Origin of the sequence: Caldanaerobacter subterraneus subsp. tengcongensis MB4 (assembly GCF_000007085.1) — a bacterium.
GTDB classification, from domain to species: domain Bacteria; phylum Bacillota; class Thermoanaerobacteria; order Thermoanaerobacterales; family Thermoanaerobacteraceae; genus Thermoanaerobacter; species Thermoanaerobacter subterraneus.
Genome location: NC_003869.1, coordinates 1,183,256 through 1,240,926, shown reverse-complemented (window position 1 = coordinate 1,240,926; position 57,671 = coordinate 1,183,256). Strand labels below are relative to the sequence as shown.

The 57,671-nt window shown below is 38.0% G+C and carries 52 protein-coding genes, 1 other RNA gene, 2 pseudogenes and 1 other annotated feature (2 of these 56 running past the window's edge); of the genes and pseudogenes, 5 read left to right on the top strand and 50 right to left on the bottom strand.

From position 1 onward, the window contains the following. The 14 genes and pseudogenes from oraE to TTE_RS05840 all read right to left on the bottom strand — a co-directional run. A protein-coding gene (gene oraE / locus TTE_RS05895; RefSeq protein ID WP_011025564.1) for a D-ornithine 4,5-aminomutase subunit OraE crosses the window boundary here: on the bottom strand, positions 1-1,893 show its 5' portion. Its footprint begins 312 nt before the window's first position; 1,893 of the gene's 2,205 nt are visible here — the first part of the coding sequence; the start codon lies at positions 1,891-1,893; its stop codon lies beyond the left edge, outside the window. Then, complete coding sequence (locus TTE_RS05890; protein ID WP_011025563.1) at positions 1,874-2,257, bottom strand: ornithine aminomutase subunit alpha; 384 nt, start codon at positions 2,255-2,257, stop codon at positions 1,874-1,876. The genes oraE and TTE_RS05890 overlap by 20 nt, the downstream gene beginning before the upstream one ends. After that, positions 2,254-3,663, bottom strand: coding sequence for a 2-amino-4-oxopentanoate thiolase subunit OrtB (ortB, locus tag TTE_RS05885; RefSeq protein WP_041587151.1), 1,410 nt, complete (start codon positions 3,661-3,663; stop codon positions 2,254-2,256). Before ortB ends, TTE_RS05890 begins: the two co-directional genes overlap by 4 nt. Then, complete coding sequence (gene ortA, locus TTE_RS05880) at positions 3,650-3,961, bottom strand: 2-amino-4-oxopentanoate thiolase subunit OrtA (protein WP_011025561.1); 312 nt, start codon at positions 3,959-3,961, stop codon at positions 3,650-3,652. Before ortA ends, ortB begins: the two co-directional genes overlap by 14 nt. Position 3,962: 1 nt before the next feature. Beyond that, positions 3,963-5,003: a 2,4-diaminopentanoate dehydrogenase gene (gene ord / locus TTE_RS05875; RefSeq protein WP_011025560.1), complete on the bottom strand. Its 1,041-nt coding sequence runs from the start codon at positions 5,001-5,003 to the stop codon at positions 3,963-3,965. Positions 5,004-5,240: 237 nt separating this feature from the next. Beyond that, complete coding sequence (gene trxA / locus TTE_RS14260) at positions 5,241-5,597, bottom strand: thioredoxin (RefSeq protein WP_050724089.1); 357 nt, start codon at positions 5,595-5,597, stop codon at positions 5,241-5,243. Beyond that, positions 5,595-5,912, bottom strand: a pseudogene (gene trxA, locus TTE_RS14255) (thioredoxin); the annotation flags it as partial. The gene trxA (TTE_RS14260) and the pseudogene trxA (TTE_RS14255), both read right to left, overlap by 3 nt. A gap of 86 nt (positions 5,913-5,998) precedes the next feature. Next, on the bottom strand, positions 5,999-6,265 hold the full coding sequence (locus TTE_RS05860) for a metal-sensitive transcriptional regulator (RefSeq protein WP_011025558.1): 267 nt from the start codon (positions 6,263-6,265) through the stop codon (positions 5,999-6,001). A gap of 94 nt (positions 6,266-6,359) precedes the next feature. Beyond that, positions 6,360-6,542: non-coding RNA, 6S RNA (gene ssrS / locus TTE_RS13510), on the bottom strand. Positions 6,543-6,608: 66 nt separating this feature from the next. Then, positions 6,609-8,387: an aspartate--tRNA ligase gene (gene aspS, locus TTE_RS05855; RefSeq protein WP_011025557.1), complete on the bottom strand. Its 1,779-nt coding sequence runs from the start codon at positions 8,385-8,387 to the stop codon at positions 6,609-6,611. Between the two features lie 14 nt (positions 8,388-8,401). Then, complete coding sequence (gene hisS, locus TTE_RS05850; RefSeq protein WP_011025556.1) at positions 8,402-9,655, bottom strand: histidine--tRNA ligase; 1,254 nt, start codon at positions 9,653-9,655, stop codon at positions 8,402-8,404. 52 nt (positions 9,656-9,707) lie between these two features. Further along, positions 9,708-9,908, bottom strand: a binding site (T-box leader). A gap of 100 nt (positions 9,909-10,008) precedes the next feature. Next, a complete protein-coding gene (locus tag TTE_RS05845; RefSeq protein ID WP_407636723.1) occupies positions 10,009-10,935 on the bottom strand; it encodes an APC family permease in 927 nt (308 codons plus the stop codon). Beyond that, entirely contained in the window at positions 10,841-11,149 is a 309-nt protein-coding gene (locus tag TTE_RS14635) for a hypothetical protein (protein WP_407636728.1), read from the bottom strand. The genes TTE_RS05845 and TTE_RS14635 overlap by 95 nt, the downstream gene beginning before the upstream one ends. A gap of 566 nt (positions 11,150-11,715) precedes the next feature. Further along, on the bottom strand, positions 11,716-12,999 hold the full coding sequence (locus tag TTE_RS05840) for an IS110 family transposase (protein ID WP_011025555.1): 1,284 nt from the start codon (positions 12,997-12,999) through the stop codon (positions 11,716-11,718). Positions 13,000-13,185: 186 nt separating this feature from the next. Here TTE_RS05840 and TTE_RS05835 point away from each other — a divergent pair, with 186 nt between their 5' ends. Then, positions 13,186-14,553, top strand: a complete 1,368-nt coding sequence (locus TTE_RS05835; RefSeq protein ID WP_011024557.1) for a DDE-type integrase/transposase/recombinase — start codon at positions 13,186-13,188, stop codon at positions 14,551-14,553. Between the two features lie 423 nt (positions 14,554-14,976). Here TTE_RS05835 and murI read toward each other — a convergent pair whose 3' ends face one another. The 24 genes from murI to TTE_RS05720 form a co-directional block, all read right to left on the bottom strand. After that, on the bottom strand, positions 14,977-15,777 hold the full coding sequence (murI, locus tag TTE_RS05830; protein ID WP_041587150.1) for a glutamate racemase: 801 nt from the start codon (positions 15,775-15,777) through the stop codon (positions 14,977-14,979). A 34-nt stretch (positions 15,778-15,811) separates the two neighbouring features. Continuing rightward, positions 15,812-17,008: a DUF401 family protein gene (locus tag TTE_RS05825; protein ID WP_011025553.1), complete on the bottom strand. Its 1,197-nt coding sequence runs from the start codon at positions 17,006-17,008 to the stop codon at positions 15,812-15,814. 38 nt (positions 17,009-17,046) lie between these two features. Further along, the gene (locus tag TTE_RS05820; RefSeq protein WP_011025552.1) at positions 17,047-17,454 is read right to left on the bottom strand and encodes a biotin/lipoyl-containing protein; all 408 of its coding nucleotides are present in this window, start codon (positions 17,452-17,454) and stop codon (positions 17,047-17,049) included. Then, positions 17,451-17,720, bottom strand: a complete 270-nt coding sequence (locus tag TTE_RS05815) for a hypothetical protein (RefSeq protein WP_011025551.1) — start codon at positions 17,718-17,720, stop codon at positions 17,451-17,453. Before TTE_RS05815 ends, TTE_RS05820 begins: the two co-directional genes overlap by 4 nt. A 12-nt stretch (positions 17,721-17,732) precedes the next feature. Then, the gene (locus tag TTE_RS05810) at positions 17,733-19,283 is read right to left on the bottom strand and encodes an acyl-CoA carboxylase subunit beta (protein WP_011025550.1); all 1,551 of its coding nucleotides are present in this window, start codon (positions 19,281-19,283) and stop codon (positions 17,733-17,735) included. A 29-nt stretch (positions 19,284-19,312) separates the two neighbouring features. After that, the gene (gene mce, locus TTE_RS05805; RefSeq protein ID WP_011025549.1) at positions 19,313-19,714 is read right to left on the bottom strand and encodes a methylmalonyl-CoA epimerase; all 402 of its coding nucleotides are present in this window, start codon (positions 19,712-19,714) and stop codon (positions 19,313-19,315) included. 158 nt (positions 19,715-19,872) lie between these two features. Beyond that, on the bottom strand, positions 19,873-20,280 hold the full coding sequence (locus TTE_RS05800; protein WP_011025548.1) for a cobalamin B12-binding domain-containing protein: 408 nt from the start codon (positions 20,278-20,280) through the stop codon (positions 19,873-19,875). An 18-nt stretch (positions 20,281-20,298) separates the two neighbouring features. After that, positions 20,299-21,978: an acyl-CoA mutase large subunit family protein gene (locus TTE_RS05795; protein ID WP_011025547.1), complete on the bottom strand. Its 1,680-nt coding sequence runs from the start codon at positions 21,976-21,978 to the stop codon at positions 20,299-20,301. A gap of 25 nt (positions 21,979-22,003) precedes the next feature. Next, positions 22,004-22,207 carry an indolepyruvate ferredoxin oxidoreductase subunit alpha gene (locus TTE_RS05790; RefSeq protein WP_011025546.1) on the bottom strand — a complete coding sequence of 68 codons (204 nt, stop codon included), beginning with the start codon at positions 22,205-22,207 and terminating at the stop codon, positions 22,004-22,006. A gap of 15 nt (positions 22,208-22,222) precedes the next feature. Next, positions 22,223-22,357, bottom strand: a complete 135-nt coding sequence (locus TTE_RS14480) for a hypothetical protein (protein WP_259082032.1) — start codon at positions 22,355-22,357, stop codon at positions 22,223-22,225. 31 nt (positions 22,358-22,388) lie between these two features. Beyond that, positions 22,389-23,510 carry a sodium ion-translocating decarboxylase subunit beta gene (locus TTE_RS05785; RefSeq protein ID WP_011025545.1) on the bottom strand — a complete coding sequence of 374 codons (1,122 nt, stop codon included), beginning with the start codon at positions 23,508-23,510 and terminating at the stop codon, positions 22,389-22,391. Positions 23,511-23,612: 102 nt separating this feature from the next. Beyond that, the gene (locus TTE_RS05780; protein ID WP_226990174.1) at positions 23,613-24,911 is read right to left on the bottom strand and encodes a dicarboxylate/amino acid:cation symporter; all 1,299 of its coding nucleotides are present in this window, start codon (positions 24,909-24,911) and stop codon (positions 23,613-23,615) included. 165 nt (positions 24,912-25,076) lie between these two features. Further along, on the bottom strand, positions 25,077-27,725 hold the full coding sequence (locus tag TTE_RS05775; RefSeq protein ID WP_226990173.1) for a calcium-translocating P-type ATPase, SERCA-type: 2,649 nt from the start codon (positions 27,723-27,725) through the stop codon (positions 25,077-25,079). A 17-nt stretch (positions 27,726-27,742) separates the two neighbouring features. Beyond that, entirely contained in the window at positions 27,743-28,603 is an 861-nt protein-coding gene (locus TTE_RS05770) for a MurR/RpiR family transcriptional regulator (protein WP_041587149.1), read from the bottom strand. After that, complete coding sequence (locus tag TTE_RS05765) at positions 28,596-29,138, bottom strand: 2-oxoacid:acceptor oxidoreductase family protein (RefSeq protein WP_011025541.1); 543 nt, start codon at positions 29,136-29,138, stop codon at positions 28,596-28,598. The genes TTE_RS05770 and TTE_RS05765 overlap by 8 nt, the downstream gene beginning before the upstream one ends. Then, positions 29,135-29,959, bottom strand: coding sequence for a 2-oxoacid:ferredoxin oxidoreductase subunit beta (locus tag TTE_RS05760; RefSeq protein ID WP_011025540.1), 825 nt, complete (start codon positions 29,957-29,959; stop codon positions 29,135-29,137). The genes TTE_RS05765 and TTE_RS05760 overlap by 4 nt, the downstream gene beginning before the upstream one ends. Further along, on the bottom strand, positions 29,949-31,085 hold the full coding sequence (locus TTE_RS05755; RefSeq protein WP_011025539.1) for a 2-oxoacid:acceptor oxidoreductase subunit alpha: 1,137 nt from the start codon (positions 31,083-31,085) through the stop codon (positions 29,949-29,951). Before TTE_RS05755 ends, TTE_RS05760 begins: the two co-directional genes overlap by 11 nt. A 24-nt stretch (positions 31,086-31,109) precedes the next feature. Next, positions 31,110-32,507 carry an oxaloacetate decarboxylase subunit alpha gene (locus TTE_RS05750; RefSeq protein ID WP_011025538.1) on the bottom strand — a complete coding sequence of 466 codons (1,398 nt, stop codon included), beginning with the start codon at positions 32,505-32,507 and terminating at the stop codon, positions 31,110-31,112. 18 nt (positions 32,508-32,525) lie between these two features. Continuing rightward, the gene (gene alr / locus TTE_RS05745; RefSeq protein WP_011025537.1) at positions 32,526-33,692 is read right to left on the bottom strand and encodes an alanine racemase; all 1,167 of its coding nucleotides are present in this window, start codon (positions 33,690-33,692) and stop codon (positions 32,526-32,528) included. 28 nt (positions 33,693-33,720) lie between these two features. Then, positions 33,721-34,908, bottom strand: coding sequence for a pyridoxal phosphate-dependent aminotransferase (locus tag TTE_RS05740; RefSeq protein ID WP_011025536.1), 1,188 nt, complete (start codon positions 34,906-34,908; stop codon positions 33,721-33,723). A 13-nt stretch (positions 34,909-34,921) separates the two neighbouring features. Next, the gene (locus TTE_RS05735) at positions 34,922-36,163 is read right to left on the bottom strand and encodes a Glu/Leu/Phe/Val family dehydrogenase (RefSeq protein WP_011025535.1); all 1,242 of its coding nucleotides are present in this window, start codon (positions 36,161-36,163) and stop codon (positions 34,922-34,924) included. A gap of 80 nt (positions 36,164-36,243) precedes the next feature. Beyond that, on the bottom strand, positions 36,244-37,503 hold the full coding sequence (gene eam / locus TTE_RS05730; RefSeq protein ID WP_011025534.1) for a glutamate 2,3-aminomutase: 1,260 nt from the start codon (positions 37,501-37,503) through the stop codon (positions 36,244-36,246). Between the two features lie 129 nt (positions 37,504-37,632). Beyond that, positions 37,633-38,529, bottom strand: a complete 897-nt coding sequence (locus TTE_RS05725) for a response regulator (RefSeq protein WP_011025533.1) — start codon at positions 38,527-38,529, stop codon at positions 37,633-37,635. 12 nt (positions 38,530-38,541) lie between these two features. Continuing rightward, entirely contained in the window at positions 38,542-39,810 is a 1,269-nt protein-coding gene (locus TTE_RS05720) for an ATP-binding protein (RefSeq protein ID WP_157858516.1), read from the bottom strand. 408 nt (positions 39,811-40,218) lie between these two features. On the opposite strand from TTE_RS05720, the gene TTE_RS05715 reads away from it, so the two are divergent. Genes TTE_RS05715 through TTE_RS05700 form a run of 4 tightly spaced genes read left to right on the top strand, consistent with a single transcriptional unit; the run spans position 40,219 to position 43,763 of the window. After that, on the top strand, positions 40,219-40,659 hold the full coding sequence (locus TTE_RS05715; protein WP_011025531.1) for a MarR family winged helix-turn-helix transcriptional regulator: 441 nt from the start codon (positions 40,219-40,221) through the stop codon (positions 40,657-40,659). 18 nt (positions 40,660-40,677) lie between these two features. Continuing rightward, on the top strand, positions 40,678-41,850 hold the full coding sequence (locus tag TTE_RS05710; protein WP_009610918.1) for an efflux RND transporter periplasmic adaptor subunit: 1,173 nt from the start codon (positions 40,678-40,680) through the stop codon (positions 41,848-41,850). Then, complete coding sequence (locus TTE_RS05705) at positions 41,850-42,542, top strand: ABC transporter ATP-binding protein (protein WP_041587313.1); 693 nt, start codon at positions 41,850-41,852, stop codon at positions 42,540-42,542. The genes TTE_RS05710 and TTE_RS05705 overlap by 1 nt, the downstream gene beginning before the upstream one ends. 12 nt (positions 42,543-42,554) lie before the next feature. Beyond that, on the top strand, positions 42,555-43,763 hold the full coding sequence (locus TTE_RS05700; protein WP_009610930.1) for an ABC transporter permease: 1,209 nt from the start codon (positions 42,555-42,557) through the stop codon (positions 43,761-43,763). Positions 43,764-43,792: 29 nt separating this feature from the next. On the opposite strand, the gene TTE_RS05695 is transcribed toward TTE_RS05700, so the two are convergent. The 12 genes and pseudogenes from TTE_RS05695 to scfB all read right to left on the bottom strand — a co-directional run. Beyond that, a complete protein-coding gene (locus TTE_RS05695) occupies positions 43,793-44,422 on the bottom strand; it encodes an MBL fold metallo-hydrolase (RefSeq protein ID WP_041587147.1) in 630 nt (209 codons plus the stop codon). Positions 44,423-44,437: 15 nt separating this feature from the next. Beyond that, positions 44,438-44,887, bottom strand: coding sequence for a D-aminoacyl-tRNA deacylase (gene dtd / locus TTE_RS05690; RefSeq protein WP_041587146.1), 450 nt, complete (start codon positions 44,885-44,887; stop codon positions 44,438-44,440). A gap of 10 nt (positions 44,888-44,897) precedes the next feature. Further along, positions 44,898-47,054: a RelA/SpoT family protein gene (locus TTE_RS05685; RefSeq protein WP_011025527.1), complete on the bottom strand. Its 2,157-nt coding sequence runs from the start codon at positions 47,052-47,054 to the stop codon at positions 44,898-44,900. A 50-nt stretch (positions 47,055-47,104) separates the two neighbouring features. Further along, positions 47,105-47,626 (bottom strand): adenine phosphoribosyltransferase, encoded by a 522-nt coding sequence (locus TTE_RS05680; RefSeq protein WP_009610921.1) that lies wholly within the window; start codon positions 47,624-47,626, stop codon positions 47,105-47,107. A 147-nt stretch (positions 47,627-47,773) separates the two neighbouring features. Next, a complete protein-coding gene (locus tag TTE_RS05675; protein ID WP_011025526.1) occupies positions 47,774-49,210 on the bottom strand; it encodes an IS200/IS605 family accessory protein TnpB-related protein in 1,437 nt (478 codons plus the stop codon). Next, positions 49,191-49,780, bottom strand: a pseudogene (locus TTE_RS05670) (IS607 family transposase). The gene TTE_RS05675 and the pseudogene TTE_RS05670 overlap by 20 nt, the downstream one beginning before the upstream one ends. Before the next feature lie 25 nt (positions 49,781-49,805). Continuing rightward, positions 49,806-52,268, bottom strand: coding sequence for a single-stranded-DNA-specific exonuclease RecJ (recJ, locus tag TTE_RS05665; RefSeq protein WP_011025525.1), 2,463 nt, complete (start codon positions 52,266-52,268; stop codon positions 49,806-49,808). Between the two features lie 18 nt (positions 52,269-52,286). Continuing rightward, positions 52,287-53,954 carry a 2-polyprenylphenol 6-hydroxylase gene (ubiB, locus tag TTE_RS05660; RefSeq protein WP_011025524.1) on the bottom strand — a complete coding sequence of 556 codons (1,668 nt, stop codon included), beginning with the start codon at positions 53,952-53,954 and terminating at the stop codon, positions 52,287-52,289. A gap of 84 nt (positions 53,955-54,038) precedes the next feature. Further along, on the bottom strand, positions 54,039-54,950 hold the full coding sequence (gene secF / locus TTE_RS05655) for a protein translocase subunit SecF (protein WP_009610924.1): 912 nt from the start codon (positions 54,948-54,950) through the stop codon (positions 54,039-54,041). A gap of 12 nt (positions 54,951-54,962) precedes the next feature. Continuing rightward, positions 54,963-56,195 (bottom strand): protein translocase subunit SecD, encoded by a 1,233-nt coding sequence (secD, locus tag TTE_RS05650; RefSeq protein WP_011025523.1) that lies wholly within the window; start codon positions 56,193-56,195, stop codon positions 54,963-54,965. Positions 56,196-56,218: 23 nt separating this feature from the next. Then, positions 56,219-56,776: a gamma carbonic anhydrase family protein gene (locus tag TTE_RS05645; protein WP_011025522.1), complete on the bottom strand. Its 558-nt coding sequence runs from the start codon at positions 56,774-56,776 to the stop codon at positions 56,219-56,221. Further along, positions 56,733-57,671 carry the 3' portion of a thioether cross-link-forming SCIFF peptide maturase gene (gene scfB, locus TTE_RS05640; protein ID WP_011025521.1) on the bottom strand. It continues 471 nt past the right edge of the window, so only the last 939 of its 1,410 coding nucleotides appear in the window; its start codon lies beyond the right edge, outside the window — the gene reads right to left on this strand; the stop codon is at positions 56,733-56,735. Before scfB ends, TTE_RS05645 begins: the two co-directional genes overlap by 44 nt.

The following is a 57,671-nucleotide window of genomic DNA, read 5'->3' as shown; positions in this document are numbered from 1 at the left end:
GTATACCACTTTTATGCCGTATTTCTCAATCCCCCCGTGCTTTATATCCAGGATTTCCCTTAAACCGACAGAGTGTTCGTCATTTCCTACGGTTGCCGCTACAACCTTCATTGGCTTTCTCTTTATGTCTTCTTCTATTTCCTCATCTGATAGTATCTTCTCTTCAGGCGGAATTACTAACTCATTTTTATCAATGGCAAACTGAACACGACCCCTTATTTCCACATATGTTCCCTCTGCAGGGTGCATTGGAAGCTTACTTAAAACTGCTATATCAGTAAGCCCTAATTTTTCAGCGTACTTAATAGCAGCATATTCTGCAGTCCTCTCATCCACAGGCAAAAAGAGGTTCATGCTTATTACGCCATCTCCAGCCCATTCAACTTCAGGTTTTATCTTGTCTCCTTTTCTATATTCAAACGTCTCTTTTAACCTATTGTGCACATTGTCAGTTTCGTCCAGTTCGTCTATATACTGAATCTTCTCTCTCTTGCACAAAGTGCATCCATCTATTAAATCACAGGGCTTGTTAAGGCCTTCCGGCAGGTTGTTGTACCCAAAATGAGAGCATACAGGGGCCATGTAGTCCTTATCTCTCTTATACACTGTGCCAGCTCCAATTCCTCCGTTTATAGTCCTTACAATGCCATCACCGTTTCTCTCAGGATAATAGCCAGAATCTACAAAAAATCCTGCTTCCACTGCTTTAAAATATCCACCAACTTCTAGTATTTCTTCCATGAAAAGTATTGCCCTCATCTTGAGCTCTCTTACTTTCTTCCCCAATTCTCCGTCAAAATTGAGTTTTACCATTTCATTGAGGCCATCCATCCCAATCAATGCCTGTTTGGCCGTATTTATAGCGTTTATATTGTTGTAATGCCACGGAACGTTTCTTCCCTCATCGGGAGTAATTGTACTTTGGATGTCAGCAGATGTCAAGCGGGATATTAAAAGGTTTAAAACATGTGTAACTGTCGCCTCTCTTGTATCGTGTTCAATGTATTTGGTATTCATCTGCGCCCTTATCTTGTAATTTTTGAAAAGCTGCCTCAAGGCTACCGCGTAAGGAAGGTCAAGCCTTATACAGGGTGCTGGCGGAGCATCTGGCGGCACAGTAGATAAAGCTATGTTCTCAGGCTTCATTCCCACTTTCAGAGAATACATGGTATTTATAGCGTGCTGCACCAAAAGTTCTGGCATTACTTTCCATCCATATTTTGCAGTCGCATTTGCGTTGTGAGCTCCGTCAATTTGGAGCATGTCAGCATCTGCCATAATCTTTTTGGCAACTGCCGCATCCACAAAAGAGCGAACCATATTTACATTTCTATACAAAACGTTATACTGTGGGTCCTGATGAGCGCCGTTTACTCCCTCTTCCGCAAACATTACAGCTATTTCAGGCCCTGCAATTCCACTGACATATGAATGAAAATTTATAGGTCTTCCTACTTCATCCTCAATCAAATCAAGAGCTTTTCTCGTCGCTCTAACTTGTTTGCGGGTGATTGGGACTCCTCCCACTCCCTCAGGAGTTCCTTCTATCAATCCGTCAAAATGGCTCTGCCCCAAAGTCCTTATCACCATTATGTGGTCTGCACCGTGCCATGCCGCCATTCTCATTCGCCTTATGTCGTCTTCAAATCTTCCTGAAGCAATTTCAGTGGTGATCACGCAGTCTGGTTGCGGGTCAATATTTCCAAAATACTTTGCAGCAGGCAGTGGAATGCTATTTTTCAATGGCTCAGAGACCTGGTAATACTCAAAATCTCCAATTTTGCGCCTTCCTACCCCTTCCCTCCAGTGCCATCCTCTTCTTCTAGGAACATATTTGTCAAGGCCTTTTAAAATCTCTTCTATGTCAATCTTTTTATCTTTCTCCAGCTTCATTCTCTCTCGCCTCCCTTGCAATCTCATCCAACACATCTAGATACTGGCCATTTGCAAGGCCTCTTCCTGCTGTGAGATAGTCTGTTTTTGCTCTTTCTGCCACCTTGAGCACTATATGCCCTGCTCCCTTTGAAAGAAGCCCTCTTTCCTCAATTCTATTGACAATTTCCTTAGCTTCAATGCTGGAAAATCCCATTCTCAGAAGCACAGACCTTTCAATGGAAGGAGAAGTGTGATAATAAGCCAGCTCTATCAAAGGATCCACAATTTTTTCCGCCAACTCCCAAAAGTAGGCATCTAATTCTTCATCTGTCATGTGTTGCAAGTGCTTACTTCTCACTTCAAAATCGTCTTCCCTTCTCATACTAACCCTCCATTCTTTAATTCTTCAATTGTCCTTCTCACAAAATCTTCACTGGACTTGGTATCCTCAGCCAAAAATTTTATGTCTTCTTCATTTGGCATTCCAAAGTGCTGGATGCAATTTCTAATGTAAGATTTCTTCAAATTATCAAGTTTCACTTCTCTCGCTTTGACCATTGAAGGATGTTCAGGAAGAATTATGTTTTTACCCGGAACTTCCTCATCAGGATTTCCTACAAGCACCTGAACTCCATTTTGCTTAGCAAAAGTCAGCTGAGCAGTTGGGTTTTTACCTGCCCCAGTGTATTCTGTCTCCTGAACAACTATTATCTGGTCATTTTCCATCTGCTGTGCCAAGCTAAAAGCTGCAGCTAACGAGGTATTGCCAGCAGGTCCCCTCTCTAATCCTTCTAACTGAGCAAGAAGCTCTGTCATGTAAAATACTTCTCCCTGCTTTACAAGGTAATACCCGTCCATGTATCTCAAAGGCCTTGCAGCATTTCTCGGCACATCCGCCCTATCCGGCCATGTCGCAAAAGGTATGCCAAAACCGGTATGGCCTGTTGTAAAGGATTTTCTGTTAAAATCAGTGTCTGAAGCCATGTGTAGCCCTGTCAAATCAACGCTCACTCCGTACACCTTCGTATCTAAAGCCCCTGCCTTTATAAGGCCTCTTGCAGTACCTGTCAAATTCCCTCCCCCTGCGTGAGTCACAACCACTACATCAGGGAATTTGCCCGTCCTCTCTTTTACCTGATTTGCTATCTCATACCCTAATGTTTCAATACCCGCAATCCCAAAAGGCGTGTAAAGAGAAGCATTAAAGTATCCCGTCTCCTCTAAAAGCATCAAGTTTACATAAAATAATTCTGGTCCAACAGTTAGCTGTACAACCTCTGCACCAAAGGTCTCGCATTTTCTCCCTTTTTCTAGGATTTCCGGCTGACCTATACCTCTGCTGTCATATGCCTCTTGTACCACAATGCACTTTAGCCCTTTCATTGCCGCTTGAGAGGCAACTGCCGCACCGTAATTTCCGCTTGTAGCTGCTATGACTCCTTTGTAACCGTGCTTTTTCGCATGATACACAGAAACGCTAGCTCTTCTTTCTTTAAAGCTTCCTGAAGGATTGCAGGCTTCATCTTTAATAAATATTCTGGCGGCTTTGCCGGTTGGAGACACTTTTCTTGCAAGCTCCGTTAAATTTTTCAATTCTATTAAAGGAGTATTGCCCACATTGGCTTCTCTTTGTATCTTAATTATCTCTTCTAAGCTGTAACCTGTCTCTCTCATCATTCTCTCATAGTCAAAAGCAATACTGCCTGATTCAAATCTTTCATAGTCTATTCCTAGAGATTTTTTCATAATCTCATTTTTTCGCGCCATTATCTCCTTATACCTGCTCATTGCCTTCACCGCCGTACAATATTTCTCTTGCCTTCATGCCAGCCTTTATAAGCTCCGGAACTGGACTCCCAAAGTCGTGGATGTGCCGGGGATTTTCTTCTACCAAAATTCCCTCTACTATTCTTCCTGTAAATGTTTTGATCTTCGCTTTTTGGCCAATTTCAGCATCTTCCATAAGTATGCCCTTCACCCACATGGTAAGAGGCGTCTTTTTAGTATCTTCCGGGATATTTTCAGCCCTCTCGTGAGGTTCAAGGACAATCTGTTTGATTTTGACCCAGTCTCCCTTTTTGGCCATATCACTTCCTCCTTATCATATCCCTTGCATCCCCCATAATAGCTCTGGGCACAGGCAAATCAAGCATAGTAACAAGCCCTGGTTCTGCATTTATCACATGGGGTATCATGTTGACGCAAATAGCTATGGTTCCAATCCCGCCAGGGATCTCAGGCTTTATAGATAGCTTTATATTCGGCGTGCCTTTGATCTCAATGTAATCTCCTGTGTCTACCCCTTCCTTTTCAGGCTGTATCTGCTGAGGGTGCTCCAAAATTATTTTTACCTCACCACCCACTTTGCCGTAACCTATCTGGCGACACCCGGCAACGTATCCAGGTTCTACTTTTGCATAAGGAGTTTCCCTGTGAGTTTTAGAAATTATTGGCTCTCTTACTTGCTCAATTCCTGATAATTTCCATCCTATGGCTTTGCTAATCATTGTAATCGATTCAGGGAAACCTATGTGCCCCGCAACCGTGCCCTTTTTTACGCCCTCCTCAAACTCCTCTGGCGTAAGGCCAACACCTTGTTCTTCCATCACAGCCTTTCCAAAAGGTGATAAATCGTTTATTCTGGAGGCCTTAATTGACTCAACTTCCATACAAACTCCTGTTAAAGCTGTAATGAGATAATCCAGCACAAACCCCGGGTTTATACCAGTGCCGAGCACTGTCACACCGTTTTCTTTTGCAAGCCTGTCAATTTCATCTGCCAGGTCAGGATGCTGAGCCCAAGGGTATGCCATCTCTTCAGCAGTAGTTATGACATTCATCCCGTTTTCCACCGCTTTTTTTATGAGGGGGAAAACCTTTTCTACATATGAAGAAGTTGCAATTACGGCTATATCAGCACTTCCTTTTCTTATAACTTCATCGGGATTTGAAGTGACATATACCGGTTTAGAATTCGTGCCTAAAAGCTCATTTAAATCTTTCCCGATTTTATTAGGGTCAGTGTCAATAGCACCTACAATTTCCATTCCTTTTTTGGAAAGAATCATCTTTGCAATGCCGCTTCCCATTGCCCCAAGACCCCACACGACTACTTTTATGTTTTCCATTTTATCACCTCAATAAAAATTTTTCTTCTAATCTTATTGTATACATTTACTTTGCCTAAATAAAAGCCTTTCTAACAATCAAAAAACGGAGAAAACCAAAAAAAATTTCGGTTTTTCTCCGTTTTACTAGAGTATGCCTTATTATGTTTCGATTTTCTAAATTTTTTGGAAAATTAAGCAATTCCTTTCATATTTATTCACACAGCAAAATTAAAAATCCTGCCCGAGGCAGGATTTTTAATTGTTTAGGTGTTTTTCTATAAACCTTACAAAATCAGCTTTTGGCCTTGCTCCTATTATCTTATCAACCATCTTGCCTTTCTTAAATAGTCCGATAGTAGGAATGCTCATTATCCTGAATTTCATCGCTAATTCCTGTTCTTCATCCACATTAACTTTTCCTACTTTCAATCTGCCCTTGTATTCATGAGCCAGCTCTTCTACAATAGGAGCGACTAACCTACAGGGCGCACACCATTCTGCCCAGAAATCTATCAAAACTGGTACGTCTGAATTCACAACTTCTTCTTCCCAGTTGTCGTATGTAATTTCTACTTCTAGTGATTCTTCTTTCTGGAATGTATCCTCATTCAAATACTTTTCTATAAATTTCACAAAGTCAGCTTTTGGCCTTGCACCTATTAGCTTTCCTACCATTTTACCGTTTTTGAAAAGCCCAATTGTAGGTATGCTCATTATTCTGAACTTCATTGCAAGTTCATCTTCTTCGTCTACATTGACTTTGCCTACTTTGATTTTACCTTCATACTCCTTTGCTAGTTCCTCAATAATAGGAGCAACCAACCTGCAGGGCATGCACCATTCTGCCCAAAAGTCAATTAAAACTGGCACATCTGAGTTTACAACTTCTTCTTCCCAGTTTTTACTTGTTATAACCACTTCTGCCATAAAACCACTCCTATACTTTTATTTCATTTTTATTTTTGTACAAAGCAATTGCTTTATGCATTTTAAAAGCAAAATGCTTTTTAAAACTACCTCATGAACTTTATAAAAGTCTCCACTAAATCGTCCACCATCTCCTCCTGCTTTTCAGCGCACATGGCTCCTTTTATACAGCTACTAGTATAGCTTTTTAGCAGGATTTTAGCTACGCTGTTTATAGCAGAACGAACAGCAGCCACCTGTATTAAGACGTCAATGCAGTAAGCATCATTCTCTATCATCTTCTGTATGCCTTTTACCTGACCCTCTATCTTCTTCAGCCGCCTTAAAAGGTCTTCTCTACTTTCTTCGTACATACTATACCTCCCAACCCCAGTGGGGTATCCAAAGAATAGTATAAAATTTTTTCATAGATATGTCAATAGCTTTTCGTTATTTTTTTAATTAATAAAAAACCCCATAGTGCCGTGCCTACCGGTAGGTTTTGAACCCGTCCTCACAAAGTGGGTGCCCTCTTGGCAGCTTCATGTTTCCGCGACGAGGCGGCCTACAATCCACTGCCAAAGCCCAGGCTCCCTTATTTTTGGTGTTGGCTCAACCTTTCACCGGGTCACACGAACACCACAGGGTTTTTTCGCTTTATTCCTTTGCCTATATAAATAATATCATAAAACCCTCTATTTTTCAACTGGTAAACGTTTATAGGTCTATCTTGATGTGAAGTTCCTTAAGCTGCTTTTCAGACACTTCCGATGGTGCATCTGACATCAGGCACACAGCGTTTTGAGTTTTGGGAAATGCAATCACATCCCTTATGGTGTCGCTTCCTGTCATTATCATTGCAAGCCTGTCAAGCCCATACGCTATTCCACCGTGAGGAGGAGCACCGTATTTGAAAGCCTCCATTAAAAATCCAAATTTTTTCCATGCTTCCTCTTCGCTAAATCCCAGCACTTTAAACATCCTCTTCTGCAATTCAGTATCATGTATTCTTATGCTTCCACCGCCTATTTCTGTGCCGTTTAATACTATATCGTAGGCTTTCGCTCTAACTTTTAGAGGCTCTTTTTCTAAAAGGTCTATATCTTCATCTTTAGGTGATGTAAATGGATGGTGCTTTGCAACATACCTCTTCTCTTCTTCGTCATACTCTAAAAGCGGAAAATCCACTACCCATACAAACTCATATTTGCTTTCGTCAATAAGATTAAATCTTTTTGCCATTTCAACTCTCAAATGCCCTAAAGTGTCAAAAACCACTTCATCTTTATCCGCCACTATGAGAAGTAAATCTCCCACTTCTGCTTCAAGTCTTTCCAAAATTTTATTCAATTCTCCTTCAGTCAAAAATTTAGTGGCAGGTGACTTCACTTCCCCTTCCAAAACTTGCATCCACAAGAGGCCTTTTGCCCCAAAGTTTTTGGCAAATTCTACTAGTTCATCCAGCTGCTTTCTTGTCATTGAAGCAGCTCCTTTTACATTTATACCCCTTATTGAACCGCCATTTTTCAAAGCATTTTTAAAAACATTAAACTCTGACTCTCTTAGTATGTCGGACAAATCTTTAAGCTCCATTCCAAACCTCAAGTCAGGCTTATCAGTTCCAAACCTCTCCATTGCTTCCTGATAAGTCAACCTTCTAAAAGGAATATCAAGGTCTACATCCAAAACCTTTTTGAATACATGCTTTATCATTCTCTCATTTATATCAAGGACATCTTCCACCTCTACAAAGGACATTTCAATATCTATCTGCGTAAATTCCGGCTGCCTGTCAGCTCTCAAGTCTTCATCCCTTAAGCACCTTGCAATTTGATAATACCTGTCAAATCCCGCAATCATCAAAAGCTGCTTGAATATCTGGGGAGACTGAGGCAGCGCGTAAAACTTGCCAGGATAAATTCTGCTTGGCACAAGATAATCCCTGGCGCCTTCCGGGGTGCTCTTTATAAGCATGGGAGTTTCTATTTCAATAAAGCCATTGTCATTGAGAAACTCCCTCACGGCTTGCGTAAGCTTAAAGCGAGTGATTAAATTCCTCTGCATTGAAGGTCTTCTCAAGTCCAGGTACCTGTATTTGAGCCTTACCGCTTCCGATACATTGCTCCTATCCTCTATTGGAAAAGGAGGTGTTTCAGACTTGCTCAAAATCTTCAAATTTTTGGCGTAAATTTCTATTTCTCCTGTGGGTATTTTAGGATTTACATTTTCAGGAAGTCTTTTTACTACTTCCCCTTCCACTGCCAATACATATTCACTTCTCACGCTTTGCACCTTTTCAAAAACCTCTTTAGAAACCTGTTCACTGAATACTATCTGCACAATTCCTGTTCTGTCCCTCAAATCTATAAAAACTAATCCTCCGTGGTCTCTCCTGCTGTTGACCCATCCCATCACTACGACAGACTTTCCCACATCTTTAACCCCGAGCTCTCCGCACATATGGGTTCTTTTAAGACCGCCAAGTTGTTCTCCCATTAAACTCCCTCCATTCAATTTTTTATCGCTTTTTCTATTTCATCAATTAAAATTTCTGTCTCTTCTCCTGTAGCCATATTCTTCAATTTCACTTTTTTGCTCTCGAGTTCTTCTTCACCTATCACCACAGCAAATTTGGCATTTAATTTATTGGCATATTTCATTTGCGCCTTTAAACTTCTTTCCATATGGTCTATCTCTACCTTTAAACCGTTAAACCTGAGTTTATTCGCAAGGGTAAAAGTAAAAAGCTTCGCTTCATCGCCAATGTAAGCTATAAAAAGGTCTGGCCCCTCTGGCTTAGGAATTTCAATGCCATTCTGCTCCAGAGTCAGAAGAAGCCTTTCTATTCCCATACCAAAGCCTACCCCAGGCATTGAAGGTCCGCCGCACTCTTCTATGAGCCCATCATACCTCCCACCGCCGCAGACAGTGCCCTGAGCGCCAATGTCCTTTGAAATTATTTCAAAAGCGGTTTTAGTGTAATAATCAAGCCCTCTCACTATTCTGGGATCGACTATGTAATCATATCCCATAGCATCCAGATACTTCTTTAGCTCTTCAAAATGGTTTCTGCAGTCATCACAAAGATAATCCGTAATAAGAGGTGCCTCCCCTGTAACCCTTCTGCAACTTTCCACTTTGCAGTCAAGCACTCTTAAAGGATTGACTTCGTATCTCACCTTACAATCGTCACAGAGCTCATCCAGGTGTTCTTTCAAAAACTCCTTCAACACCTTGTTGTAATTCTTCCTGCAAACAGGACACCCCACGCTATTTATTCTAAGTTCCAGGTTATTAAGGCCTAACTTTTTTAAAAGAGTCATGGCAATGCTTATGACTTCTGCATCAGCAGAAGCGCTTTTTGCCCCGAAAATCTCCACCCCAAACTGATGGTGCTCTCTTAACCTTCCTGCTTGAGGCTTTTCATACCTGTACACAGGGGTTATGTAGTAAAGCTTTGTAGGCTGCGTCTCTGCGTAAAGTCCATGCTCTATAAAAGCTCTAACTGCAGGAGAAGTTCCTTCTGCTTTTAGAGTAATGCTCCTTCCAGACCTATCATTAAAAGTGTACATCTCTTTTCTCACAATGTCAGTAGACTCCCCAACCCCTCTTAAGAAAAGTTCTGTATGCTCAAATCCAGGGGTGCGTATTTCTTTGTACCCGTAAAATTCGCATATTTCCCTCATCAGATTCTCCACATACTGCCATTTATAGGATTCTGAGGGCAAAACGTCCTTAGTACCTCTTGGAGCTTTTGTAAGCATCTCACCAACTCCTTTTTATCTTCTTACATTTAAAAACCCCTCGTCTGCAGAACGCAGGGACGAGAGGTTAATCCCGTGGTGCCACCCTGATTGGTACTCATTCCCTTAACGCAGGTTCACGGATCTAGCCTACATTGTCGGCCAGTCAGCTCCCAGGTGTCCTTCGCAATAGCATGAGTATAAAGATACTCTCAGTCGCGGTATCTTCTCCCTGTATACCTGCTATTGCTACTCTCCTGTTCATCGCATTTTCCTTATTTTATTTGATATTATACCCCATCCTATAAATTGCTGTCAATGGCAAATTCCATCTTCTTTTCACACCAAATCACAGAAAATCAAGAATAATTAAATTAAGAAGTATACTTAAAGAGGAAATATAACGGCATTGCGAGTATTAAACCTCCCAATCCCCATACGAGCTGTTCAATACTTGCCTTGCTTAAAAAATATATGCTCAGTATTGTAGCTATAGTTGGAATCGCTATTCCAAAAGGCAGTTTAAAATTTGTTTTAACTTCCCTTTTCCTTAAAACAATGATAGCTAACGAAGTAGGAATGTATTGAGCAAATCTCGAAACAACACTTATCATAGCTAATTTTACAAAAGTACCTGTTAATACAAGAGGAATAGCCAATAAAGCTGTAATAATTATTGCAATGTAAGGAGTATCATACTTGCTTTTCTTTGCTATCATTTTAGGAAGTATACCTTCTTCTGCTAATGCCACTCCTACTCGTGGAGTATTGAAGGAATATGCAAGATTTACTCCTCCGATTGAAATAAGACTTCCAATAGTTACTAATAGTAATCCAAACTCTCCTAAGAAAGATTTTGCTGCATCTGCTACAGGTGTAGGTGAACCTTTCAAAGCTTCTCCTAATGTCCCAATGGCGACAACTTGGGTAAGAATATATATTAAAGATACAATTCCCATGGAAATTAATAATGCTATGGGCAAATTTCTCTTCGGATTTTCTATATCTCCTGCCACAATCACTAGAGATTCAAAACCTGCAAAAGCATAAAAAACCAAAACAATAGCAGCCCAAAGTCCACTATGAGTAGAGTAAGCTGAAATATTGAAATTCTCAGAATTAACAAAAAACAGTCCCAATACAATAAATACAATTAAAGGTAGTATTTTACTGATAGTGACTATATTATTTATGTATTCTACAATTCTAATTCCAAAATAGTTTATAAAACTCAGAATAATAATCAAAGAAACAGCAATCACATTTTTTAAAGTACCAGTAGCAGCTGAAGGCCAAAACACACTTAATGTAGTAGCAAAAGCTACTGATAATGTAGCCCATCCTATTTATTCTTACAGCCCACATTACTATACCTACCTCAAAACCTATAAACTCTCCAAATGCTTCTTTCGCATAAACATAGGCACCCCCTGTTTTTTCAAATATTCCACTTGCCTCTGCAAAACATAAAACAATCACAAATGCAAGAAGCGCATCTATAACATAAGCCCAAATGCTACTTATTCCTGCTAACTCATATGCCTTGCCAGGTATGAGAAAAATACCCCCTCCCTCTATTATCTTTTATTTTCTCTTAATATCTTAGTTTTTCTTTAATTTTCTCATCACAACAAGAGCATCTCATGGCCTATATTAACATTTCTTACTTATATAACCATTAAATGGGTAAGCTTAATAAACCTCATATCCTATTTCCATATTATGGCGGGATAGCTCCACTTATCTCATGGGGTTTACCCTCCCATGTCTCACTGGATCTTAGTCCTTAATTCCTTCGTTCTACCTGCCATGAGGTGGATGTCATTTCTGCTCCATTGCAGGGTCTTTGCCCGTATGGTGATTATTTTTATGACAATTCCCGCTCTTGTTGTCAATATCCCATCTCTTGATTGGTTGTTTTTGTCTTATTCCTTCTTCTACCTTTTATGTCACATCGCTCACACTTTCGCTTTTCATAAAAATCAATTTCTTCTTAAGGGTCAGCTCTTTAGATGTGACTAAGTTAAAGCTGAAGAGAAGATGATTAACCCTTAATTGATTTGATAGTATGTTGGCACTTTTTATGCAGCTTCCTGTAAGCCTGGCTTCTTTATGTCCTTCATCATCTTGATTGGGTCATATTTTACTCCTTTCTTTAATATGACATAAAATATCCTTATCAGTTTGTTGCACAATACTATTAGTGATTGCTTCTTTTTTAGCGGGTTTTGCGCTCTGGTGGTGTAATATTTGTGTAGTTCACGAAATTCTTCGTTTTTTGCGACCAAGGCCATTACTGCATTAAATAGCACACTCCTCAATCGCTTCCTCCCTCTTTTACTTATTGTCGCTTCTCCTTTATGCTTACCAGAGCTATTTTCTATTAGGTTTAATCCCCCTAGTTTTTGTATCTGTTTTGGATGTTCATATTTTTCAATATCTCCTACTTCTGCAATAAAACCTGCTACTGTGTTTACTCCTATCCCTTTGATTTCTAGTAGTTCTTTAACCCCTGGTATCTCAACTATTAATTCTTCCATCTTCTTCTCTATTTCTTCAATTTGTTTTTTTAAAAATTCGTATTGTTCAATGAGAGTCTTTATCTCGTATTCCGCCATCTTTATGCCCTGCTTCTTCCCTATGCTCTCCTTAGCAGTTTCTATCAGCTTTATAGCCCTTTTTTCTCCTACCCCTCTTTGTACTTCTTTCTTCCATATCGATATTATTTCTTCAGCACTCTTTTTTGCTATCTTCTCAGGCGTTGGAAATTCTCTTAATGTGATAAGTGCTGCTTTCCCTTCCCAGTCTGAAAATACAGTGTTAAACTCTGGAAAGTATATGTCCAACCATCTTGTTATTTGATTTTTTGTCATCCCTATTTGTTTGTTCAACCTGTCTTTTATGCCCATCGCTACCCTTAATTCTGCATATACTCCTTCAGGTATTATCGGCTCTACATATCTCCCGTCTTTTACTAGCATTGCTATTGTTTTTGGGTCTTTCTTATCGCTTTTTGTGGGAGAATTGTCATCTAATTCTTTGCTCATCTTTACATGAAATGGATTAACCAATACTACCTTTATGTTATTGTCTTTAAGGTACTGGGCAAAACACAGCCAATATTGCCCTGTCGGTTCTATCCCTACTATTAGTTTGTTTTTCTTATGTCTCTCCATCAAGTCTTTTGCCCAGTTGAGAAATTTTGTCATACCTTCTCTATTGTTTTCAAATCTCAGGTATTTCCCATATTCTACTCCTCTGTAGTCAAATGCTCTGGCATAATGGCTTTCTTTTGCTATGTCTACTCCCGCAATTAATGTGTCTCCCGTTACTTGCAAAATCTTCTCATTTTGTGTATACTTCATTTTAGGTACCTCCTGTTTATTTTGATGTAACGTCAAATTAAAGCCTTAAATTCGCGTATCTATAGTCTCCAAAACATTGGAATAAAAATTTTTTCGAGAAAAAGGAGGATTCCCTCCCCTTGGTGTCGTAGGTAGTAGTTGTAGCAAAAACAAACACCATCAACCCAAAGGAGGGAATCCTAATTTATGTTTCGACAACTACTACCCGTTTTCCTTCTTACTCATTTATTAAATTTTTTGCTTAAAATTTCTCTATTCGCTCTCAAACACTTTAAAGTAGATATTCAGCCGCCTGTTGACCTCCAACCTTCAGGCTACAAAGTTTTGTCACCTTTAGAGGATCCTTTGCCACTTGTTGAAAAAGTTGTTGAGAAAAAAGATTACAAGAAAATCCTTGCCGAAGCTGAAGCTCAAGGTAAGCCTATCTCTCATGTTAGACGTATTAAACCCCTTTGTGTTGATGTTGATAAGTGCCCTGTTTGCGGTGCCCCTCCTGATTATTTGTACAGTTTTGGTAAAGACCCTGACGGCTTTCAAAAACTACAGTGTAAAGTGTGTAAACATCAATGGGCTCCTGGTAAACCTGCTCCTAAAAAGTCTCGCCCTACTTACCGCTGCCCTTTCTGCGGGTCTGCACTTATTCAGGATAAAACTAGAAAGAATTTTACTGTGTTTAAGTGTCGCAATGATAATTGCCCTAAGTGGCTTAACCACCGTAAAAGATATCGCTTCAGAGCTTTTGATGTTGATTTTGATGAACTCTCTTCTTCTTCTCCAAATGCTGCCCCTGTTAACCTCGCAAAAAGCCATTTTAGCCCATTCTTGATAGCACAAACTGTTAATTTATACGTAGGTCTCGGTCTTTCTTTAAGGCAAACTGTCTCTGCACTACAGCATATATGGCAAGTTCAACTCTCTCATCAGACTATACAAAACTGGGTGGTTTCCTTGGCCTCTAAACTCGCTCCGCTTGTTAAGTCTATCAACCTCCCTTTGTCAGGCCTTGTTGTTATTGATGAGACTTACATAAAGGTCAAAGGTAAGTGGCATTACCTTTTTACTGCCTGTGATGGCTTGAGAGGTTTTATTATCTCACAGCACCTTTCTCCTCATAGGGATGCTTTAGCTGCTTTGACAATCCTTAAAGAGGTCATTGACCGTTACAACAACCGAGAATTCATTTTAGTCACAGATAAAGCGCCTATTTATGATGTGGCAGTCCATTTCGCTTCGGTTTTCTTTGGAGCCAATATCCGTCATCGACCTGTGTTGGGAATCTCTCCTCCACCCGGTGGTGACAGTCATACTTACAGACCGTATAAAAACCGTTTAGAACGCTTATTTGGCTCTTACAAGGCTCATTACAAGCGCCATAAGTCTTTTAGTTCTTTTGAAGGTGCTATCGCTCATGCATTGCTATATCAGCTGTACTACAATCACTTGAAACCTCATGAGGCTTCCGATGGCAAAGTACTTGCACCCCTTAAAGATAAACATGGCCACCAAGTGGATAATTGGGCTAAACTGATTCAATGGTTTGTTGAGCTTAATTAAACTCTATAATCTTGACAACTTTTATGTGGTAAGTTAGACTGTATTTGAAATAGTCTAGCTTACCATAGGGTGATATTTGCCTTCTTTGCCCATAAAAGCTTAGATTTTATTTACTTATAGTTTTTCCCTAGGTGTCATTTTAAGTTATTGATTTAATAATCACTGATTTCTTTGCTAACTACTACCTACAATTTCTATTTTTTAGGGAATCCTCATGTTCTTACTTGACGCTACCTATTTTGATAATTCGAGGTAAGTTCTTAAACTTACACTCTGTATTTTATCAGGAGGTACTTATTTTTTCAAAGTCCATTCTCCCTTATTTTTATTCATTACAGGAATGCTCCTATTATTCCATTAATACCTAAAAGGACAACACTCCAAAATCCCAATTTTTTCTTAAATTCCATTTGCCTCACCTCTCTAATATTTGGTTATATCCACAATAGAAACATTATAATTATTTATTTTTCCTTCAAGAAGAATTTTAGCTATCTCAATAAAACTTTGAGTCATTTTACTCAAGTAAAATTGAACTTGGCCACTACCATTAGGATTTATCATGTTTACTCTTGTAATATATTCTTTTACATCGTAGGCTAACCTTTCGGCAGGATCTACTATTCTTACATTTTCTCCTATTAATGCTTCCTCTATGTAGTCTATAACTATTGGATAATGTGTACAACCTAAAACCAAGGTATCAATCTTTTCTTCCTTTAAATTTTTTACACATTCTATAACCACTCTTTTAACTGACTCGGTTTTGTAAAAACCTTTTTCTATTAGAGGCACTAGCTCAGGACAAGCTACTTCATACACTTCTATGCTTTTATTAATTTCTTTTATTTTATTTGAATAGATTCTCTCTTCTGTAGTTCTTCTTGTCCCAATAACACCAATCCTTTTATTGCAAGTAGTTTCTACCGCACTCTTAACTCCTGCCTCTACAACATTAAATACAATTTCCTTTCCTTCCTTTTCAAATACAGCACTAATAGTATTACAAGCAATTACAAAGATTTTTACATTTTTCTTTTTCAAAAAATTCATGATTTGCTTTGTAAATGCTTTTATTTCTTCCTTGCTTCTATCTCCATAGGGAACTCTTCTTGTATCCCCAAAATAAACATAATTTTCTTGTGGCAATACTTCCATAAGGCGTTTAAGTACTGTAAGTCCCCCAACCCCCGAATCAAATACTCCTATCGGAAAGTATCTCATTTTATCCCCCCACAACTACGATTTCCAGTTTTTATTATAAAATCAAAAAATATAACATTAAAAACACAACAATCAACACAGTAGATGGTAAAAAATACTTGTAAGAACCCTTTATTTCTGTACCAAAGTACCTAGCGGTATAAATTAAACACAGGTGCGTGGGAGAAATAGTATACATTAAGAAACTGCTTACGTAAAGAATAGAAGCTTCCTTCAATGTTAAAGAATGAGCTAAAGAAATAAGCGGTACTACCATTACTATGCCAGTAATAGCAGAAGAAGTAAGGGCTGATAGAATGCCAGGTATGATTGTAAGCAAAAGAAAGAAAGGCACTTGATAATTGACAAAAAAGTTAGAAAGAATTTCTTTTACTCCCGTATCTAATATTGCATGTTGTAAAAGCATTATGAGAAATGCAGAAAAAGTAAGTGAAAGTACCACTTTACTCTTTACTACATCTGTAAAAACTTTAAAAGAAATTTTTGTAACAAAAAACATTGTAATTACTCCTAAAAACACTCCCAATGGCATTCCAAAAATCCCTATTAGTTTTGTTAAAATAAGAGAAAGAAATATTGCAACCAAAAGAGGTAGGGAACTTTTCAAAAACTCTCCTTTCAATTCAACACTCGCAGGTTTTATTGACTGAAATGCTGATCTGGGAATGAATATAAATCCTACAAGTACCATAAAAATTGCTATGGGAATTTGAATAGCAGCCAATTCAACGAGACTGTATCCTGTAGTTATAGAAGCAACAAGTAAGGATTGCCCTAAAGGAAAAATCATAAAAAGCACATGTCTGAACCATACATTTAAAAATATTAACCGGTTATCTTCTAATCCAAGTCTTTCCCCTACCTCTTTAACTACAGGTGCAGAAAAAAGAGCTCCTCCTGCAATTGGAAGCAATCCCAACACTGCAGGTATGACCGAAAGTACAAGACTAGGTTTTTTCAACAATGAAACAAGTGAAGTATTGAATGCAGTGATAAGCTGGGTTTTAGTGTATAGTTCAGCTAATACTGCAATGGCAAAAGAAGTAATCATTAGAAACAGTGTATTAAAGTCTACAATGGTTTTAAGCAAAATTTGGCTCCATGCATTTCCCCCAAAACATAAAATCAAAAGGGCACTACCACAAAAAAGCGCGATATTTATATCTATTTTAAGCATTACAAGTAAAATAATTATAAGAAAGGATAGAAATACTACTAAAAGATCCCCCATTTTAACTTAACCTCTCCGCTATTTGCCCCATGATATTTTTACTCCATGGTTACGATAATATCTCCTCTATTCACTGTATCGCCTTTAGCAACATTTACACTTACTATCGTTCCGTTTTCGGGTGCCATGATTTCATTTTCCATCTTCATTGCCTCCAAAATAACAATTACATCCCCTCTTTTTACTTTATCTCCTTCTTTTACTCTGACGTCAACAATAGTTCCAGGCATAGGAGCCGTTATAGTCTTTTCTCCCTCAGGTTTTCTGACTTCTTTCTCTTCTTTAGGTTTAATTTCTTCTTTTTTAATTTCTTGCTCAACTTTTTCAGACAACACCACCTGTGGAGATTTTTCTTCACTCACCTCTTTTGTTGTTTTATTTTCCTGTATTTCTTCTATTTCTACATTATAAATTTTCCCGTTAACAGTAACCTTAAACTTTTTCATATTCTTTTCCTCCCCTTTTCTGGCATTCTCGTTATCTGTTCTAACCGCCCTATTTTATTCCATATAGGAACAGTATCAGCAATTCTCCTTATAGTTTTTATATAAAAACTTTTTTCTTCAGAGCCGCTAAAACATACAACTGCACTTGCAATTGCAGCAATAATATCTATATTACTTGTTTCTTCATTATCTGTTTCTTCAACTCTTGTTACCTTTTCTTCTTCAATTTTTGTCCTTTTTCTAAAAAGTGTAAAATAATTTCTCATTTTTACCCTCCTTTACAGCGGTATATTCCCATGCTTTTTAGCCGGTCTTGTTTCTCTTTTTGACATAAGCATATCAAAAGCTGAGATAAGAATCGGACGAGTTACAGCTGGTTCAATTACGTTATCTATATAGCCTCTTGCAGCTGCCCTGTATGGATTTGCAAAGCTGGTTCTATATTCTTCTATCTTTTGCTGCCTTACTTCCGCTGGATTTTCTGCTTCTTCTATTTCTTTTTTGAAAATTATATTAGCTGCCCCTTCAGGTCCCATCACTGCAATCTCTGCTGTTGGCCATGCCAAAACCATATCTGCTCCTAAATCTCTGCTGCACATTGCAAGATAAGCCCCACCATAAGCTTTTCTTATTATCAAAGTAACTTTTGGAACTGTCGCTTCTGAATAGGCATAAAGCATCTTAGCCCCATGCCTTATTATCCCGCCATACTCTTGGTCTGTACCTGGCAAAAATCCTGGAACGTCCACCAAGTTGAGTATTGGAATATTAAAAGCATCGCAAAAACGTATAAATCTTGCTGCTTTATCAGATGCATTTATATCAAGTACTCCTGCAAGAACACTCGGATTATTTGCTATTATTCCTACACTACGGCCATTAAGCCTTGCAAACCCAGTGATAATATTTTGAGCATAATATGGCTGAACTTCAAAAAATTCGCCATTGTCAACTATTAATTTTATTACATCTTTCATATTGTAGGCCTTATTGGGGTTATCAGGAATTACTGTGTTTAAATCCACTTCCACTCTATTAGGACTGTCTCCCGTTTCAACGACTGGAGGGTCTTCCATATTGTTTGAAGGTAAGTAACTTAACAATTTTCTTACAGCTATTAAAGTTTGTTTTTCGTCTGGAAATACAAAATGGGCTACTCCACTCAATGTGTTATGGGTTGTCGCTCCTCCTAATTGCTCATGGGTCACTTCTTCCCCTGTCACTGCTTTTATCACTTGGGGACCTGTTATGAACATGTAGCTCGTCTTATCAACCATAAATATGAAATCTGTTAAAGCAGGTGAGTATACTGCACCTCCCGCACATGGCCCCATTATTACTGAAATCTGGGGTATTACTCCTGAAGCCAGTGTGTTTCTGTAAAAGATCTGACCATAACCTGATAATGCATCTACTCCTTCTTGAATCCTGGCACCTCCTGAGTCGTTAAGCCCTATTAGTGGTGCTCCCATCTTCATCGCCATGTCCATCACTTTTGTTATTTTCTTTGCATGGTACTCTCCGAGAGATCCTCCAAGAACGGTGAAGTCTTGTGCAAATACAAATACAAGTCTGCCATCAATTGTGCCATAGCCTGTTACAACTCCGTCTCCTGGCGCTTCTGTCTTTTCCATACCGAAGTCCGTACACCTGTGTTCCACAAAAGGATCAATTTCTATAAAGCTGTGTTCATCCAGCAGAATATTTAGTCTTTCACGAGCCGTAAGCTTTCCCGCTTCATGCTGCTTTTCTATTCTTTTCTGACCTCCCCCTTCTTTTATTTTTTCATACCTTCTTTTTAGTTCCTCTATTTTTGCCTGAACATCCATTCTATCATACCTCCAGGAACGTTGTGGTTTTAATCTCTCTCGCAAAGCTCTAACAATACTCCATTTGCGTTCTTTGGGTGGACAAAGGCAATTTTCGCCCCTCCTGCCCCATACCTTGGCACTTCATCTATAAGCTTTACTCCTTTTCCCTTCAACTCCTCTAACGCCTTTTCAATGTCATCTACCTGAAGTGCTATGTGGTGTATGCCTTCCCCTCTTTTTTCTATAAATTTAGCGACAGGCCCATCCTCTGATGTGGACTCTAAAAGCTCTATCTCGCTGTCCCCAACTGGAATAAAGGCCGTCTTTACCTTCTGCTCCTTAACTTCTTCTATCCCTGTCACTTTCAAGCCCAGTACTTCTTCATAAAACTTTCTCGCTTCTTCTATGCTTTTTACTGCTATCCCTATGTGGTCTACCTTTTTAATCACGTCATTCCCTCCTCTGAAGTATTTGCTTATAGAGAACTCCTGTTACTGGATAAAGGTCAATCTTCTTACCAGCATTTTTTCTTTATCGTCTTCAGCGTAGGTTATGGCTCTTGCTATTGCTCTTTTGTCTCTATTAAGAAGCAGCTTTTCTAATTCCATCATTTTTTTGCCAACCTCTTAACATTGGCTTTTATATATTCAATGACTGCTGAAGTGGGAGTGCCAGGGGTGAATATCTCTGCTATGCCGTGCTCTTTCAAAAAGGGAATATCTTCTTCTGGTATCACACCTCCGCCTATCACCAATATGTCCTCTGCCCCTCTCTCTTTTAGAAGCTTTGTTATTTTGGGAAAAAGTGTATTGTGAGCGCCTGAGAGTATACTCAATGCGACTACGTCCACGTCTTCCTGTATGGCTGCTTCTACTATTTGCTCAGGTGTCTGCCTTAATCCTGTGTATATTACTTCCATTCCCGCATCTCTTAAGGCTCTCGCTATCACCTTTGCTCCCCTGTCATGCCCGTCCAAGCCGGGTTTTGCTACTAAAACTCTTATTGGCCTTTCCATAACTATAACCTCCTGGAGCTAAAATATGCTTGGTGCTTTGTATTCTCCAAATACTTCTCTCATTACCCCACAGATCTCTCCTAATGTAGCATAGGCTTTTACTGCTTCCAAAATATATGGCATCAGGTTATCTGTACCTTTGCAGGCTTTTTTTAAGTCATTCAATACTTTTTGCACTTTTTCGTTATCTCTTTCTTTTCTCAATTTTTTAAGTTTTTGTTTTTGCAGTTCTTCTACTTTAGGGTCCACTTTTAATAAGTTTTTAGGAGGTTCTTCTTCTATCTGAAACATGTTTACCCCTACTACAATTTTTTCTTTTGATTCTATTTCCTTCTGGTAATTATATGCGCTGTTCTGAATTTCTCTCTGCATGTATCCACTTTCAATCGCCGCTGTCGCTCCCCCCATTTTATCTATTTTTTCTATGTATTCCATTGCCTTTTTCTCTATTTCATCTGTGAGGTATTCTACGTAGTAAGAACCACCTAAAGGATCAACCACGTCAGCTACTCCACTCTCATAGGCTATTATCTGCTGTGTCCTCAGGGCAATCCTCACTGAGTCTTCTGTAGGAAGAGCCAGAGCTTCATCTCTGCTGTTCGTGTGTAATGACTGTGTACCTCCCAGTACTGCAGCCAAAGCCTGAATTGTGACTCTTATTATGTTGTTGTCTGGCTGCTGGGCAGTTAATGTGGAGCCCGCCGTCTGGGTGTGGAATCTCAGCATCATTGAGCGAGGATTTTTGGCACCAAATCTTTCTTTCATTATCTTTGCCCAGAGTCTTCGCGCAGCTCTAAATTTTGCTACCTCTTCAAAAAGGTTGTTGTGGGCGCTAAAGAAAAATGAAAGCCTTGGTGCAAAGTCATCTATCTCAAGGCCTGCTTTTAGGGCCGCTTCTACATATGCTATGGCGTTTGCAAAGGTAAAAGCTACTTCCTGCACGGCTGTGGCTCCAGCTTCTCTCATGTGATAGCCGCTTATGCTTATTGTGTTCCATTTTGGAACATTTTTTGAACAGTATTCAAAAATGTCTGTTATTAATCTCATTGAGGGTTCAACAGGAAAAATGTAGGTCCCTCTTGCCACGTATTCCTTTAGTATGTCATTTTGTATTGTCCCATCGAGCTTGTCTGGAGTTATTCCCTGTTTTTCTGCCACTGCTATATACATGGCCAGTAATACTGCTGCCGGAGCGTTTATTGTCATGGAAGTGCTTACTTTGTCAAGGGGAATCCCATCGAAGAGTATCTCCATGTCCTGCAGCGAATCTATAGCTACCCCTACTTTCCCTACTTCCCCTTCTGCAAGAGGATGGTCAGAGTCATAGCCTATCTGCGTGGGAAGGTCAAAAGCCACGCTTAAGCCCATTTGCCCCTGTTCTAAAAGGTATTTGTATCTCTTGTTGGATTCTTCGGCAGTAGCAAAACCTGCATACTGCCTCATCGTCCAAAATCTACCTCTGTACATGGTAGGCTGTATCCCTCTTGTGAAGGGATATTCTCCCGGAAAGCCCAGCTTTTCATTGTAGTCAAATTCTTTTAAGTCCAGCGGAGTATAAAGCCTTTTAATTTCTATCCCTGAACTTGTTTCAAATTTTTCTCTCCTTTCTGAAAACTTACTAAGTACCTTGCTAACTACATCCTGTTCCCATTCTTCTTTCGCTTTCTTTATCCTTTCCAGCTCTTTTTCCTCCCACATTTTTTATCCCTCCCTGTAAATTGCTTCATACCTCTTCAATGTAAATGGCATAATCGGGACAGTACATCTCACATAATCCGCATTTTATGCATTTTTCTTCGTCAATTAAATGAACCTTGTCCCCCTTTATCTCTAAAACTTTTTTAGGGCAAAATCCTACACAAATCCCACACCCCTTGCACCACTCCTTGATTATGCGAAGTCTCATTTCTTTGCTCTTTTGAATCATTTATTTTTCACTTCCTTAATCATTTTTTTGCTTATTTGTCTTGCTCGTCTGCCCAAAAGATTTGATGAGCAAGTAAAATATTATAAGCATTGTAAAAGTCATGGTAATACCTACTAATGCAATTTTAAGCACTGTGTAAATATTTATCATCGCGCTTCACCTCTTTTTGTAAACTAGGTGATTACATGAATAAAGATGATACAAGGCCTATCAAAATTCCTCCAGCCACAACCGATCCTATCTGTCCAGAAACATTGGCTGCCACCGATTGCATCAATACGAAGTTTGTAAAATCCTCTTGCTGAGCCATCTTTTGAATAACACGAGCAGACATAGGAAATGCCGATATTCCTGCAGCACCTATCATAGGGTTAACCTTTCTTTTCAAAAATAAATTTAAAAACTTCGCAAACAAAACACCACCAGCAGTGTCAAATATAAAAGCTAAAAGACCCATTCCGAAAATCAATAGCGTAGCAGGGTTTAAAAATCTATCTGGTGTCATCGTGGCACCAATAGTAATGCCAAGTAAAATTGTAGTAATATTTGCTAGTTCGTTCTGTGCAGCTTTAGAAAGTCTCTCAACCACACCGCTTTCTTTTATTAAATTTCCAAACATAAGAGAACCAATGAGTGGCACACTCTGAGGTATCAAAATTCCAGTGATAAGTGTTACTGCTATTGGGAAAATTATTCGAACAACTTTTGGAACCTCTTTCAGCTCTAATTCCATCCTTATTCTTCGTTCTTCCTTTGTGGTAAGCATTCGAATTATTGGGGGCTGAATTATTGGAACTAAAGCCATATAGGAATAGGCTGCAACTGAAATAGGTCCTAGCAAATGAGGAGCAAACAATGTCGAAACATATATTGAAGTAGGACCATCTGCTGCACCTATTATCCCTATAGAAGCAGCTTCTCCAATATCAAATCCCATTAAATATGCTACTATCATTGTCAAGAAGATTCCTACTTGTGCAGCAGCTCCAAAAAATATCATAAAAGGCTGTTGAAAAAGTGGTGTAAAATCCACCATTGCTCCTACAGCAATGAAAATTAGGATCGGAAAAAGTTCTGTATTGATACCTGCATTATATAAAAGGGTTAGAAAACCATTTTTTCCTATTGCAGCAGAAAGTGGAATATTAGTAAGAATTATGCCAAATCCTATAGGGAGCAAAAGCATAGGTTCGTATTCCTTTTTTATGGCGAGATATATTAAAATTCCACCAATTGCTAGCATTATCAAATGTCCTAGTGTAAAATTTGAGATACCCTCTATAAAAATCCTGAAAGCTTCCATTTCTGCTCTCTCCTTTTTATGGTTATTTCAAGACCTTAATTAGCTGCCTCCCCTCATGAAAGATTCTGAGAGGAGGCAGCCTTGATTGGAGAAAATTTATTGTTAGCTTTGAGTAGTACTCACTGTCGGGATACCTCTTTCTCCAGAAGAAGTCGTTACAAGTTCAGCAATTACTAGGTCTCCTGTGACATTCAGAGTAGTCCTGCACATATCTAAAAATCTATCTATCCCTAAAATTAATCCAATTCCTTCTGGGGGTACACCTACTTGCGCTAGCAGTGCAGCAATCACTGGCAAAGAACCCGCTGGCACTCCTGCTGTTCCCACACCGGCTAATATCGCTGCAAACATCACAAGCAATTGAGTAGAAAGGGATAAATCTACACCATATACCTGAGCTAAAAATAAAATTGTGACTCCTTCAAATAAAGCCGTGCCATTTTGATTCGCAGTAGCACCAATAGTCAGAATAAATCTTGCAATGTGAGGGGGAAGTTTTAGTTCTTCTTCTGCTGCTTTTAGAGATATTGGCAAGGTAGCATTTGAAGAAGAAGTAGAAAACGCGTAAAGCATGGGTTCCTTAGCTCCTCTAAAGAACTCGCCCGGAGATTTTTTGGCAAAAACTTTAAGGAAAAATGGATAAACAACAAACAACTGAATAGCTAGACCTACAACAACTACCGCAGCATATACTCCAAGATTCTTCAAGAATCCAGCACCCATTTTATAAGTAGTATTAAACACTATGCAAAAAATAGCATAAGGCGCCATTTTAAGGGCAAGTTTAACAACACCCATTGATGCTTCAAAGATTGCTTGCATTACCTGAATGAATGAATGATTTTCTTCTTTTATTACTATGCTAACTGCCCATCCAAAAATGGCAGCAAATACCATTACTGCAATTATTTCCCCTTGTAAAGCTTTTGCTGCAGACTCTATCGGGTTCTGGGGTAAGAGGTTCACTATATACTGGTACCAGCGCAATCCTCTGAGGGTCTCCGCTGTTTGTGTTATACTTATTATGGATTGCTTCTCTGCAGCAGCAATATCAAAATTAGTACCGACTCCTGGTTTGACCACATTAACTCCTATTAAGCCTATTGCTACAGCAATTGTAGAAAGAACTATAGTCCAGACTAGTGCTTGAACTGCTACTTTTCCTAAAGCTCTACCCTGACTTAGCTCAAAAACGCCCAAAATTAACGCAGATGTTAAGAGAGGAATTACTGCCATAAATATTAGCCTCAGAAAGATAGCACCTATCAGCGTAGCTATGTCTACTGCCCATTGCATAAATGGAAATGTTTTTATTGGCAGTGTGTAGTAACATATCAAGCCTACGATTATTCCCAAGATAAAACCTGTCAGTAATTTTTGATAATCTTTCATATTTCCCATTTCCCCTCTCTTTTATTAGTTTTTACTTTTGAAAAGTGTATCCCCTTCTACTGAATTTTCTGAATTTCATCCCTCCTTTTTTGTAAACGATGTCTTGCTCTTGTAAGAAATTTTATATCGTATATAACGTTTTGTAACAAGAAAAAACTTATTTCTACGTAAAATTTATCTAAAATTTTTTCTAAGCCTCATTATTTCACCCGTCAATAGAGGAATAAGTGACAAGAGTATTACAACATTCCATTGATAATAACTAATAGGAGAAAAATCAAAAATTTCATTTAGTGGAGTCATAACTAAAGCGAGTACAAATATTACTCCTATCAGGAACGCAATAACCATATGCTTGTTGGAAAACTTATCCCTAATTCCTATCTTTTCTGACTTAACATTTAAAGCCTGGACCAATTCAGACAGATTCATCACTGCAAAAGCCATTGTTCTGCCCACATTTATTCCCTTCTCGAGCCCCACAATAAAAGCAATAAGTGTGACTATTCCGATAACAGCTCCCTCAAAAGGAATCCTATATATCAATCCCCCAGAAAAAATGCTTTCATCTTTTGGTCTAGGTGGTTTTTTCATTATATCTTCTTGAGAAGGTTCGAATCCAAACGCCAAAGCCGGCAAACTATCTGTTACTAGGTTTGCCCAAAGTATGTGTACGGGTTTTAGTGGAAGAGACATTCCTAAAATAGTAGCTACAAAAAGTGCAAAAATTTCACCAAAATTACAGCTCAGCAAGTAATGAATTGCTTTTTTTATATTTGCAAATATAGTTCTGCCTTCTTCTACTGCAGCAACAATTGTGGCAAAATTATCACCTTTTAAAATCATGTCAGAAGCCTCTTTAGCCACTTCTGTACCTGTAATACCCATAGCAATTCCAATATCAGCTTGCTTGAGTGCTGGAGCATCGTTTACTCCATCACCTGTAACAGCTACCACAGCGTTATTTTTCTGCCACGCTTTAACAATTCTTAATTTGTGCTGAGGAGAAACACGGGCAAAAACAGAAATCTCTTTAACAATTTCAGTTAGCTTTTCATCTGAAATTTTTTCTAGTTCCTCTCCGCTTAATATTTTATTTCCTTCTTCTAAAATTCCAATTTCTCTAGCTATAACAGAAGCTGTAATCTTATGGTCGCCGGTTATCATCACAGGCTTTATTCCCGCTCTTTTGCATACTTCAACAGCTTCCCTAACTTCTTTCCGCGGTGGGTCCATCAAAGCCACAAGGCCTATAAAAATCAGGTCATTTTCTACCTCTTCACTTACAAGTTTTTCAGGTAATTTTGTCAACTCTTTATAAGCAACACCAAGAATTCTTAACCCTTGCTGTCCCATTTTTTCATTAACACGAAGAATGGTTTCTACTTCATTTTTATCTAAAGGAATTATTCTGTTTTTCTTCAATACATATCCACACATTTTGATTACATAGTCAGGCGCTCCTTTGGTTATTACTCTAAATGTCTTTCCTTCAATAGAATGGATAGTTGACATCATCTTTCTTTCTGATTCAAAAGGAATTTCCTCTACTCTTGGAAATCTTTTTTCTAATTCCTCTTTTTTTAATCCTGTTACTCTATTTAAAGCAACCACCAAAGCTATTTCCGTAGGATCTCCTATCATTTGACCAGTTGTATCTATGGCAACATCAGTACATAGAGCCGCGCTTTCAATAAGAAATTTTTCTGATTTTTCAATTTCCTTCTCCTCATTTATATCTATTTCTCTTTCGTCCACATACATTTTAACAACAGCCATCTTGTTTTCTGTAAGCGTTCCTGTTTTGTCAGAACAAATCACACTTGTGCTTCCAAGGGTCTCTACCGATGAAAGCCTTCTTATTATCGCATTTCTTTTTACCATTTTTTGAATACCCAAAGCCAAAGTAATAGTAATAATGGCAGGTAACCCTTCCGGAATTGCCGCTACTGCTAAACTTACAGATGTTAAGAACATATCAAACAATGGTCTATTTTGCAATAAACTTCCTATTACAAACATCACTGCACACAGCAGTAATATGGCTGTACCTAAAATCTTTCCTAGCTCTTCCAGTCTAATCTGGAGAGGAGTTTTGACTTCTTTTTCCGACCTTATCAGAGAAGCAATTTTGCCTATCTCTGTATTCATCCCCGTGGCAGTTATAATGAATTTTCCTCTCCCGTACACTACATTTGTACCCATATAAACCATATTTTTTCTATCACCTAAAGGTATTTCTTTATCTTCCAATTCTTTTTCCGTTTTTTCTGCAGGAACAGATTCTCCCGTCAAAGGTGCTTCATCAATGCGTAGATTTTTCGCTTCTATTAACCTGCCATCTGCAGGAATTACATCTCCACTTCCTATAACTACCACATCTCCTACCACAATATCGGTTACATTCACCTCCTTTAATTTTCCTTCCCTTATAACTTTGGTAAAAGGTTGAGAAAGTTTTTTAAGAGCTGTAATAGATTTTTCAGCTTTGTATTCTTGTAATGTACCTATCAGAGCATTTAAAATTACAATGGCTAATATTAAAATTCCATCTATTGCTTCTTTAAGAAAAAAGGAGATTACAGAAGCTATTATCAGTATTATCACCAGGTAATCTTTAAATTGTTCAATAACCATCCTTAAAGGTGATTTTATTTTTTCTTCCTCTAACGAATTTTCGCCATATTCAGTTAATCTCCTTATAGCTTCTTCATCTGAAAGTCCCTTCTCACAATCTGTTTTTAACTTTTCAACCACTTTTTCTGCTGTCATAGCCCAGTATCTTTCCATAGGCATCCCCTCTCGGTCATTCCTTACCTCCACTCTTATCCCCAGAAAAATTAAAATTTAGTCAGATATACCTCATATTCCTCCCAAATATTCTCTAGCTTTTCAAAAACACCTGTTATTGTTTCTCTTTCTCTAGTTCCCACTGCTACTACAATCGCATTTACAAGACTTAATGGAGCCACAAGAGAATCCACAAAGGAGATTATACTATTCTTGGCTGTAAGCACCTCATCTGCTATCCTCGCAAGAGGGGAAATAAAACTGTCGGTTAATGCGATAACTGTAGCCCCCTGTGATTTTGCATATTTAAGCAAATCCACAGTCCTTCTGGAATACCGAGGAAATCCTATTCCTATCACTAAATCTTCTCTCTCTACCCTTAAAATCTGTTCAAAAAGATCTGATACTCCTCTCTTTACTACTATTACGTTATCACGAAGCAAGTTCAAATAAAACCCCATGTATTCAGCTATCACCGTAGAAGTTCTCAGCCCAACAATATAAATTTTTCGAGCATTCAAAATACAATCTACTACTTTTTTGAAAGTTCCCACATCTACTTCGTTGAGTGTCTGTTTTATGCTTCCTATGTCCAAGTTTAGGACTTCTGCAAGTAGTTTTTCTTCATTACTTTCCTTTGTTATTTCTAGCCTTTGCAATGTGGTCAACTTGCCCTTCACAAACTCCTGCAGAGCAGTCTTCAGTTCTGGAAAACCATTATACCCTAATTCACTTGCAAATCTCACAACAGTAGATTCACTTATTTTAAGTTCTTTTGCAATATCTTTGGAAGTCATAAACACTGCTTTTTCATAATTGTTCACAATGTATTGCGCAATCATTTTTTGACTTTTACTAAGGTGAGCATAGCAGTTCTGTATTCTTTCTATAAGGTCCTCCTTTTTATTTATCCCATGGAACTCCCCCCAGTTTAAAACCCTCTTCTAAAGCTTTTCTGTTAAGTTCTTCCGTGCCAGCCGGCACTCTCTTTAAAACAGCTTTTTCTAAAGATTCTTTACTAACTATCTTTGTAAGCTCTGCTATAACACCTAGAGAGACTATATTGGCAACATATGCTTTTCCTACAACTTCCTGTGCTGTTTTTAATATTGGAAATTTTAATGTCTTTACTTTGCTCTCTTGTTCTACCTCTACAGAATCGTCAACTATTATAAGCCCTGTCTCTTTTACATCCTCTTTATAGCTTTTATAGGCAGAACTCGTCAAAGCTAGCAGTACATCTGGCTTTAAAACTTTTGGATACACAATGGTTCCATCGCTTATTATTACCTCTGCTTTGCTGGAACCTCCTCTCGCCTCAGGCCCATAGGATTGGCTCTGCACGCTTACCTTCCCATCCAGTATTGCCGCTTCTGCCAAAATTATTCCTGCAAGAATTAACCCCTGTCCTCCAGACCCTCCTAACCTTATTTCAAGCGACCTCATTTTACACTCACCTTCAATCTCTCTACCATCTTTTGATACTCTTCTGTGTACTCAGGAGCCTCTATGTTTACAAATTCGCCTATTATTATCTTGCCTTCCAATTCTTCCGGCTTCATTTTAGCTGCCTTGTTTATGTCAATCGAATTATCTTTAAGCCACTTCAACATGTCTGCTGGGCTTCCCTTTTTGTTCCTTCTGCCATAGTAGGTGGGGCATATGCTCATGGCTTCAATGAAAGAAAAGCCTTTGTGGGAAATCCCTTTTTCTATGAGTTTTACAAGTTGCTGTACGTGATAGGCTGTGCCTCTGGCCACATAAGTTGCTCCTGCACCTATAGCCAATTTGCATATGTCAAAATCCCTGTCTATGCTGCCATAGGGTGCTGTTGTGGCTTTATCGTACCTTGGTATTGTAGGTGATGCCTGACCTCCTGTCATGCCGTATATGTGGTTGTTGTACATGACGACCGTTATGTCTATGTTCCTCCTCGCTGCGTGGATGAAATGGTTTCCACCTATAGCCGCATTGTCCCCGTCCCCTGTTATCACTATCACCGTAAGTTCTGGATTTGCAAATTTTACTCCTGTGGCAAAAGCTATTGCCCTGCCGTGAGTGGTGTGTAAGGTGTTAAAGTCTAAGTAACCTGAAGCCCTTGAAGAACATCCTATCCCTGATACTACTACCACTTTGTCTTTGCCAATTTTTAAGTTGTCTATCGCTCTCACTATTGCCATTGCCACTATTCCATTGCTACAGCCTGGGCACCATATGTTTGGTAACGTTTCCTTTCTGAAGTATTCCTCCACAAGCCTAGAAGCCATTTTTTATTCTCTCCTTTACCTTCTCTACAATTTCACAAGGAGTAAAAAATTCCCCGTTCGCCTTGTTTATATTCTCTACCTCCCCTTCCCTCTTTACTACCCTGTCCACTTCGTAGTATAGCTGCCCTCTATTCATCTCTACTACAAATATTTTTCTGAATTTAGGGTATATCTTTCTAAGTCTTGTGTCAGGAAAAGGCCATATTGTTATTGGTCTAAAAATGCCAACTTTAAAGCCCTCTTTCTTAAGTTCTTCTTCTGCTGCTTCTACTGCCCTTGATGTTGAACCAAAAGAGATAAAGAGAATGTCTCCTTCTTTTTCGCCTTTTTCCTTGTACATGACTATGTCTTCCTTGTTTTTTTCTATTTTGTCAACCAATCTTTTTATTAGTCTCTCCGCAATTTTTGTGTCATTTGTGGGAAGGCCTTTTTCATTGTGCACAAGTCCCGTGACGTGGTATCTTACTCCCTTTCCAAAGGGAATTAAAGGAGCAACTCCATTTTCTATATCTTTGTAGGGAAGGTAATTTTCTATATCCTCTGGGATTTTTCTTTCAATTATTTCAATATCCCCGTACTCGTCTAAATTTACCGTCTCCCTCAGATGACCTATCACTTCATCAATGAGGATTACAACAGGAGTCCTGTACTTTTCTGACAGATTAAAAGCCTGTATTGTGACATAATAGGCTTCTTTTACTGAGGATGGCGATAAAACTATTATGGAATGGTCTCCATGAGTTCCCCATCTTGACTGCATTACATCTCCCTGCGCAGGTGATGTGGGCATACCTGTGCTGGGACCCATCCTCTGCACATCCACCACTACGCATGGAACCTCCGCCATTGCTGCAAAGCCTATATTCTCCTGCATCAAAGAAAACCCAGGCCCTGATGTGGCTGTCATGGCTTTTAACCCAGCCAGTGATGCGCCGATTATTGCAGCCATGCTGGCAATCTCATCTTCCATCTGAATGAATTTCCCGCCTACAAAAGGAAGCTTCTCGGCGCACAATTCGGCAATTTCAGTAGAAGGAGTTATTGGATACCCTGCGTAAAACCTCATCCCGGCTCTTATTGCTCCTTCTACCACTGCTTCATTTCCCTGCATTAACACCTTCGACATTTTCCTTCACCTCTGGAATTTAAATTAGACAGGATACACTCTGTTTCCCTCACCAACCATACTAGAATCTATAAAATACTTTTTCGCCCTTCTGTACTCAAAAAACTTTTTAGCCACTTGCGGAAAAAGAGCATATGTCAGTACATCCTCTTCCTGTTCGTAATACTCTTTTATTTCTTCTTTTACCTCTTCAAACTGTGGTTTTAAGAGGTCCGCCGGCCTTATCTCAATTACCTCTTCATCACCTATTATTTTCCTCTTTATCTCATCAGAAATTGGTGCAGGAGGCCTGCCGTACAGTCCCTTGACATAATCCTTTATCTCTTTTGGAACCATTTTATACCTCTCACCAGTTATCACATTTAAAACCGCCTGTGTACCTACCATTTGACTCATTGGAGTAACTAGAGGCGGATATCCTAGGTCCTCTCTCACCCTCGGTATCTCTTCTAGAACTTCTTTATACTTGTCAAGCGCTTTTTGCTCTTTTAGCTGTGCAATGAGATTTGAAAGCATTCCTCCCGGAACCTGGTAGACAAGCACATCAGTATCTATACCCATTACCATTGAGAAATCTGTTTCTTTATAGTGATTTCGCTTTACTTCCTTAAAATATGAAGCAATTTCTGAGAGAAGTTCAAGGTCAAGCCCTGTATCATATTGAGTTCCCTTCAAAGCTGCCACCATGGTCTCTGTAGCAGGCTGAGAAGTGCCCAAAGCTAAAGGAGAAATTGCTGTATCTATCGCATCCACCCCTGCTTCTATGGCTTTTAAATAAGTCATGGAAGCCATTCCACTCGTGTAATGGCCGTGCAGCTGTATGGGAACATTAACTGTCTCTTTGAGCCTCTTCACCAGTTCATAGGCTACATAAGGGCTCAATATGCCCGACATGTCCTTTATGCAGATAGAATCTACACCTAATTCTACCAGTTCTTTTGCCACTCTTATGTAGTGGTCTATAGTGTGGACAGGGCTTATAGTATAGACAAGAGTCCCTTGCGCATGGGCTCCTACCCTTTTTGTCGCCTTTATGGAAACTTCCAAATTTCTCACATCATTCAAAGCATCAAAGATCCTTATTATGTCTATTCCATTAGCTACAGCCTTTTCTATAAATTTTTCTACAATGTCATCCGGATAATGTCTGTATCCTACCAGATTTTGCCCTCTTAAAAGCATTTGCAGGGGTGTATTTTTTATCCTCTTTTTTAATTCCCGCAGCCTCTCCCACGGGTCTTCATTTAAAAACCTGAGACAAGCATCAAAGGTAGCTCCTCCCCAAACCTCAAGAGAATGATATCCCACCTTATCAAGCTTTTCTGCAATAGGCAGCATTTCCTCTGTAGTCATGCGAGTAGCCATCAAAGACTGATGGGCATCTCTTAGAACTGTTTCTGTTATTTTAACTCTCCTTTCCATGGTTTACAGTCCTTCACCTCACTTTAAGTAATTTACTTCTCCAATCTTTATTCCATCATAAAAATACACTCTAGGCACCCTTCTGCTAATTCTAGAAAAAACTTCTTGAGGAATAGTTTCAATTTTATCAGCCATAGATTCTACAGAAACTGTCTCATTGTTTTGTGTCCCTATAATAACCACCTCATCTCCTATTTCCACACCTTCTACATCAGTAACATCTATCATGCACTGGTCCATACATACTCTGCCTACTATTGGAACATACTTTCCCTTTAATAGCAATTTATAGTTATTAGATAATCTCCTATCAAGTCCATCCGCATACCCCACGGGGATAGTAGCTATTACACTTTTTCTTTTTGTCACAAAACTTTTGCCGTAGCCTATAAAAAATCCCGCTGGTACATCTTTTAAATGGACCACCCGCGTAGTAAACCTCAGTGTTTCTCTCAATTCTACCTTTCGTTCTACTCTCTTTGAAGGATATGCACCGAACAAAATTATACCCGGCCTTACCATATCTAAATGAGAATAATTGAGATTTAAAATAGCTGCCGCATTGGCTATATGTTTTAAAGGAATTTTTAACCTTTTTTTCTCCAAACTACTAATTAGATTCATGAATTTGTCGAACTGCTCTTTGCAATAATCCCTATCATCTTCGGATGCGGCAGCAAAATGACTGTATATCCCTTCCAATATTAATCCTCTCATGTTTGCCATTTCTAGAATCTCTTTCTGCGCTAAATCAAAATCAATATATCCGATTCGTCCCAAACCTGTATCAATTTTTATATGGACTTTTGCTCTTTTGTTTTGTTTTAGACTTTCTTTCTCTAACTCTTTCGCATATTTTATATCGTACACCGTTTGAGTAAGGTCATGTTTAACTATTTGTCTTAACTGTGTAGGAGGAGTATAACCAAAAATTAGAATAGGAGTTTTTATTCCCTTTTCCCTCAACTCTAAAGCTTCTTCTGTAGTTGCTACTCCGAAATAGTCTACCCCTTCTTTTTCTAAAAATTTGGCTACATATGAAGCTCCATGACCATATGCATCCCCTTTTATCACCGCCATTATTTTCACATTTTTTCCAACTATCTTCTTTATTTCTCTGAAGTTATGTGTTATTGCATCTAGATATACTTCTACGCGGGTGGGTCTTACCCCGTCAAATTTCACCTTTATCAACTCCTCCTACTTAAAAGTTCTAAATCTTATTCAAGAAGTTTTCAATTCTGTCAAGTCCTTTTTCTATGTTTTCCATAGAGGTTGCGTATGAGATTCTTATATAATTATCCATACCAAAAGGTAAGGCAGGAACTACAGCTACATTTGCCTCTTCAATGAGAAGGGTAGCAAAATCTAAAGACCCTTTTATTTTTCTACCATTTACTTTTTTGCCTACATATTCTTCAATGTTCACAAAGACGTAAAAAGCTCCTTGTGGTCTAACTGCTTTTAAGCCTTTCATCTTACTTATTCTTTCTACAGCGTAAAGCCTTCTTTTGTTAAATTCTTCTACCATTCTTTTTATTGCCACTCCATCTCCAGTCAATGCTGTGACGCTGGCATATTGAGCAATAGAATTGGGATTTGAAGTAGTATGGCTTTGAATATTAGCCATAACTTTCGCAACGTCTAAAGAAGATGCAGTATAACCTATCCTCCATCCCGTCATTGCATAAGCTTTGGACATGCCATTTACCACTATCGTAAGTTCTTTAATTTTTTCACCCAATGAAGCTATACTGACATGTTCTCCTTCATAAATCAATTTTTCATATACCTCATCAGAAATCACAAATATTCCTGTTTCTTCTACCACTTCAGCAATATCTTGTAGCTCCTTTCTTGTATAAACAGCTCCTGTGGGATTGTTCGGGCTGTTTAATATTAGAGCTTTCGTTTTCGGGTTTATGGCGGCCGTGAGTTCTTCAGCTGTAATTTTGAAATTATTTTCTTCCTTTGTTTGAACAAACACTGGTTTACCATAAGCGAGCCTTACCATTTCAGGATAACTTAGCCAATAAGGTACAGGTATGATAACTTCATCTCCCGGGTTTAATATTGCAGAAAGTGCGTTATATATAGAATGTTTAGCCCCATTAGAAACTACAATCTGCTCTGGTTCATAAAAAAGACCATTTTCTCTTTTCAGTTTTTCACATATAGCCTTTTTTAGTTCAAGTATTCCCGAAGCAGGCGTATACTTGGTATAGCCTTTCTTTATCGCTTCAATTGCAGCCTCTTTTATATAGTCAGGAGTATCAAAATCAGGTTCACCCACTCCAAAGTCTATGACATCAACTCCCTCTGCCTTTAACTGTCTCGCCTTTGCCGTTATTTCTAAAGTCATAGAAGGGGTTATTTGAAGAGCATTCTGCGAGAGATTCATTTTTCTACCTCCTCTATATCCATCCTCTTACTTTCATCGCTTCATATATTCTCTTTATAGCAATCATATAAGCAGCTGTTCTCATATCAACCTTATATTCTTGAGCCAATTGGTATATATTATTAAATGCATTTATCATCACAATCTCTTGCCTTTCTTTTATTTCTTCTTCAGTCCAATAATAATTCATCAAATTCTGCACCCACTCGAAGTAAGAAACAATCACCCCACCAGAATTAGCAAGTATATCCGGTACTACAAAAATTCCTTTTTCTCTCAGTATCCTGTCTGCCTCAGGTGTTGTAGGACCATTTGCCGCTTCACATACCATCCTCGCTTTCACATTCGGAGCATTTTCTTCCGTAATTTGATTCTCAAGAGCTGCGGGAATTAGTACATCTACGTCCAATGCAAATAGTTCCTCATTTGTTAAAGAAGTAGTGCCCTCAAAGTCTTTGACACTCCCTGTCTTTCTCACATGTTCTGCTAACTTCTCTGCGTCAATTCCCCTTTCGTTATATACCCCTCCATATATATCTACTACCCCTACGATCTTTGCACCCAGTCTCTGCAGGTGAATTCCCGTGTAACTTCCTACATTTCCGTAACCCTGTATGGCTACAGTACAGTTCTTTATATCCATTTCTAACTTTTTCGCAGCTTCGCGCGCGATTAGCGCTACTCCATATCCTGTAGCATCAACCCTACCTTTTGAACCCCCGTATATCAAAGGTTTTCCTGTTATAACTGCCGGACTATTATAACCGACTATTTTGTTATACTCATCTACCATCCATGCCATCACTTGAGCATTTGTACCTACGTCAGGTGCTGGTATATCCTTTTCAGGCCCTATTATACTGGAAATTGCCCGAATATAACCTCTACTCAATCTTTCTAGTTCTGTTGGTGAAAGTTCTTGAGGATTAACTGCTACTCCTCCTTTTCCTCCGCCGTATGGAAGCCCAACTACACCGCATTTAAAGGTCATCCACATAGAAAGAGCTTTTACTTCATCAAGTGTAACGTCCGGATGAAATCTTATTCCCCCTTTTGCAGGTCCAAGGGCATCGTTGTGCTGTGACCTGTAACCTTTAAATACCTTCACTGTTCCATCGTCCATCTGTACGGGAATGGAAACTTCCATTACTCTGAGAGGCTCTTTTAATATCTCATAGACTGATTCTTCTAAATTGAGAAGTTCACAAGCATTTTTTATCTGTTCTTGAACAGCCTTTAAAGGATTAACTGCCATTCTTACATTCCTCCTCATAATTTTTTATTTTTCGGGGTAAGGGAAAATGTTACATTTCTTCCCCTTACCCCTATAAAAATTTAATCGTCAGGGAAGCCATTCGGATATTCAAAAACTTTTCCTTCCCAATTTCTTATAAGAACATATTCTTTCCCAACCATAAGGAGATACTGAGGCACAATAGGAGTCTTCCCATGCCCTTCAGGTGCATTGATTATATACCACGGAATGGCAAGCCCTGAAGTATAACCGCGAAGTTGTTCCATAATCTCTAATCCATCTTGAACTGTAGTAACAAAATGGGTAGTCCCTTGAACAGATTTCGCATGGAAAATGTAGTAAGGTTTAACCATAATTCTAAGTAATTCGTGGTTTAACTTTTTCATAACATGAGGGTCATTATTTATCCCTTTTAAAAGCACTGCTTGATTTCCTAATGCCACCCCAGCTCTTGCTAATTTAAAGCAAGCCTCTTTTGCTTCTTCAGTAACTTCTTTTGGATGATTAAACTGGGTATTAATGTACAGAGGCAGATGTTTTGTTAAAATCTTGCATAATTCATCGGTAATTCTCTGTGGAAAAGTCACTGGGGCAGCCGTCCCTATTCGTTTTATTTCTACATGTGGAATTTTATCTAATTCTGACAAAATCCAGTCGATTTTTTCATCCTCAAGAGTGAGAGGGTCTCCCCCTGTTATCAGCACATCTCTAATTTCTGGATTATTTCGAATATATTCTAATGCCGCTTCTATGTCTTCGTGTTTTGCAGGATAATCCACTTCTCCTATGTTGCGTCTCCTCTGACAATGTCTACAGAACATGCCACATTGATTTGTTACGTTTATAATCAGTCGATCAGGATAACGACGTGTTATTAAAGGAGCGGGAGAAGTATATTCTTCTGCCATCGGGTCTGGAACTCCATATTTATCTGTAAGTTCCTTAATACTTGGGATAGCTCTCATTCGAATAGGACAGAAAGGATTATCCGGATCCATTAAAGAAGCATAGTATGGTGAAATTGCCCATCTGTAGCGAGTACTTACCCTCTTTATGTTTTCAATTTCCTCCTCAGAAAGGTTTACAATCTTTTTGAGAGTTTCAACATCACTTATACGATTTCTTATCTGCCATCGCCAATCATTCCATTCCTCTTCTGTTGCTCCAAATAAGTTTTTAATTTTCTCCTTGTTTTCTCTAAATTTTTCTGATAACTTAAAGCCCGTCTCTATTTTTTCAGATGCTCTCAAGTATGGCTCTATCTTCTTTTTTAACTCTTCCGCTCTTTGGAGTGCTATTTTCCTTTTTTCCTCCACTGTGAGTGAACCCGTGCTGCTCATAAATTTGCACCTCCTTCCTTTACAAAACTTGCAAACGATATCTGAACTCTGTGAACTCTCTTGTAAAATAAATTTTACATACACTCCAACATTTAATAACAAAAAAAAACCGAATTTAACTCGGCAAATTTAAAAGCTATTTTCTTCAATTATCCACAAGAGCCCTTCTAAAAATTTCTTCACATTTATTTTTCCTCTATTAGACGTCTTCTTTCTAAAGTAATCCATTTCTGTTTTTATATCTCCATAATCAAAAAGAACATGTCCATATCTGATAAAATATTCGTCCCCGTAATCTTCTATTGCTCTCAGAGCAATATTTGATAAAGCTTTCGCCATTGCACGTCTCATTCTCATTTCAATAGCTTTAGCTTCTATCTTTATTTTATTTCTTGATTCATAGAGTTGACTTAGTTTTTCATAGACTTCTGCAAGAGTAGTAGAAGATAGGTCTATCTCTTTCTTCCATATCAACCCCAAAAGGTTAATTATATCTCTAGCCCCCATTTCTCCTAAAATGCCAAGTTCAGCCAAAACGCCTTTAATTTTTTTCTCTAGTTCTTCTGTACCAGAAATATTCTGAATTTCTTTTTTCATGTAATGCTTTACTGCGGCACTTATATTGTTAAAAGTCTCTTTTAAAAATTTTAACTCTTGAACTTTTTTCACCACAGTTATTATTTCAATCACATTGAGAGGTTTGTGAATAAAAAATTCAATCCCTGCTTTATAAGCTTTTGCTACCATTTCTTTATCATTTACCTGAGAAATCGCTATAAAATTGCAATTAAGGTCTTGATGCATTCTAAGATTAGCAATTGTCTGAATTCCATCCTGGAAAGGCAACAAAAGGTCAATAATGGCTATATCTGGCTTCAAAGCTAAAATCTCTTTTTCAGCCTGTTTCCCATTTTCAGCTTCCCCTATTACTTCTCCTAGTTCGTTTTCTTCAATTATATTAGCAAGAATTCTTCTGATACTTCTATCGTCATCAACTAAATAAAAAGCAGTTCCTTTTTCTTGCATTTTTCGCCCCTCCTACTTTTTTATAAGCATCTCTTTAGGAATTTTGACAGTAAAAACCGTTCCCTTCGCTAATTCTGAATGAAGAGAAATTTCTCCTTTTAAAATTTCAACAAGCCGTTTCACTTGGCACAACCCCAATCCAGAGGACATCTTACCAGTATTCTTGTCAAATTTAGTTGAAAAGCCTGGTTCGAAAATTGTCTCTAAATTTTTTGGTTTTATTCCTTCTCCGTTATCTTTCACTTTAAAAATCACATCTTCACCATCCTGTGAAAGTTCAACTTCTATTACCCCTATTTCTTTATCAATAGCTTCTATAGCATTTTGAATCAATTCATTGAGCAAGGGAAAAAGATAAGCATATTTGTCTGTCTTAAAATTTAATTTGCTTTCAAATCTTATATTTACAGTTTTGTTAAGAGATTCTGCATATTCTAATGAAAGTTTTTTTAGAAATTCCATTATTTCTCTAATTTCAATAGCCTCAGTTACATCTACATCGGGTAATAATTTCTCTATGCGACCCTTAACTTGAAAGTAATCTTTTTTAATTTCGTGCATATCTACAGCAAGCTCCAGTGCTTTATTCTTAAGCTCCTCTTTTATTTGTTCTGTTTCTTTTTCACTACTAAGCAAACTATACACCTCATAACTTTTTCTCATCACTTTTTCAATCTTATCAGCAGCTCTTACCAAAAAATAGAGTTCATTTTTTAAATTTAAACTGAGTACTAAAAATCGCAGATACCTTTCTTTCTCTATTTTTTCTAAAATCATTGAAGTATACTTTTGAAGTAACCAATACAACAATAAAATTATAAGTCCTCTACTAAAACCTACTGCTGCAATAAAAGGGATAGCATCATCAAAAAATTGCAAAGGAATTTCTTTAGTAACTAAGGTTCTCACCAATAATTCTGCACAATTGCTAAGAGTATCTATTATTCCCAAATAAACCACGAAATAGAGCAAATTATCAGAAGGATTTGTAGAATGAAATCGTCTAAATATGCTTCCAAAAGCTATGTAGTAAATGCTAGTCGGAAAATGGTGTGAAAAGGCTTCTGTCCAGGGAAGTTGATTAAAAGCTATATCTAACAAGATTCGAAAGATTGGAACAATCACGCTTGTAAGAAGAGCCGTGAAAAAAATATTAACCTCTGAAAAATAAAGAAGTAACACTACAAAAACTATTACACCCATTCCTACACGAAAAGAAGTTCCAAATGGGAAAATATATATTTGACCCAAAAATGCTGTAGTAAACGCTATTAAAAGCATTTTTTGAAAAATCCTGGACTCTCTGATGTTCGTGAATGAAAAACACATTTTATATTTCCCCTTCTCTCTTGAAAAATAGTAGTTTTTAACGGGGATTAATTCGATTATTTAAAAAGTACTCATTAGTATTTATAACGTTTTCTTGTATATTTCCATGTTCCTTTCTAAGCGAGAAAAAACTCCATGGAAGGGAAATGGGAAAAAATAAGTAGAACTCTGTGAAAATTTTTGAAAACAATCTCAAATGAAATAGGTGTTGTTGTTTAATTATTCGACAAATTTTCTCTATATCTTTCTTTTATTCGTAGAAATTCGTAAAAATTTATAAAATTTTAAAAGCATATCTTGACAAAACAATTTCGATGAACTAATATTTTGATGTACGAAATATTTTTGAGGTGAAAGTTTATGAGCAAGGAAGAAAATAGCAAACTATTGTATGACTTGTTACGAACTATACGCCAGAAACTCAACAACCAATTAAGGGCAAATAACCTTTCTGAACTTCAGGAAAATTTAACTTTAGGCGAACAGCAAGTGATAATGGTGCTAAGCGAAAATAAACATACTCCGATGTACATGAAAGATGTAGCCTCTGAACTCGGAATATCCCCAAGCACCCTGACAACAATAGTCGATAAACTAGTAGAAAAGGGATTGGTGAAAAGGGATTTGGACATCGATGATAGGCGCAAGGTCCAAATTTCTCTCACAGAAAAGGGAGAAAATATACACGAACATTTAGTAGAATTTAGAAAAAAAGTGCTGATGCCAATATTTGGTAAACTTTCGCCTGAAGAGATAGAGGCCTTAAAAAGCATCCTCCAAAAGATTAAAGAGGGATTATAAAAATCAAAGGTGGTGTCTATGGAAAATAAAAAAAGTATCTGGATTTGGATTGTAGTTTTAATTATTGTGGTAGCTTCTATCTACTTTATCTCTGTAAAGAACAAAGAGGCAGGCTCTGCAGTCGAAGTCACTGTTTCTAAGGTGGAAAAAGGAGACCTCGTTTCTCTTTTCTCTACCAGTGGCGTAGTAGAATCAAAGTCTAAACAGGAATTTTACATATTTTCACCTACAAAAGTTTTAAAAGTGTATGTTTCTGTCGGTGATCAAGTAAAAAAAGGGGATAGACTTTTAGAGTTAGAAACGCAGGACCTTTCTATTCAATACCAAATTGCAAAAAAGCAACTGGAAATGGCGCAAATACAGTTAGAAGCATTAAAAAATTTAAAGCAGAAACAAACTGAACAAAGTCAAATTCCAACTCCTTCTTTACCACAGCAAGCTCCCGCTTCAGAGCAGTCAATACCTCATCAGACTCAAGCACAGTTTCAACAGCCTACTTCCTCTTTAAGCCTTGATGACCAGATTAAGCTTCAGGAAAAGCAGGTAGAAATTGCTGAGTTAAACTTAAAAAGCATACAGCAGAACATGAACAAAATGCAAAAATACGTGACAGCTGACTTTGATGGAACGGTAACTTCTTTAAACGCAAAAGAAAATAATTATTTCACTTCAACCCAGTTCCCCGCAATAACAGTAGAAGATTTGCAAAATTTGCAAGTAGTGTTAGATGTAAACCCTTATGACGCGGTAAACTTAAGCGAAGGACAGCAAGCCTACATACACTTTGCAGGCAAAACTTTTGAAGGAAAAGTGAATAAAATAAGCCCTACCGCTGTAAAAGTGATGAGCCAAACAGGAGGAGACAGCGTAGTTAAAGTCTATGTAGATATTCTAAATAACGATGGCACAATAAAACCTGGATTTAAAGTAGATGTAGACATAAAGATTGGAGAAAAGAAAGACATAATAAAAATACCCTCAGAATCAATCGTAACTGATAAAAACGGCAACGAATTTGTGTATGTGGTTGAAAATGGAATAGCAAAGCAGAGAAAAGTAAAAACAGGCCTTACTTCTGACCTTGAAACAGAAATTTTAGAAGGAGTAAATGTGGGAGATAAGGTCATACTAAATCCGAGCGCTGCCATAAAGGATGGAGTAAAAGTAATGACGAAAGGCGGTAAAGAATGATGGTAGAGCTTGAAAGAATAAAAAAAGTCTACAGCCTAGGAAAAGTGCAAGTAGAAGCATTAAAAGGAGTATCCTTAAAAATAGACAAAGGAGAATACGTGGCAATAGTAGGGCCTTCAGGCTCTGGCAAATCCACTCTAATGAATATAATTGGACTTTTAGATAGGCCAACTGCTGGAAGCTATAAACTAAATGGAGTAGAGGTCTCTACTTTAAGTGATGACCAGTTGGCTTATTTAAGAAACCGTCAGATAGGTTTCGTGTTCCAATCTTTCAATCTCTTGCACAGATTAAACGCGTTGGCAAATGTAGAACTTCCAATGTTATACGCAAAAATACCATCAAGAGAAAGAAGAGAAAGGGCACTAAAAGCATTAGAAATAGTTGGGCTATCTGATAGAATTTATCACAAGCCTAATGAACTCTCTGGAGGTCAACAGCAAAGAGTTGCAATCGCCCGAGCCATAGTGATGAACCCTTCTTTTCTTCTGGCAGATGAACCTACAGGAAACCTCGATACAGCTTCCAGCATTGAGATAATGAAGATTTTCCACCAATTAAACGAAGCAGGTACTACAATTATCATGGTCACACATGAACAAGACATTGCAAATCATGCAAAAAGAATAGTTCGCTTAAGAGATGGGCTCATTGTAGAAGACAGTTTGGTTTCAAATAGAATAACTTATTGACAGGTGAGAATAATGTATATCTGGGAAGCCTTTAAAGTAGCCATTGAAAGTATCTTAAGTAATAAGCTCAGAACTTTCCTAACAATGTTGGGTATCATAATAGGAATCGCTTCTGTGATAACAATTGTGTCTTTGGGAGCAGGAGGGCAAAAGGCAATATTAGGAGAGTTTGAAAAAATAGGCGTAAATGTATTTTCTATAAAAATGAGAAACGACGTGGACATTCGAGAGGGCGATAGGTTAACCTTAAGAGATGTAGAAATGATAAGAAAAAGATTGCCTTCTGTAAAATACGCTGCACCAGTAGCAGAAAAAATGGGACTTGCTAAAACTGAAAAATACACTAAAAGAGCTCTTTTTATAGGAACAGACTTTGACTATGGCAATATTTCCAGCCTCAAAGTAATTCACGGGAGATTCCTAAATGAAAAGGACATCTTATTAGGAAGAAATGTAATACTCATTGATAAAGACTCAGCTATAGAACTGTTTGGCTATGAAGACTGTGTAGGAAAGAGTATTAAAATAGGCACCTATTATTATTTTGATACAGCGAAGATAATTGGCGTCATAGACAGTGGAAATTTAAAAAGCTTAGGTGGATCAATAGCTGATCAAATACCCATAATCGCTGCAATTCCTATAACTTACGCACAAAAAATTTTCCCTGACATAAACATATCTCAAATTTATGTAATGACTTACGACCAAAGCCAATTAGAAGAAGCTTCTTCCCAGGCAGTGCGTTTAATAGAATCATTACACCACAACAAAGACAAATACAAGACAGAAAATCTTATAAGTTTTTTAGAGGAATTTAACAGAATCCTTGGGATATTTACAACTGTGATAGGTGCGATTGCGGGTATTTCTCTCTTGGTAGGCGGAATAGGAATTATGAATATAATGCTTGTCTCTGTAACTGAACGCACCAAAGAAATAGGGATAAGAAAGGCAGTAGGTGCAAGGAGAAAAGATATAATGATACAGTTTTTGATAGAGTCTGTTACCATATCCCTTATAGGAGGAGCAATAGGAATTTTGCTGGGATACCTCTTAGCTAATATCGTAGGCCCCTTTATCGACATAAAACCAATTATTTCAATAAACGCGATACTTATCGCTTTCTTCTTCTCCACCGCAGTTGGAATATTCTTTGGAATATACCCTGCTCAAAAAGCAGCAAAACTAGACCCAATAGTAGCATTGAGATATGAATAAAAAGCAAGGGGATAAATTCCTCTTGCTTTTTATACTAAATTTTTCAAAAACATATTAAGCCTTTTTTCCCTTCCTATTGTGGAAAAATCACCATGGCCCGGGTATATCACTGTTTCATCTTTTAAAGTTAAAAGCCTTTCTTTTATTGAAGCCATGAGAGTTTCAAAATTTCCTCCAGGAAAATCGTGTCTTCCTATAGAACCCCTAAATAAAGTATCCCCTGTAAAGTATACATCTCCAATCTTAAAGCATACACTTCCTTTGGTGTGCCCTGGTGTAGAGATAACTTCTACATAATAATTTCCGAAGCCTAGTACATCTTTGTCTTTTAGAATTATATCAGCTGGTGAGCAAATCACCTTTTTAAAGACCATCTCTGATAAATTCTGAGAAGGGTCTAAAAGCATCGGAGCATCTTCTTCTGAAATCGCAACTTTTCCTCCTGTAAAGGCTCTGATCTCCTCTACTCCGCCTATATGGTCAAAATGCCCGTGAGTAAGAAGGATGTGCTTTACCTTTATACCATTTTCTTTTATATAGTTCTTTATCTCGTCATACACTTCTCCAGGGTCTATTATTATTCCCTCTCTTGTATCTCTATCCCAGACAACGTATAAATTTGCTCCATAAGGTCCCACCACGTACCTTTTTACTTCCATAGATCTCAGCTCCACTTAAAATAATTTTTTTGAGTCAATCAAAATAGTGACTGGGCCATCATTTTCAATCAATACCTTCATCATAGCTTGAAATTTACCAGTTTCCACTTTTACTCCCTTTTTTCTGACTTCTTCTACAAGCTTATTGAAATAAGGAAGTGCTTCCTCAGGTTTTTTCGCAGAAGTAAAACTGGGCCTTCTACCCTTTCTCACATCTCCCATAAGGGTAAATTGAGAAACCAAAAGCATTTCTCCTCCCACATCAAGAAGGGATAAATTCATTTTTCCCTCTTCATCTTCAAAAACCCTCAAATTCACCAGTTTGTCTGCCATATAAGCTATATCTTCTTCCGTGTCATCTTCAGCAATTCCCACTAAAACCACAAACCCTTTTCCTATAGCCCCCACAACTTCGCCGTCTACCCTCACTTCTCCGCGAGTTACTCTTTGTACAACAGCTCTCACAAAATCACCCCTATGCACTTAATCTGTACACATCCATTACTCCTTCTAGAGACTTAAGGCGGTTCATCACCTTTTCTAACTGCTCTTTTGAAGTAATCTCTAAAGTGAGATTTATAATGGCTATGTTGTCTCTAGTAGTCCTGGCGTTTATAGCTTTTACATTTATTTTAGCATCTGCCAAAACTCCAGTAACTTCTGTCAAAAGCCCAAACTTATCATTTGCCATAATCTGAATATCTGTTTGATAGGCCATGTTTCTGTCCTGTGCCCATTCCACTTCGACTATTCTGTTTTTGTCATACAGGAGGTCTCTCACATTCGGACAATCTTTCCTGTGAATGGAAATTCCTCTTCCTCTCGTCACATATCCAACTATTTCATCTCCCGGCACAGGAGAACAGCACTTAGCAAATCTGACCATGACATTGTCAACGCCCTTTACAATGACTCCAGCGCCATTTTTCTTCTCTTTCTTCTTCTCTTCTCTTGTGGGAGTCTGGACTTTAGGAACGGTTTTTTGAGATTTTCTTATTTCTTCCTTAATTCTTGGAATTACCTGGTTTAACGTAAGTCCGCCATAACCTATTGTAGCATATAAGTCCTCCATCGTATGGATGTTTAATTTCTTTAACACTTCCTCCCATATTTCTGTCTTAATCATTGAAGGCTGTATCCCCTGGCGCCGCAGCTCTTTCTCTAACATTTCTTCTCCGCGAGCTATATTCTCTTCCCTTTTCTCTTTTTTAAACCACTGCCTTATTTTGTTTCTCGCCTGAGAAGTCTTGACAATCTGCAGCCAATCCCTACTAGGCCCTCTATCTTTATTAGGACTTACTAGTATTTCCACAATATCTCCCGTCTTAAGCTGATAGTTTATAGGAACTATTCTCCCATTTACTTTGGCACCATTCATCCTGTGACCTATCTCAGTGTGTATGCTGTACGCAAAATCGATAGGAGTAGACCCTGCCGGCAAGCTGATGACATCCCCTTTTGGAGTAAACACAAAAACTTCGTCTGTAAAAAGGTCTATCTTTAAAGTTTCCATAAACTCTTTAGGGTCTTTCAATTCCTTCTGCCATTCTAAAAGCTGCCTTAACCATACAAGCTTTTTGTCAAACTCGTCTTCTGTGGTCTTCCCTTCTTTATAGCGCCAGTGGGCTGCAATACCGTATTCAGCAGTTTTATGCATCTCCCACGTCCTTATCTGTACTTCAAAAGGCTCTCCTTTGGGGCCTATAACTGTGGTATGAAGAGATTGATACATATTTGGCTTAGGCATAGCAATGTAATCTTTAAAACGTCCTGGAATTGGCTTCCATAAGGTATGCACTATTCCCAACACGCCGTAGCAGTCTTTTACCGTATTTACAATTATTCTTATAGCTAAAAGGTCGTAAATTTCTTCAAAAGTCTTATTTTGAGTCTTCATTTTTTTGTATATGCTGTAAAAATGCTTTGGCCGCCCATCTACTTCCGCTGGTATACCCATCTCATCTAATTTTTGCTTGATAGTGGCTATTATGTTTTGTATAAATTCTTCTCTCTCTTTTCTCTTTGCAGCAACTTTTTCTACTAAGTCGTAATACTCTTCAGGGTGCAAATACCTCAGGCACAGATCTTCCAATTCCCATTTTATTTTTGATATTCCCAGTCTGTGGGCTATAGGCGCATAAATTTCTAATGTCTCCTCTGCCTTTTCCTTCTGCTTGTCAGGAGGCAAATACTTTAAAGTTCTCATGTTGTGAAGCCTGTCGGCTAATTTTATGAGTATCACCCTTATATCCTTTGCCATCGCTATTAACATTTTTCTCATGTTTTCAGCCTGTTGCTCAACTTTGCTTTTATACTCTATCTTTCCCAATTTGGTAACCCCATCTACCAGGTCAGCAATTTCTTTTCCAAATTCTTCCATCAACTGGTCATAAGTAACACCTGTGTCCTCAATCACGTCGTGCAAAAGCCCTGCAGCAATTGTAGTAAGGTCTAGCTCCAAATCAGCAAGAATGTATGCGACTTCTACAGGATGCACAATGTAAGGCTCCCCTGAATTCCTTACCTGCCCCTCATGGGCTTTCACTGCAAAGTTGTAGGCTTTATATAAAAGGTCTAAATTTGCATTTTCCCCCATGTATTGTTTTACTCTATTTATTACTTTTTCTATCACAGTCATCACACCTTATAATTTAAAGTGGCAAAATGCCACTTTAAAGATATTTAGAACTTTATTAATGAAATTATATCATATCCGTCAAGCTTTTTTCTACCATCTAGAAATGTCAGTTCCGTCAAAAACAAAATAGAATCCACTACTCCTCCCAAGCTTTCTACAAGCTTGGCTGAAGCGTAAACAGTTCCCCCTGTAGCCAGAAGGTCATCCACTATCACAACTCTCTGCCCCTTAACTACCGCATCTTTGTGTATCTCAAGAGAATCCAGGCCGTACTCTAGTTCATATTCGTAGCTTAAGGTTTCAGCAGGTAACTTCCCGGGTTTTCTCACCGGAACAAATCCCACTCCTAAGCGAAAAGCAAGAGGTGCTCCAAACAAGAATCCTCTCGCCTCTGGAGCTGCGATAAGGTCAAATTTCCTCCCCTCTAACGCTTTAGCAAGCATCTCTATAGAATAGTTAAAAGCTTTGGCGTCTTTTAAAACAGGAGTTATATCTTTAAATCTTATTCCTTTTTTAGGAAAATCTGGTATCTCTCTAATCATTTCCTTTATGTCGTCAAGCGTCATTTTAAAACCTGGTTACCCAAACTGTACAAAAATGTACAGTTTAGATAGCTGGGGTATTTGTAGTCCGCCCTTCAGACTTTCCCAGCCCCAGCAGGCGGTATTTGGGAAAGCCATAGCCCCTGCCCCAAGAAGCAGGAACTTGCGCCCTTACGGGTCTCTCCACTTACCCTGAATTAGTAATCCTTTCAGGGTAGAGAAGTCTCTTGGTACCTTCTCAGGAGAGAGTGGAGTCACCACCGCTACCTTGAGAACTCTCCAGAAATCATAGGCACTAAAACTTGTTCCATACAGAGGTTTTAGCACCCTTTCTGGCTCACTCCCAAGGCTTTGCAAAAATTTTATTGCTTTATTTATTTCCCTTAAATGCTTTTTCTTTAAATGCTTATTTCCAACTGTTTTCTTTACATGTTCTTTTAATTCTTCTAATTCTTCTACAGTCAATGCGTTGAGAAACTTCATATAATTATCTGGTATCTTTTCTTGAAGTCCCAACCCTCTTCTTGCTATTACAAAGGCTGCTGCTATATCTTTTGTTATCATATACTGCGGTGCATATTTTAACATCCCTATTATTGATGTGTAAGAAGGATTGACTTCTATTACTTCTATCCCTTCTCTTTTTGCTAGTGTTTTTATTTTTGAAAGAAGTGATTTATAGCTAAAGCTATGCCTTATTCTCCTTGATTTTCTCCCTGAAAAGTCTCCTCTTTTGCCTTTTTCTTTTATGTCCAATTTTTCAATTACTATTGCTTTTCCTTTCTCTTTTGCTATTTTTACTATCTCATGAGCATATTGCCATCTGAAATATTCTCTTTTGTCTTTACTGTCGCTTGCAAGCTCTGGCATAGGTATCTTACCATAACTTATTAGATTTCCTTTTTCATCTACTTCTACCCATGATATGTTGTCCGGATATGCGTTCACATCTATTCCTATGACCCCTCTTTCTTTTGTTATTTTTATCTCTGGATATTCTTCTTCAATAGCAAAATAGGCGTATATATTGCCATTTTTGAGTTTTAATTCTACAGAGTAGGGTATGTTTGATTCTCCAATTTCCTGCAGAAGTTCTTCTCTTCTCTTATTCTTTTTGTAGCCTGCTTCTATTCTGGCATATACATATTTTCTTTCCCCTACATTTATCCTTAAGAAAGTACCATTTTCTTTTACTTCTATTCTTGTGTTGAGATTTCCTTTTTTGCTTTTATCCCCTCTTGAATATAGATTTCCTTTTCTCTTCTCCTGCCACCTAATTTTTAATTTTTCATATGCCTTCCCGTTTATATGGCGCTTTTGAAGTTTTCCAAACAAGTCTCTTCCTCCAAAAATGACTTTCTTTGGACTCTTACCTAATTCTCTAGCAGATTCTAGTGTGCTTCTTGCTTTCATTATTGCATCATCTACATATCTTGAGTTTAAGTCAAACATCCCCTGAAGGTCTCTTTTTAATGTTTTTCTATCATAACCTTCTAGAAGCCTTTTGTATGCAAATCTCATGTAGGATGACCATCTTCTCATTAAGTCTAATACTATTTGTTTGGCTTGTTGGTTTAGAAAAATAAGTTTAGCCTGTATTACTATCATGCTTTTTGCCCCTTTGCCCGTAAATTCTTGCTACAAAAGATGTTACTATTGCTATTAAGTCTTCTGCTAGTTCTTTGTTTGCATCTTCTTCGTTTTCTTTCCCGTTTAAAACTATAAGCTCCACCCCAAAGCTTTCCATGAAAAATTTGAGATATTCAAAGCCAAATCTCGCTAGTCTATCAGGATATTCTATTACAACTTTTTCAACTTCTCCTCTTTTTATCTTGTTCAAAAGCTTTAATAAGCCTCTTCTATTTTCATTTACTCCACTTGCTATCTCATGTATGACTTCATACTGCCATCCTTGGGAATTAGCGTATTCTTCAAGCCTTCTAATTTGATTCTTAAGATATTCTTCTTGTTTCTTTGTGGACACTCTTGCATACAAAACTACTTTAGGTTTTGGTTTTTCTTCCAGCATGCCTAATAACTTCTCTATATCTTCTTTTTTGTACCTTCTTCTTCCTTTTGGTGTTCTACTGGGGTTATTAATCCTTCCTTTTCCCAGTTTATTAATGTAATTCTGCTTATATCATACAGCTCTTTAACCTTTTTTATAGTTAATAACATTCATCATCACCTAATTAAAATTATATCATTTTTTACTACTAATTTCAACTGTTTTGACCTCCCTGAAATTAGGCTTGAAAGCAAATTTAGCAAAATCTAAAAATTCTTTCTTTGCTTCAATGAACTTCTGCAAAATTTCCGCCTCTTTCAAGTTCACCTTTTCTGGCACAAAATTTTTACTCAACATTACAATATTATCACGTTCTTCTACATTTATCAATCCTGTTTCTTTCATCACTTCTAGACAAATTGCAAATTTCACCGGGTTTAAATTAAGTTCGGGATTCAAATACCCTTTAAAGAAAAACTTATTCCCTTCATCTATAAATTTGTAAATTTTTATAAAATCATCCCTGCTGGGCAAAATCTCATCAAAAACTTTCAAATTTTTATGAAGGTCCTTTTTATTAAACACAAGGTGTACTCTTTTCCTATCGCCAAAGGAAAGAGCATCGTAAAAAACTTTTCTGTCAAATGGAATGTCGTAAATCACTATGTCTTCGTAAAAATCGCATTTTTCCAGTGAAAACGGAGAAAATAAAATTAGGTTCTCTTCCTCACAGTAGCCAGCTGAAACAGAAAAATCGTAAAATTTTTCCTTTTTTAAATATCTAATTAAAGCTCTAAATTCTGCCTCTGTGTTAACTAAAATTAGAGTTTTTCTGGGACTTTTAAAAAGATGCAGTACATACTTTTCTTTATCCTGAATTCCTCTTCTGTCTACAATATTAGCCTTTAACCTGGCTTCGTCCCTTAATTTAAAAGCTTTTTTGTAAATTAAAGATTTGCTCAAATTTCTGTAGTATGCAAAGAGAGGAAATCTTACCCTTATATCTTTCACATTCACAATCGCTGATTCAATGCCATTCCAGTGGCTTATTTCTAATGTTCCTACTGCATCAACCACATCTCCTTCGGAAATTTTTAAACCGTCAGAAGAAGAATTAAAAATTAAAAGTTCATAAACCATTTCATCCTTTTTTGCCAGAATTTTTATATGCTTTCCGTCCTTTATATCAAAAATTTTATCTATCGTAAGCCCTTCAAAAAGAAGTAAAGGCTTCGGATTGCCTACTCCAAAAGGCTTTAACTGCTGTATTTTCTTGGCTATTCCCAAGTCAGCCTTATCCTTTTTTACAACTGCATCTATCTTCAAAGCAGGAACAAGGTCTATTTCTTTTACAAACCTATCAGCATACTCGTTTATTTTATCTTTGAAAAGCTTTAAATTTTCCTTTTGAATTGTAAGTCCCCCCGCCATTTCGTGCCCACCATATTTTACAAGGAGGTCCTTACAGTAATTCAAAGCTTTATAAATATTAAAACCCTCTACACTCCTTCCTGACCCTTTCCCTTCCTCTCCTATTAATCCTATAAGGATGGAGGGCCTTCCATACATTTCAGTTATCTTAGAAGAAACTATTCCTATAACTCCCGGATGCCATCCTTCTTGCCATAAGACAATTACTTTGTCATCTTTCAATCCTTCCTTCTCTATTTTCTCTATAGCTTCTTTTAAGATAGTGTTTTCCATATTTTGTCTTCTCAAATTCTCTTCGTTTAGATATTTAGCTATATCCTGTGCTTCTTTTTCATCAGAAGTTATCAATAGTCTAACTGCCGCCTCTGCACTTTTTAACCGCCCCGCTGCATTAAGCCTTGGAGCTATTATAAAACCTATGTGGTATTCATCAAGTTCTCTTCCAGATACCCCTGCAATTTCAATTAAAGCTTTAAGGCCCAAATTCCCTGTATTGTTAAGCCTCTTTAGCCCTTCTTTTACAATTACTCTATTTTCACCTATTAGCGGCACAATATCAGCAACTGTCCCTAAAGCGACTAAATCTAAAAATTCAAATGCTTGCTCTCCAATTAAGGCTTGAGCCAGCTTAAATGCTACTCCGACTCCTGCAAGCTCGGAAAAAGGATAAGCTCCTGGCAAATGAGGATTTATGACAACATCCGCTTTTGGAATTTCCTCCGGAATGCTGTGATGGTCTGTAATTATCACATCTAGCCCCATCTTTTTCGCTTTTTCAACTTCTTTTAAAGCAGTAATTCCGCAATCAACAGTTATTACAAGTTTAGCGCCTTCATAGGCGATTTTCTCCAGAGCTTCCTCATTTATACCATACCCTTCTGATAACCTCTCTGGAATGTAGTAGTCCACCTTAGCACCTAATTTTTTTAAAGCAAGATATAAAAGAGATGTAGAAGTTATACCATCCACATCATAATCTCCGTAAATAGTAATCAAACTGCCTTCTTTTATGTGCTTCTCTATCAATTCCTTCGCTTCTTTCACTCCTTTTAGTTCAAAAGGCGAAATAAGCCTATCTAAAGAAGGCATGAGAAATTCCTCAACGCCTTTTACTCCTCTTGAAGAAAGGATTTGCGCTACAATTCCATCCAAATGGTACTTTACCTTTAATTCCTCTATCTTCTTTAAATCCCTTTCTCTTACGACCCATCTATAAATTTTATCCATCTATCTCACCTGAAAGACCTATTTTTTCTTCCTCTCTACTATGAATATCCTGTAAAACACCCACAAACTCAGCATGGTAGCAATTACATATCCGAAAAATCCTATAGCATTGTAACCAAAAATTTTGTAACCACCGCCGTAAGTCAAAACCAGAGAAGACCCGACGATCAAAGCTGAAGCTATTATGCTCACAATCACTTTGTTTATCATCACATTGAGGTCATATCGCAAGCTCTCGCTCTCATCAATGTTTATTCTGACTTTTATGTCATCCTTTATAAGTTTTGTCATTATGCTCTGAAGCCTTAAAGGAAATTTTCTTAGTATAATTAAAGTTTTATGAAGGTCTTTATAATTTTCCTTGATGACCTCTTTTACATCTATTTTCTTTAGATACATTTCTTTCACAAAATCTCTTGCCACATCCGATATGCTAAAATCAGGGTCTAAGTCTCTCCCTACCCCTTCTACAGTAGCCAAAGCCTTCAGTAAAAGTGTAAAACCTGGAGGCAGCATGAGCTTGTACTTGTACACAACCCCCATAATCCTTCTCATAGAATCATTTACATTTATATTCTTAAGAGGAGTAGTGTAAAAGTAGTTTATTATTCTCCCGAGGTCAGCCTTTAAATTTCTTAAATTGGTATCAGCCCTTATAGCCCCTATATCTGAGAGAATTTCAATTACTTCTTCTGTATCATTTTCTGCAAATGCCTTAAAAAGCTCTATCAAAACTTCACGAGAAGATTTGTCCAGATACCCTACAATGCCAAAATCTATATAGGATATTTTTCCTTCCTTTGTTATTAAGATGTTTCCTGGATGCAGGTCTCCGTGAAAAAGACCGTATTTATACACCTGTAAGAAGATAGACCAAGCACCATTCCTCGCAATTCTTTTAAGGTCATAACCCTTTTCCCGCAAAATTTCTTTATTTTTAACGCTTATCCCGTCTATGTACTCCATTGTCAGCACTCTTTTTGTGGTATAATCCCAGTACACCTCAGGTATGTATATATAATCCTGATTTTTAAAATTTTCTCTAAACCTATCGGCATTATTGCCTTCCTGAGTGTAATCAAGTTCATTTAGCAGAGAATCCGTAAGTTCTTCCACTATTTCCACAAAATCTACTGGAGAATCTACTATTCTCTCGTTCAAAATCCTGGCTATATTTTTAAGGATCACAACATCCGCATGTATCTTTTTATCTACTTCAGGCCTTTGAACCTTCACTACTACATCTTTTCCTTCTTTAGTCCTTGCTCTGTAAACCTGCCCGATGGAGGCTGAAGCCAGAGGTTTTTCTTCAAAATAACTGAAAAACTCCTCAATGTTTCCCCCTAATTCGCTCTCTAAAACCTTTTTTATTGACTCAAATTCCTCTGGAGCTACTTCATCCTGCAGTTTGGAAAGCTCTATTAAAATGTCGTGGGGAATGAGGTCAGCTCTGGTGCTTATGAGCTGCCCCAACTTTATAAAAGTAGGTCCTAATTCTTCCAGAGTATTTCTTATTCGCTCCCCGATTTCCATTACATCATGCCCTCTCAGAAGGTAAAAAGGCACGCGCCCGCCTCTTGAGAGAATGTCCACTATAAACCCAAATCCATTTTTTGTAAGAATCTTTAGAATGTCTCTATATCTCTTGTAAATCTCTCTATTTCGCAAAAACAAAGGAATCCTCATTTTTTCACCTCAATAAAAATATAGCAGCACGAGCTCTTTTTTAAAAAAGAGTCATCCTGCTATCATATTTCGTAATAAGCCTTTTTAAGCTTTAGCCGCCTTGACAGAAGCTTTTTTCCTCTTTTCTCTATTTTTAATGAGCACCCAAAGCGGAGTCGAGATAAAAATTGATGAATAAGCTCCCCATGTAATTCCTATCAAAAGTGGAAGAGCAAAATCTTTTAAAGCCTTAGGCCCCAAGAAGTACATCAAAAGAAGCATTATGAGCACTGTCAGTACAACGTTTATAGATCTTACCAAGGTTTGATTAACACTTACATTGGCTACTTCAGCATAGTCAGCTCTTCTCATCACCTTAAGATTATCTCTAATCCTGTCAAAAATGACTATAGTATCGTGGAGAGAATAACTAAAAACTGTCAAAAGAGCTGCAATAAAAGGTGAGTCCACGGTTATTCTAAAAACAGCGTACACAGAAATGAGTATAAACACGTTATGAAGTAGCCCTATTACAGCCGCTAAACTCATTTCAAAATTGAATCTAATTCCTAAATAAGTGAGCATTACTAGTGAGGCTACAACAAGCGCAAGTATCATACCTGACCTTATTTCAGCCCCTAAAGAAGGGCCCACTTGCTGTGACATTATAAGATCGCTTTCTGTGAGATTGTACTTTTTCTCAATCTCTTTTATTATTGCTATTCGAGTCTGGTCAGAGATAGGGCTTGTCTTTATAGAGACGTGATCACCCTTTGTTCCAATTTTCTGTATCTGATAGTCCTTCACTTTATAGTCATTTAAAATTTTGATTATGTCCTTAGTATCAAAAGGCTTTCCAATTTTAAACTCCATTATGGTTCCGCCAGTAAAATCTATGCCCCAGTTAAAGCCATTTACAAACATGGCTATTATGCCGATCAGTATCATTATACCCGAAATGGTAAACCAAATTTTTGTCTTGCCAATGACATCTATGTGAAATCTGTGACCATTCAATCTAATTCCCTCCTATGCTCCATAGAATTTGACATTTCTTGTAAGGTCCATCTCAAGGAGCGCGTGCAGTAAGAATCTTGTCACAGTTATAGCAGTAAATAAGCTGGAAGACACACCTATTAAAAGAGTCAGAGCAAAACCTTTTACGTTTCCTGAACCCAAGTAAAAGAGGATGATCGCGCCGATTATAGTGGTGACATTCGCATCAATTACTGCTCTCATAGCCTTTGCAAATCCTGCATCCAGTGCAGGCCTTATGGTCTTCCCTGCCCACAGCTCTTCTTTGAACCTTTCAAAAATTAAGATGTTGGTATCAACAGCCATACCTATTGAAAGCAAGAATCCAGCAATTCCTGGAAGGTCCAATGTTACATTGAAGATAGCGTATATTATAAAGTTTATGAGTATATATATGAGAAGAGCCAAATCGGCTATGAAACCGGGCAACCTGTAAAAAGCCATCATAAAAAGCATTACTAATAATGTTCCATATATACCTGCCTCTACACTAGCTTTTAAAGCACTAGGTCCAAGAGTCGCACCGACAGAACTATAGGCTATAGGCTTTAAAGTGACAGGCAAAGACCCTGCCCTAATCAAAGTAGCCAGTTCAGAGGCTTCTTGGAAGTCCTTAAGACCAGTAATCACCGCATTTCCAGTAGTTATAACATCCCTTACCACTGGAGCAGAAATTACTTTGTCGTCTAATAAGATAGCAATAGGCTGCCCTAAAAATTTTTGAGTTGCCTCAGCAAATTTTTTCGTTCCTTCCGCATCCAAAACAAGAGTGACTTGTGGCTGCTGTCCAGTTGAGGTTTGGGCGTAAACTGCCTTTGAATCTTTTACATTCGCCCCTGTCAAGATGACCTTTCCGTCAGGACCCACAAATTTAAGTTGCGCCGTTTTACCTATAATCTCTATAGCCTTGTCCGGATCTTTCATACCTGGAAGCTCCACGCGAATTCTGTTGGAACCTTGTTGAGCAATGACAGGCTGAGTCACACCCAAAGCGTCTACTCTATTTCTTATTACCGCAATAGCCTTGTTTATGGCATCCTGTGTGACATTGCCCTGCGCTTCTTCCAGTACGTACACTCCACCTCTTAAATCAAGTCCCAACCTTATGTGGTCTTGAATTGGAGAAATAGAAAAATTCCCTGCTTTGATCCCAAAGAAAGCCACATACGCTACTAAAGCTGAGACCAAAATTACAGAAAAAAATTTAATAAAGCCTCGACTTCTCATCTAAATCCTCCTTTGTCGTTTGACTAACTATTTTCTATTATATTACTTTTATTGTAAACGGTCAATTGCCCAAACTCAGAAAAATGCAATTTTGCTAATTCTACATAGTGTTCGTAGGACTTATGGATGCTTTCTATCTCCTCTTCTGTGAGCTGCCTCACTACTTTAGCAGGGCTTCCTATCACGAGGCTCCCTGGAGGAATTTTCTTGCCTCCTGTCACTAAAGCACCAGCTCCAATTATGCAATTATCCCCTATCTCCGCATCATCCAGAATAATTGCTCCCATTCCTATCAACACGTTATTCCCCACTTTACAAGCGTGGACAATTGCTCCGTGCCCTATTGTGCAGTATTTTCCTATATAGCAGGGATGTCCATCTGTCACATGCACTACACAGTTGTCCTGTATATTTGTCCCTTCCTCCACCACTATCTTATCAACATCCCCTCTTAAAACCGCTCCATACCAGATATTTACGTTCTTTTTTATTTCCACATCCCCAATAATCTCAGCAGTCTCGGCTATATAAGCCTCTTCATCTATTTGCGGCTTTATCCCTTTGTACTCTTTGATAATCACCTTTTTCACCCCTCAATGTAAGGTAAGCCTTTATGGCAATGGCATTTTCAATGCGCCTTTTTTGCATTTCACAGGCAAGTTTATAAGGTTTGTTAATATCTCCGTTAATATTATAATTATTTGCAAAGCACCCACCACTACAATAAAATCTCGCCCAGCAATTAGCGCATTCTTCCCTTTTGTAAATATCACTTTCCATGAATTTTCTCTGCAACTCTATATTTGTAATTCCTTCATCTAAAGTTCCCAATTTAAATTCCTCAATCCCTACAAACTGGTGACATGGGTAAATCTCCTCATCAGGAGTTACAGCTATATATTCAAATCCCGCACCACAACCCTGTAATCTTTTCTTTATGCAGGGCCCACCTTTTAAGTCTATCTTAAAATGATAAAAAGCAAAAGGTCTCCCTTCCTCATAGCGCCTTATATACTCTTCTGCTAATCTGTCGTATTCTTCAAAAATTCTATCTAAGTGCTCCTCCTTCAAGGTATAATCTTTATCATCCTTCTCTACAACAGGTTCAACAGAAATTTCATATACTCCCAAATCAGCTATATGAAGCACATCCTCCACAAAGTCCAGATTTTTAGCAGTAAAAGTCCCTCTCACATAGTATTCCTTTTTACCCCTTGCCTTAACAAACTTTTGAATTTTTGGCACAATAACATCATATGTGCCGCTTCCATCAGCCCTTACTCTCATCTGGTCGTTTACTTCTTTTCTGCCGTCTAAACTTAAGACCACATTTGAAAAATTTTCATTGAAGTACTCTATCTTTTCATCGTCTAAAAGAACTGCATTTGTAGTTATTGTAAACTTGATATTTTTCTTGTTCTCTTTTGCCTTCTGTTTCCCATACTCCACTAATTGCTTAACAACTTCAAAATTTAA

Excerpts from the sequence above, each read along its gene's own strand:
- TTE_RS14480 (WP_259082032.1), bottom strand. The coding sequence starts at position 22,357 with ATGATAAATATTTACACAGTGCTTAAAATTGCATTAGTAGGTATTACC.
- TTE_RS05835 (WP_011024557.1), top strand. The coding sequence starts at position 13,186 with ATGTTTCGACAACTACTACCCGTTTTCCTTCTTACTCATTTATTAAAT.
- TTE_RS05735 (WP_011025535.1), bottom strand. The coding sequence starts at position 36,163 with ATGGCAGTTAATCCTTTAAAGGCTGTTCAAGAACAGATAAAAAATGCT.
- TTE_RS05715 (WP_011025531.1), top strand. The coding sequence starts at position 40,219 with ATGAGCAAGGAAGAAAATAGCAAACTATTGTATGACTTGTTACGAACT.
- ord (WP_011025560.1), bottom strand. The coding sequence starts at position 5,003 with ATGGAAAACATAAAAGTAGTCGTGTGGGGTCTTGGGGCAATGGGAAGC.
- TTE_RS05795 (WP_011025547.1), bottom strand. The coding sequence starts at position 21,978 with ATGTGGGAGGAAAAAGAGCTGGAAAGGATAAAGAAAGCGAAAGAAGAA.
- TTE_RS05700 (WP_009610930.1), top strand. The coding sequence starts at position 42,555 with ATGTATATCTGGGAAGCCTTTAAAGTAGCCATTGAAAGTATCTTAAGT.
- recJ (WP_011025525.1), bottom strand. The coding sequence starts at position 52,268 with ATGGATAAAATTTATAGATGGGTCGTAAGAGAAAGGGATTTAAAGAAG.
- TTE_RS05800 (WP_011025548.1), bottom strand. The coding sequence starts at position 20,280 with ATGGAAAGGCCAATAAGAGTTTTAGTAGCAAAACCCGGCTTGGACGGG.
- hisS (WP_011025556.1), bottom strand. The coding sequence starts at position 9,655 with ATGCTTACAAAAGCTCCAAGAGGTACTAAGGACGTTTTGCCCTCAGAA.
- TTE_RS05825 (WP_011025553.1), bottom strand. The coding sequence starts at position 17,008 with ATGGGGGATCTTTTAGTAGTATTTCTATCCTTTCTTATAATTATTTTA.
- TTE_RS05680 (WP_009610921.1), bottom strand. The coding sequence starts at position 47,626 with ATGACGCTTGACGACATAAAGGAAATGATTAGAGAGATACCAGATTTT.
- TTE_RS05720 (WP_157858516.1), bottom strand. The coding sequence starts at position 39,810 with ATGCTTTTAATAGCGTTTACTACAGCATTTTTGGGTCAAATATATATT.
- TTE_RS05750 (WP_011025538.1), bottom strand. The coding sequence starts at position 32,507 with ATGGAAAGGAGAGTTAAAATAACAGAAACAGTTCTAAGAGATGCCCAT.
- TTE_RS05675 (WP_011025526.1), bottom strand. The coding sequence starts at position 49,210 with ATGATAGTAATACAGGCTAAACTTATTTTTCTAAACCAACAAGCCAAA.
- murI (WP_041587150.1), bottom strand. The coding sequence starts at position 15,777 with ATGAGATACTTTCCGATAGGAGTATTTGATTCGGGGGTTGGGGGACTT.
- TTE_RS05705 (WP_041587313.1), top strand. The coding sequence starts at position 41,850 with ATGGTAGAGCTTGAAAGAATAAAAAAAGTCTACAGCCTAGGAAAAGTG.
- TTE_RS05765 (WP_011025541.1), bottom strand. The coding sequence starts at position 29,138 with ATGAGGTCGCTTGAAATAAGGTTAGGAGGGTCTGGAGGACAGGGGTTA.
- aspS (WP_011025557.1), bottom strand. The coding sequence starts at position 8,387 with ATGGGAGAACAACTTGGCGGTCTTAAAAGAACCCATATGTGCGGAGAG.
- TTE_RS05860 (WP_011025558.1), bottom strand. The coding sequence starts at position 6,265 with ATGTACGAAGAAAGTAGAGAAGACCTTTTAAGGCGGCTGAAGAAGATA.
- TTE_RS05820 (WP_011025552.1), bottom strand. The coding sequence starts at position 17,454 with ATGAAAAAGTTTAAGGTTACTGTTAACGGGAAAATTTATAATGTAGAA.
- TTE_RS05760 (WP_011025540.1), bottom strand. The coding sequence starts at position 29,959 with ATGGCTTCTAGGCTTGTGGAGGAATACTTCAGAAAGGAAACGTTACCA.
- ortA (WP_011025561.1), bottom strand. The coding sequence starts at position 3,961 with ATGGCCAAAAAGGGAGACTGGGTCAAAATCAAACAGATTGTCCTTGAA.
- TTE_RS05815 (WP_011025551.1), bottom strand. The coding sequence starts at position 17,720 with ATGAGAAATTATTTTACACTTTTTAGAAAAAGGACAAAAATTGAAGAA.
- TTE_RS05740 (WP_011025536.1), bottom strand. The coding sequence starts at position 34,908 with ATGAATCTCTCGCAGAATGCTCTTCAAATAACCCCTTCTATGACTTTA.
- TTE_RS05810 (WP_011025550.1), bottom strand. The coding sequence starts at position 19,283 with ATGGATGTTCAGGCAAAAATAGAGGAACTAAAAAGAAGGTATGAAAAA.
- TTE_RS05785 (WP_011025545.1), bottom strand. The coding sequence starts at position 23,510 with ATGGAAGCTTTCAGGATTTTTATAGAGGGTATCTCAAATTTTACACTA.
- TTE_RS05790 (WP_011025546.1), bottom strand. The coding sequence starts at position 22,207 with ATGATTCAAAAGAGCAAAGAAATGAGACTTCGCATAATCAAGGAGTGG.
- ortB (WP_041587151.1), bottom strand. The coding sequence starts at position 3,663 with ATGAGCAGGTATAAGGAGATAATGGCGCGAAAAAATGAGATTATGAAA.
- TTE_RS05840 (WP_011025555.1), bottom strand. The coding sequence starts at position 12,999 with ATGAAGTATACACAAAATGAGAAGATTTTGCAAGTAACGGGAGACACA.
- TTE_RS05695 (WP_041587147.1), bottom strand. The coding sequence starts at position 44,422 with ATGGAAGTAAAAAGGTACGTGGTGGGACCTTATGGAGCAAATTTATAC.
- TTE_RS05725 (WP_011025533.1), bottom strand. The coding sequence starts at position 38,529 with ATGCAAGAAAAAGGAACTGCTTTTTATTTAGTTGATGACGATAGAAGT.
- secD (WP_011025523.1), bottom strand. The coding sequence starts at position 56,195 with ATGAGAAGTCGAGGCTTTATTAAATTTTTTTCTGTAATTTTGGTCTCA.
- eam (WP_011025534.1), bottom strand. The coding sequence starts at position 37,503 with ATGAGCAGCACGGGTTCACTCACAGTGGAGGAAAAAAGGAAAATAGCA.
- ubiB (WP_011025524.1), bottom strand. The coding sequence starts at position 53,954 with ATGAGGATTCCTTTGTTTTTGCGAAATAGAGAGATTTACAAGAGATAT.
- TTE_RS05890 (WP_011025563.1), bottom strand. The coding sequence starts at position 2,257 with ATGAGAAGGGAAGACGATTTTGAAGTGAGAAGTAAGCACTTGCAACAC.
- TTE_RS05780 (WP_226990174.1), bottom strand. The coding sequence starts at position 24,911 with ATGGGAAATATGAAAGATTATCAAAAATTACTGACAGGTTTTATCTTG.
- TTE_RS05710 (WP_009610918.1), top strand. The coding sequence starts at position 40,678 with ATGGAAAATAAAAAAAGTATCTGGATTTGGATTGTAGTTTTAATTATT.
- TTE_RS05755 (WP_011025539.1), bottom strand. The coding sequence starts at position 31,085 with ATGTCGAAGGTGTTAATGCAGGGAAATGAAGCAGTGGTAGAAGGAGCA.